Below are 57,671 nucleotides of genomic sequence, written 5' to 3'. Positions count from 1 at the left end.
CACGCGATGGCGAAGGCCGACATGAGCGCCGCGCAGCAGAAGACCCTGGCGGGCGAGATCGAGGGGCGGCTGCGCGTCGCCGCGAACGGCGTCGACATCGACGACGACGGGGACGACCTCTACGGCGCGATCCTCGAGTCTCGGGCCCGCACGCTCGCGATGGTGCTCCGCGCGCTGCTCGCCACAGACCCCAAGCACCCGCACGCGGGCCGCATCGCGCGTCGACTCCTCGCCCTGCGGCAGCCGCACGGCGCCTGGCGCACCACCCAGGAAGACGGCTGGGCGCTGATGGCCTTGGCCGACTACCGCAGGCTCCAGGAGTCGGGCGCCGACGCGTTCGAGGCGCGCGCGCTGCTGGGCGGGGAAGAGCTCCTGACGAGCAAGTTCGCCGCCGGCGCGCTCCGCGAGGACAAGGCCTTCCTGCCGGCCGACAAGCTCGCGTCGCGCGGGCCGAACCTGCTCTTTACGGCCTCCGGCGGGCGCGCGTTCTACGCGGCGGAGCTCCGCTACGCGACCGCGACCCTCCCCACGAAGGCGCGCGACGAGGGCCTCTTCGTCACGAAGTACGTGCGCGGCGTAGCCCCGAGCGCCGTGGCCGACGCGCTCGCGAGCATTCCCAAGAAGACCGCCGAGTCGGTCGCCGCAGGCGATCTCGTGGTGGTCGATCTGCTGTTCGAGTCGGCCGAGCCCCGCGAGCAGGTGGTGCTGGACGACCCGCTGCCCGCCGGCCTCGAGGCGCTCGACTACGACATCGACACCACCTCCAAGGCCAGCCGTGATCGCGAGACGAAGGGGATGGACCCCAAGACCGCTTGGCTCGGCACCACGTTCCGCACCGCCACGTCGCGCCGCGAGGTGCGCGACGATCGCGTCGTCACGACCTTCGACAAGCTCGAGCCTGGCATGTACCGCATCCGGTACCTCGCGCGCGCGACCTCGGTGGGCACGTTCGTGGCGCCGCCTACCCGCATCGAGGCGATGTACGCCCCCGAGGTGTACGGGCGCACCGCGGCGAGCACCCTCACCGTCACCCCGAAGGCGCCGTAGCGGGGCGCGGGCGCTTCGGCACGCGCGAGCGCACGTCGACGCGGGCTCGGTTGACGCGGCCTTCGGCGCGAGCGAAGGATACGCCATGGCGATTCGCTCCTCGTTCGTCGTCGGGCTCGCGCTCGGCTCGCTCGGCCTCGCCGCGGTCGGCGGCTGCACACCTCGCCCCGCGAGCATGCCGCCTCCACTCGCGGCGACGTCGCCCGGCCCAAGCTCGAAGGCCCCGGCGCCGACGCGACCCTGCTTCGTCGTGCAGGGGGGCGGGGCGCTGCGCGAGGCCGACGCGAAGAAGGTGCTCGCCGCCCTGGTCAAGAACGTGCGCCTGTCGCCGGCCGACGAGGCCCTGCGCAGCCCGAAGTCGCTCGAGGACGTGCGCGCCATCGTGAGGCGCGATCTCGTCTACTTCTACCCCGAGGCGGCCGCGTTCGCGCGGAGCCTCCGCACGCTCGAGGGCAAGCTCGCCGAAGCCCAGGTGAGCCTGCTGCTCGGCGACGCGATGCTCGTCGCGTCCCAAGCGCTCACGAGCCAAGAGGCGCAGGTGGGCGCGCACGTGCGCATCGCGCGGGCGAACCTCGCGGGCGAGGGCGCGACGCCGAGCACCGATCGAGGCCGCACGCTCGCCGGGCTCGTGCGCGCCGTCGAAGAGGGGAGCACCCTCGCCGACGCGCTCGGCGTCGTGGCCCCCGAGTACGTGGCGCGCGGCGCCGAGCTCGTGCGCGAGCTCATGAGAGAGGCCCCGAACCACCCTCGCACGGCGCTGCTGCGCGCCGAGGTCCACCGCATGCGCGGCGAGTGGGCGGAGGTCGACGTCGCCCTCGCGAGCGCCGACGTGCCCGAGCGCGCCCCGGCGCTCTGCTACCTGAAGGCCATGGAGCCGCTCGAGCGACGGCGCGACGCGCGCGCGTCCGCGCTCGCGCTCCGTGGCTGCCTGAAGACGTACCCCAAGCTCACCCGCGCGCAGGCGGCGCTCGTGATGATGGCGCAGGGGCCAGAACGGGGCGCGCGCGAGATCGCGCGCCTGCGCAAGATGGACGAGGATCACTACCTCGTGCTGTTGCTCGAGCCGACGTTGGCGGCCGACCGCGAGCTCGTGCGCATCATGACCTCCGCGGAGGCTCCCCGTGAGCCGTGAGCCCCTCGCGCGCGGAGCCCTGGTCGCGGCGCTCGCGCTCGTGGGCTGCGCGACGCCTTCGGGGTCCCTCCCGCCGCCGGCCGCGCCCCGCGCGCTCGCCGAGCCCGTCGCCAGCGAGCCCGACGACGAGCCCGCGACCGAGCAGGCGGCCGAGCCCGAGATCCCGGACGACGAGCCCACGGCCCCGAAGAAGACCGAGCCCCCGAAGGGGAGCCTCGCGGCACCGCCGCCCGCCGGGTCGCCCAAAACACCGAGCGACGCGGCCCCGAAGGCCGCGGCCCCTTCGGCGGATCTTTGGCTGTCCCGAGCCTTCGAGCGCGGCGGAAAGACGCTCCGCGCCGTGCTCAAAGATCGCGAGAGGTACCGCTTCCAGGTGCTCTACGCCGCGGTCACGAAGGCCGAGGCCGGGAGACCCGCGAGCCTCGAGCGGCACGGGTACTTCGCCGACGCCGAGTACTTCTTCCCGGCGAGCTCCATGAAGGTCCCGCTCGCGCTCGCGAGCTACGACCGCCTCCCCGCGCTCCGGCACGCGAAGCACGCGGCGGTGGGGCTTGGGCGCGACACCACGCTCGAGATCTTCCCTTCGTCGGGGCCCGGCTCGCCCTTCTCCACCACGCTCGCGCGCGAGACGTGGCGAGCGCTCATCGTCTCGGACAACGCGTCGGCGAACCGGCTGCTCGCGTTCGCCGGGCACAAAGAAGCGCACGAGACCCTGTGGGGCCTCGGGCTCGCGTCGGCGCGCGTGCGCATGGGCTTCGCCACCGGAGGCGAGATCGATCCGGCCACCGTCTCGCCGCGCATCGATCTCGTCCCGAAGACCGGGCCACGCGACACGCTCCCGCCGCGAAAGAGCACGCTCGTCCTCCCCGCGACGCGGGCGCTGCGCCTCGAGGTGGGGAACGCGTCCGTCGAAAGCGGCAAGCTCGTGAAAGGGCCCGCGTCGTTCGCCGACAGGAACGCCATGACGCTCCGCGATCTCCAGGACACGCTCGTGCGCATCGTGCGGCCCGAGCTCCTCGGCGCGAAGCTCCCGAAAGACCAGGCGACTCCCGACGATCTCGCGTACGTCAAAGAGGCGCTCGGCACGCTCCCGAGCCAATCGGGCCTCCCGGGATACGATCGCAACGTGGTGGCCGACTACCGGCTCAATCCCTTCTTGCGTGGTCTCGAGCGTGTGCGCGCGCGCGGTAGGCTCGAGGTGTACGCGAAGGTCGGCCAGGCGTACGGCTTTCTCACGACCAACGCGTACGTTGTGGAGAAGGCCACGGGGAAGGCCTTTTTCCTGGCGGCTACCGTGTACGCGAACCCCGACGAGGTCATCAACGACGACCTCTACGCGTACGACGACGTGGCCTTTCCTGCGCTCGCCGACGTGGCCGAGGTGGTCGCGCGCGAGGCGCTCGGCGAGTGACGCGCGTCGACTTGCGGCGCTTTTCCGACGCGAGATCTCACGGAGCAGGTCGACGGTCGACGGGCGCGGGGAGCCCCGCGATGAGCCTGGCGACCGCCTCGCGCGCCTCTCCCAAAATCGGCCGACCGTGGCCCGAGAGCAGGTTGTCGTAGTCGAATCCCGCCGCGTGAAACGCGCGCAGCGACGCGTGCGCGAGCGCGAGGTCGGAGGTGAACGCGGCGAAGGGCGGCGTGAGGCCCTGCACCAGGGTGAGGGGCGGTCGCGCGGCGAGCAGCATGTCGCCGGTGAGGAGCGTGCGCGTGGGCTCGTGCCGGAAGAACACGGAGCCCTCGGTGTGCCCCGGCACGGCGTGGACGCAGAGTCCCGCGACGGTGTCCCCGTCTTCGAGCGCGCCGTCCACCTGGAGCCGCGCGGCGGGCAAGAGGTTCTCCACGTGGGCGAACGCCCTGGAGACGAGATCGGTGCCTTCACCCGGCCGCATCGGAGGGCGTTGCGCCTCTCCGGCGAGCACGCGCGCGTCGGCGTGGTGCGCGTAGATCTTCACCCCGTAGCGCTGGAGAAACGCCGCGTTCCCGGCGTGGTCCGAGTGGCGGTGGGTGAGCAGCACCCCTGTGACGTCGCGCGGGCCCAGCCCGGCGCGGCGCAGCTCCCAGAGCAGCGTGGCGCGCTCGGCCCAGTGCCCGGTGTCGACGAGCCACCGGTCGCCGACGCCGCCGTCCAAAAGAAAAACGTTCGAGACGACGAGGCGGTGGAAGTGCCGGATGCCAGTCGGAGCGCCCATGGGCTCCAAGGTACCGCGGCGGCGCGCGCGCGTGGCTCCACCGCCCCGAGCGCACCGCGTCCTGGCCGTAAGAGCGCCCCGTCGCGTACCCTGGCGACCCGACCCATGACCATCCACGTCGCCTTGCACCACCGGACGACCTACCGCTACGCGCACCCGGTCGCGCTCGGGCCTCAGAGCGTGAGGCTGCGCCCAGCCCCGCACTGCCGCTCGCGGATCCTCAGCTACGGGTTGCAGGTGCTCCCCGCGGAGCACTTCCTCAACTGGCAGCAGGACCCTCAATCGAACTACATCGCTCGGCTCGTCTTCCCGAAGAAGACCCGGGAGCTCACGATCGAGGTCGATCTGGTCGCTGAGATGGCGTCGATGAACCCCTTCGACTTCTTCCTCGAGCCGTACGCGGAGCGGTTCCCGTTCGAGTACGAGGCGTCGCTCGAGCGCGAGCTCGCGCCGTACCAGCGGGTCCTCGACGACTCGCCGCTGCTGGACGCCTATGTCGCAGGAATTTCCCGCGCGGGCTGCTCGACCAACGACTTCTTGGTCGAGCTGAACCAGCGCCTGAACTTGGCCATCGAGTACCGCGTGCGCATCGAGCCCGGGCTCCAGACCCCCGATCAGACGCTGGAGCTCCGATCAGGCTCGTGTCGCGACTCGGGGTGGCTCCTCGTGCAAATCCTCCGGCGGCTCGGCTTCGCGGCGCGCTTCGCGTCGGGATACCTCATCCAGCTCACCGCCGACACGAAGCCGCTCGAGGGGCCCGCGGGGCCCGCCGAGGACTTCGTGGACCTGCACGCGTGGTGTGAGGTGTATCTGCCGGGCGCCGGGTGGATCGGGCTCGACCCCACATCCGGCCTCCTCGCCGGAGAGGGGCACCTGCCGCTCGCGTGCACCGCGGAGCCGGCCCTCGCCGCGCCGGTGAGCGGGCTCGTCGACGCGGTGGAGACGACGTTCGAGCACGCGATGAAGGTCACGCGCGTCCTCGAGGTCCCGCGCGTCACGAAGCCGTACACCGAGGACCAGTGGGCGAGGGTGCTGTCGCTCGGTCGCGAGGTGGACGCCGAGCTCCTCCAGGGCGACGTGCGCCTCACGATGGGCGGTGAGCCTACCTTCATCGCGAAGGACGACCTCGACGCCGCGGAGTGGAACACGGCGGCCTTGGGGCCCACGAAGCGCGCGCTCGCGCGCGAGCTCTACGAGCGGCTCCGCGAGCGCTATGCGCCGACCGGGCTCGTCCACTTCGGGCAGGGCAAATGGTACCCGGGTGAGCCGCTGCCGCGCTGGGCGCTGAACCTGTACTGGCGGCGCGACGGCGAGCCCCTGTGGAGCGACGCGACCCTCATCGCCGACGAGGCGAACCCGAGCGGCGCGGACGCCCACACCGCACGAGCGCTGCTCGCGGGGGTCGCCGCGCGCCTCGCGCTCGATCCGAAGCACGTCTTCTCCGCGCACGAAGACGCCTATTACTATCTCTGGCGCGAGCGCCGGTTGCCAGTGAACGTCGATCCGCTCGCCTCCCGCCTCGACGATCCGCTCGAGCGCGCGCGGCTCGCGCGCCTCTTCGCGGGCGGCCTCGACGAGCCGGCCGGCCACGTCCTGCCGATTGCCTACGATCCCGCGACGCGCGAGTGGAAGACGAGCCCATGGTACTTCCGAGGGGAGCACTGCTGGCTGGTGCCCGGCGACTCGCCGATGGGGCTCCGCCTCCCGCTCGACGCTCAGCCGTGGATCGCTCCCGCCGATCGGGGCAAGCGGCCCCGTCCCCCCCACCGAAGGCGGGCTCCCCGGTCGCGCGGTGGTCGCGCGGCAAGCAGGGAGGCGAAGCCCAAGGCCGCGCGCGAGCGCTCGCCGAAGGTGGGCGAGTCCGCCACGTGGGTCACGCGCACGGCGATGTGCGCCGAGCCGCGCGCAGGCGTGCTGTACGTGTTCATGCCCCCGGTCGACACGCTCGACGACTACGTCGCGCTGGTCACCGCGGTCGAGGCGAGCGCCGCGGAGCTCGGCGTGCCCGTGCTGCTCGAGGGCTATACGCCGCCGCGCGACGCGCGCCTCTGCCACCTCAGCGTGACCCCGGATCCAGGGGTCATCGAGGTGAACATCCACCCCTCGGCTTCGTGGGACGAGCTCGTCTCGCGCACGATTGACCTCTACGAGGACGCCCGCCTCTCGCGCCTGGCCGCCGAGAAGTTCATGATCGACGGACGGCACGCCGGCACCGGCGGCGGCAACCACGTCGTCCTCGGGGCGAAGACCCCCCTCGACTCCCCGTTCTTGCGGCGGCCCGATCTGCTGCGGAGCCTCCTCGCCTATTTTCACCAGCACCCCTCGCTCTCCTACCTGTTCTCCGGCATGTTCATCGGCCCCACCTCGCAGGCGCCGCGCGTCGACGAGGCGCGCGACGACGCGGTCTTCGAGCTGGAGATCGGCTTCCGCGAGGTGACGCGGCGCATGAAGGAGTCGCCGGGTGAGCCGCCGCCCCCGTGGCTGTCGGATCGCCTGTTCCGCGATCTGCTCGTGGACGTGACGGGCAACACGCATCGCGCGGAGTTCTGCATCGACAAGCTCTACTCCCCCGACGGCACGGCGGGGCGCCTCGGCCTCCTCGAGCTGCGCGCCTTCGAGATGCCGCCGCACGCGCGGATGAGCGTGACGCAGGTGCTCCTCCTGCGGGCGCTCGTGGCGCGCTTCTGGAAGAAGCCGTTCGCCCCCGCGCGCCTCGCCCGCTGGGGGACCGCCCTCCACGATCGCTTCATGCTCCCGCACTTCGTCTGGCAGGACTTCGAGGACGTCCTCGGGGAGCTCGTGGACGCCGGCTACCCGTTCGAGGCCGAGTGGTTCGCGCCGCACTACGAGTTTCGCTTCCCACGGTACGGAGGCTTCAATGTGCGCGGGATCGACGTCGAGCTGCGCGCGGCGCTCGAGCCGTGGCACGTAATGGGCGAGGACGCGACCCCGGGAGGCACGGCCCGCTACGTCGACTCGTCGCTCGAGCGGCTCGAGGTGAAGGTGACGGGGATGCCCGCGGAGCGCTTCGCCGTCACGTGCAACGGGATCGCCCTCCCGCTGCAGGCGATGGGCAAGAACGGCGAGCACGTCGCGGGCGTCCGCTACCGCGCGTGGCAACCGCCGCGCTGCCTCCACCCGCACATCCCGGTCCACGCGCCGCTGACCTTCGACCTCGTCGACCGGTGGACCCGCCGGAGCCTCGGCGGCTGCGAATACCACGTCGCCCACCCCGGCGGGCGGGCGCACGACACGCGCCCCGTCAACGCCCTCGAGGCCGAGGGGCGCCGCCGAGCGCGCTTCTCGCTGACCGGCCACACCCCAGGGGAGGTTCGGCCGAAGACTCTGCCCGTGAGCCCCGAGTTTCCACATACGCTGGACCTTCGCCGAGCCGACTGAGCCCATCGAGAGCCAGCACAGATGCCCACCGAGACTCTTCTCCAGGGATACGAGCCGTCGACGTCGCGCTACAACGAGCTGCTCGACGACGCGCGGAGCCCGCGCCCCCACTGGCGCGCGTTCCTCTCGCGACTTGGCGGGTTCTCGCGTGAGACGACGGCGCAGCGCGCCGAGTTCGTCCACGACGCGATCGTGTCGGACGGCGTCACGTACAACGTGTACGCCGATCCTCAGGGGACGAGCCGCGCTTGGGAGCTCGATCTCCTCCCGTTCATTCTGCCGCCCGGTGAGTGGGAGGGCATCGCCGCGGCGGTCGCCCAGCGAGCGAGGCTCCTCAACGCCGTGCTCCGCGATCTCTACGGGCCGCAGAGGCTGTTCGCGGAGGGCTGCTGCCGCCGGCGCTCGTGTTCGGCCAGCGGAGCTTCCTCTGGCCGATGCAGAACATCGCGCCGCCCGACGGGGTGCTGCTCCACCTCTACGCCGCCGATCTCGCGCGCTCGCCGAACGGCAAGTGGTGGGTGCTGTCGGATCGAACGCGGAGCCCTTCGGGGGCAGGGTACGCGCTGCAGAATCGAATGACCCTCTCTCGCGCGTTCCCCGACGCGTTCCGCGATCTGCACGTCGAGCAGCTCGCGCCGTTCTTCAAGGCCCTGCAAGACTCGCTCTACCGGCTCGCGCCGACGAGCAGCGAGCCCCCGCTGGTCGCCCTGCTCACGCCCGGCCCGTACAACGAGACCTACTTCGAGCACTCGTTCCTCGCCAGATATCTCGGCTTCCCCCTCGTCGAGGGGCAGGACCTCATCGTGCGTGGCGATCGCGTCTACCTGAAGACCCTCCGCGGGCTCCGCCGCGTGCACGCGATCTTGCGACGCCTCGACGACGACTTCTGCGACCCCGTGGAGCTACGTGCCGACTCGGCGCTCGGCGTCCCGGGGCTCCTGCACGCGATCCGCGCCGGCACCGTGGTCGTCGCGAACGCGCCTGGCACGGCGCTCCTCGAGACCGGCGCGTTTGGTGGCTTCTATCCCGCCGTGAGCGAGCGCCTCTTCGGCGAGAAGCTCGCGATGCCCTCCATCGCGACGTGGTGGTGCGGCGAGGAGCCCGCCCTCGACTACGTGCTCGGGCACCTCGACGAGCTGGTCATCAAGCCCGCGTACCCGTCGATGCGCTTCGAGCCCACGTTCGGGCACTCGCTCGACTCCGCCGATCGCCGCGCGATGGTGGAGCGTCTGCGCGCGCAGCCCCACGCCTACGTCGCCCAGGAGCGCGTCCACCTCTCGCAGTCACCGAGGTGGGGCGGTGACGGACGGCTCGTGCCGAGGGCGACCACCCTCCGCGTCTTCGCGGTCGCGACACCGAGTGGCTACTTGGTCATGCACGGGGGCCTCACGCGCGTGGCGCCGCAGGACGGCGATATCGTGTCCATGCAGTGGGGTGGTACCAGCAAGGACACCTGGATCCTCGCCGACAAGCCCGTCGCGAGCATCCCGCTGCGGCGACCGCGGCTCGGCGTCCAGGACATCGCGAAGAGCGCAGTCGACATCGCCTCTCGCGTCGGTGAAAACCTCTATTGGATGGGGCGCTACGCCGAGCGGTGCGAGGGCCTCGCGCGCCTCCTCCGCGCGGGCCTCGTCCGGATCGCCGACGACTCTCCGGACGAGCACGCCGCGATCGCGTCGCTCACCGACGTCGCCGTGCGGCTCAAGGTGTTCAAGGTCTACGAGGCCTCCGGCAGGTCCGGGAAGGCGAAGGCGCCGCCGGCACCGAACCTCGTCGCCGCCGTGGTCGACGCCTCGATCCCCGGCGGCCTCGCGGCCAACGTGATACGCCTCCACTCGTGCGCGAACCAGGTGCGCGAGCGCATGTCCACCGACAACTGGCATGTCCTCAATCGTCTCTTGAAGCGCATGCCGGGGCCCGATGCGCAGCTGGGCGCGGCGCTCGAGTCGCTCGACGAGGTCATGCTCGCCTGCGTATCGCTCGCCGGCTTCGCGCTCGACGACATGACGCGCGACGACAGCTGGCAGTTCATGCTCCTCGGCCGCCGGCTCGAGCGCCTCGCCCACTTCGCAGGCGTGATAGCCCACGTCCTCGAGTTCAACGAGGACCGCCGGGTCGAGTCTCTCGAGTGGCTCCTCGAGGTCGCGAACAGCATCGTCACGTTCCGCGCGCGGTATCGCCGGAGCCCCGAATTGCTGCCGGTCCTCCACCTCGTCGTGCTCGACGAGAGCAACCCCCACGCGGTGCTCTTTCAGCTCTGCGAGCTCGCGGAGATGCGCGCGCGCCTCCGCGCGGAGCTGGGCGGGGCGCCGCTCGAGGAGGACGACGGCCTGGTGACGCTCACCGAGGCGCTCCGTTCGTTCTCGCTCGAGGGCTTCGAGCCCGAGTCCGGTGAGTCGCTGGAGGCCGCCTGCCTCGCGCTCTCGAGGCTGCTCTTGCAGGCGGAGCAGGTCGCCCTTGGGCTCTCCGACGAGCTCCAACGCCGCTTCTTCAGCCACGCGGGCGCCGCCACCCCTTCGGTGAACCCATGACGACGCGCTCCACGCCCCCGCGGACGTCGCCACCGACCGTCAAGACCTACATGGTCGTCCACGACACGGCCTACACGTACGAGCACCCGGTCGGGCTCTCGCGCCAGATCCTCCACCTTTCGCCGCGGACCATGCCGTGGCAGACGTGCCGAGCCCACTCCCTCACCATCGCGCCGGAGCCCCAGATCCTCGCGGCGACGGACGACGCGTTCGGGAACCCGACGACGTCGTTCGTCATCGAGAGCGATCACGCCTCGCTCTCGGTGCGCGCCGAGTCGAAGGTCGAAGTCACCGCGCGGCCCACCCCCGACGACGCCGCGACCCCCGCGTGGGACGCCGTCCGGACCCGCCTCACCTACCGCGCGGGCCGCCGCCCGGAGCCCGCCGATCTCGAGGCCGCGCGCTTCCTCTTCGAGTCGACGCGGGTGCGCAACAACCGCCAGCTCGCGGCCTGGACCGCGCCCCTCTTCCCCCCGGGCGCGCCCATCCTGGCGGGCGTGCGGGCGTTGATGAATCGCATTCACTCCGAGTTCACCTTCGACCCCACCGCGACGACCGTGTCGACCCCGGTGCTCGACGTGTTCACGAAGCGGCGGGGCGTGTGCCAGGACTTCGCCCACCTCATGTTGTCGTGCCTCCGCTCGATCGGCCTCTCGGCGCGCTACGTGAGCGGGTATCTGCTCACGCGCCCGCCTCCGGGCCGGCCGCGCCTCGTTGGGGCAGACGCCTCTCACGCGTGGGTCTCCGTGTATTGTCCGGGGCACGGCTGGGTCGACGTCGATCCCACGAACAACCTCTTTCCTTCTCTCGAGCACGTGACCCTCGGCTGGGGCCGTGACTACGACGACGTCATCCCCCTCCGTGGAGTTCTGCTGGGCGGCGGGGACCACGAAGTCTCCATCGCCGTCACGGTCGCGCCAATCGAAGAGTACGCCTCGATCTTCAACAAGCCGCCGCCGTGAGCGCCGAATTCAGGTGCTCGCCGTGGCGTCCGCGCTCGACCTGCGCTCGTCCGGGGAGACGTGACCGAAGAAGTCGTAGTGGAACGCCTCGCAGGTCGCCGCGAGCCCCTCGATGAGGTGCGTGAGCATGGCGTGCGCCTCGTCGCGCCCGCGCGCTCCATCCTCGCTCAGCGTCCGCTCGAGGTGACCAAGCTCTCGCTGCGTGCGCGCGCCGATCGCGCTCCCGCCTGGGCGCACGCGCTTCAGGCCGTGCGCCGCGCGGTCGAGGCAGTGGCGCACCGAGCGCGGGAAGGCCTCGTCGTGGAGGAGGAAGTCGACCGCGTGTGCGCCCGACGGGATCCCGCGGGTGCGCTTGAGGAACGGCTCGGTGGCCGAGCAGGAGCGCAGCAGCGCCATGGCGTGCGCGGTCTCGATCGGCGTGCCGATGGTCTCATGCGCGTTCGGCCCGAGCATGTGGTACCGCACGTCGATCATGCGCACGGTCTGACCTGCGCGCTCGAGATACATGCCGAGCCGCACGAAGTCGAACGGCTCTTCGTGCAGCATCGTCCCGTACATGACGCCCCAGAACAGCGCGGCGAGCTCCTGCATCCGCAGGTAGAACTGCTCGCGATCGCTCGACCAGAGGCGGCGCCCCTGCCCACCCTTCGCCCACTGGAAGAACGAGTTCAGCGTCTGCCACATCTCGAGGCTGACGATCTCTCTCGTGGTGCGCGCGTTCTCGCGCGCCCAGAAGACCGAGTTCGCGAGGCTCGCGGGGTTCCGCTGATCCCACGCCATGTACTCTTCGACCCGCTCCCCGTCCGTGAACGCTGCCTCGCCGACGTGCTCGCGAAACCTATGCTCTTCTCCGGCGACGACGACCACCGGGCGCCACCGCGAGAGCGCCTCGATGGGCACGTCGAGCACGAACGCACGGTTGACCCGGAGGAGGCGCGCGGTGCTCTCCATGCGCTCGACGTACCGGCCCAGCCAGAAACAGCTCTCCGCGACGCGCGACAGGATCATTGCAGCACCCACGTGTCCTTGGAGCCGCCACCCTGGCTCGAGTTCACGACGTAGGAGCCCTCGACGAGCGCGACCCGGGTGAGCCCGCCGGGGAGCACCCAGGTGTCCTTCCCGGTCACCACAAAGGGGCGCAGATCGACGCGGCGCGCGACGACCTGCCCGTCGATGAGCGTGGGGCTCGTCGACAGCTGAACGAGGGGTTGGGCGATGTAGTTGTCCGGGTTGTGGCGGAGCTTGGCGGCGAACTCCGCGCGCTCGCGCGCGCTCGCCATGGGCCCGACCAGCATCCCGTAGCCGCCCGAGCCGTTGACCTCCTTCACGACGAGCTCGTGCAGGTTCGCGAGCACGTGCTCGAGCTCGTTCGGGCGACCGCAGAGGAGGGTGTCGATCTGGCCGAGGATAGGCTCCTCCGAGAGGTAGAAGCGGATCACGTCGGGCATGTACGGGTAAATCGCCTTGTCGTCCGCGACGCCGTTGCCGGGTGCGTTCGCGAGGGTCACATTGCCCGCGGCGTAGGCCTTCATGATGCCCGGCACCCCGAGGAGGCTGTCCGTGCGGAAGAACTCGGGGTCGAGGAAGTCGTCGTCGATGCGTCGGTAGACGACGCTCACCCGCTGAGGGCCTGCGGTCGTCTTCACGTAGACCTTCGCGTCGTCTACGAACAGATCGGAGGCCTGCACGAGGGGCGTGCCCATCCGCCGCGCGAGGAAGCTGTGCTCGAAGTAGGCCGAGTTGAACGGCCCCGGAGTGAGCACCACCATCGCGCCGTCGTCGCAGGGCGTGGGCTCGACGGCGCGGAGCGCGTCGCGCAGGCGCATCGGATACTCGTCCACCGAGCGGACGTGCGCGTGCTGAAACACATAGGGGAGAAAGCGCTTCATCATCGCGCGGTTCTCGAGCACGTACGACACGCCCGAGGGGGTTCGCGCGTTGTCCTCGAGGACGAGCAGCTCACCCTTCGCGTCGCGGATGAGATCGATCCCCGCGATGTGGACGAACACGTTCGACGGCGGCGCCAGGCCGCGGAGCTTTGGCAGGTACCCTGGACACTTGAGGAGGAGCCCCTCGGGGATCACCTTCTCTTTGATGACGCGCTGCTCGCCGTAGATGTCGAGGAGCAGCGCGTTCAGCGCCGCCACGCGCTGGACGAGGCCGCGCTCGACCCGATCCCAGGCCGCGCCGTCGACGACGCGGGGGACGAGATCGAAGGGGAAGATGCGCTCGCCGCGCTTCTTGTCGGAGTACACGTTGAACGTGATCCCTCCCTTGAGGAAGGCGCCCATCGTCAGGCGCTGACGCGCTCTCAACGCGGCGCGGCCCACGGCGTCGAGCAGGCGGACGATCTCCGTGGCGTACGGGTGCGGCGCCCCTCCCGCCGCGAAGCACTCGTCCGACGTGTTGGGCAGGAGCTCGTAGTCGGCGAACACGGGCTCGGTCGCCTGCTTTTCTCCGCCGTTCGTACCGCCTCGCTCTCTCACGCAGACCTCATCCGCTCGACGCTCCCGGAGACTCCCCACCATTACAACATCTCCGGCCGGCACCGACCACGCGATCCGCGGGGGCCCAGCGAGCGAGCCCGGCCGAGGCCTGGAGATGAGGTCAGGGCGTCGCCGAGAGCGCTGCCCCGCGGCGCTCCGCGCGCTCCCACATCCGCACGTACCCCTCCGCCGAGCGGAAGAGCGGCTCCAGCGCGGCGTCGGTGACGCCCATGCGGCGCGCGTCCTCGACGAGCTCGGGCATGAGCCCGATGTGCACGAGGCCCTCCGAGTTGAAATCGACGGCCCGCTCCCCCAAGGTCGGCGCCGTGAGGGTGACGTCGCCGGCGTACGACTTGAACGGGTAGGTGACCGGGTTCGCCTGCGGCTTCGTGCACCTCGCCAGCGCGCCGAAGCGCGGGCCCGGCGCCCCCGCGAGCCCATTCAGGTCGAAGCCGAAGCCCTGCGCGCGGTACCCGCCCGCCGCCGCGATGGCGTCGAAGCGCGCCGCGAACGCCGCGGAGAAGGCCGCTGGATCGCCGTCGCTGCACCGCGGGATCCCGAGGGTCGAGATGCCGCCGAGCGCGTAGAGGCGCTTGTTCGCGTTGCTGCCGTGCGTGCCGGCCGCGGGGTAGTCGTTCTTCACGAGCAGCTCCACGGCGCGGGCGTAGGAGCGCTTCGGGAAATGGTCGATCTCGAGGATCATTCCCCGGCGCATCATCTCGGTGATGAGCCCCTCGCCGAGCGGTGTGAGCCCCGCGTTCTGGCAGTAGTCGCCCTTCAGCGCGGGCTTCTTGAGGTCGTCGACGTGCGGGAGCAGCGCGCCGACCGGGGCCTTCTCGAAGCCGGAAAAGTTCAGGGGCGACGGCGCGTCGTAGACCTCGCGAGGTCGGTTGATGCCGCCGAACGTGACGTCGCCCCGGTCGAACGGGGCCGGGATCGTCGCGTCGCAGTTGTTTGTGAAATTTGAGTAATGTCCGCTATTTATGAAAGAGCCGAGCTCGATGAAGCCGCGGTGCCCGTCGCCGGCCGAGAACGCGTTGTCGAACTTGTGCACGGGGAAGAGCACCCTCACGCCGCGCGCGTAGATGTGGTCGAGCTTCGCGCGTACGGAGGCGGCGTCGCACTTGGGGTAGCCCGGCCGCGCCGGGAGGAAGCAGTCGAACAGGTTCGAGGTCTCGATGCCGAGGACCACCGCGAGCTTGCCCTGTCCGATGACCTCGCGCGCCTTCGCGGCGGACGTGACCACGCGGAACCACCCGCGGCCGGGCCCGCCCGACTGCGCGTCGACGTAGCGCTCGAGCGCGTAGGTCTCGTCGATCTCGCGCTCGGCCGCCTCCATCTCGTTGCACGAGAGGCGCTTCTGCTGCGCCCGGATGCCGTTCATCAGCTCGCAGAGCACCTGGTTGCTCGTGGCGTGCTGCACGAGCAAGCGGAGGCCGCCCAGGTACGCGCGCTCGATCCACCGGTAGTACTGGGTCTGATGGGTCGAGTTCTTCACCGCCCGGGGCCAGTGGGTGAACTTCGGATAGCCCGCGGTCTCGTGATCGAACTCGGGGACGCGCCCGCTGATCAGCGCAGACGTCGCCTTCCCGATGTCGAACTCGTCGCCATTGTAAAAGTAGCCGAGCACGTCGCTGCGGCCCTCTTCGCCGTGGAACGGCGAGCAGTCGGGGAGCGCGTGCTCTACGCCGAGGCGGTGGAACGGCGAGCCGTGGAAGGTGCCGCCGGCGCCGAACCCAAAGTTCGAGAACAGGTGCGAGTGGGCGTCGACGACGCCGTACAGCGCGCCGTCCGCGAAGCGGGTCTTCGTGACCTCGCCGGTCGCGTTGACCGACAGCTCGGGGAAGTCGGAGCAGCCCTCGCTCTTCGAAAGCACGACGTCGGCGGCGAGGGCCGCCTCGCGCGTGAGCCCCGCGCCCGACAGGTAGGCGCCGGAGGCGCGATTCTTCAGGCGGAACCGCTCCGCGTTGGAGGGCGATGGCTCGAGGTGCCACTCGGCCGGCGACACGTACCCTTCCTCGTTGCGGAGCGTGTCCGACTCGAGCTTCTTCACGCGGCCGAGCGTGCCCGCGTCGTCGGTGAGGTAGCCCCCGTCGGCGTCGCGCAGGAGATAAGTGCCGAGGTCCGTCGCGCGAAGGTGGAAGCGCGCTGCGGGGCCCGTGGAACACCCACGGAGCTCGAAGTGGGCGCCGTCGCTCGCGCGCGCGACGGTGACCGCGCCGTGGGAGACGGCCGTGACGATGACGCACGCGTTGGCGGCCGTGTGCACGGTCAGCCCCGCGCTCGGGGGCCCCTCCGAGGAGGCGCACTCGTCGGTCGTGCAAGCGAGGGGGGCCGACGCGAGCGCCGCCGCGGCGCACAGCAGCGCGAGCGGGCGGGCGAGCCCAAGGATGCCGCGCGAGGGGGTCATGAGGGCGCGCCGTGGGTGCGGCCCGCGCGTGGCGGGGAGGGAAGGGGGCGCGCCGCTCGCGTCACCGGCACTGCGAGCCGAGCGCGGGGACGGCCCAGGTCCACAGCGCCGTGTCGATACGTGGATAATACATGGTAAACGAGTAGCACATCTCGTCTTCCGTATTTTCGCCGAACTTCACGTCGCGATCGGTCGAGTTCTTCCACGCGCAGCGGGTCTTTACCACGTCGTTGGCATCGAGCGTGGCGGAGATTGGGAGCCAGAACTGGGTGTTGAAGTCCCACCGAGGCACCGAGCCGAGGTCGACCTCGGCTCCGCCCGCGGCCTTCGTGAGCCTCGTCTCGATCGCCGAGCCGAGCTCGTGCATATGGGGCATCGCCGCGAAGACCTTCCGGCCCGCGAGGGCGGCCGGCACCGTGACGCTGCAGGTCTTCTCGAGCTCGCTCTTGCGGGGGATGTCGATCTTCTGCGTGCCGAAGGCCAGCACGTCAGCCTCGAACTGTCGGGGCGCCGACGTGCAGAGCTCGACGCCGCTCGTGTCGGTCTGGCCGACGAGGCGGCGCGCGTTGTTGTAGTGAACTTGCACGACGAAGTTCGTGGTCTGGCCGGCCTTCACGGCGAAGCCGGCCTCGGGGGGCATCACCATGTTCTTGCCGCCCGGGGCCCAGCCGTACATGAGGCGCCACTGCAGCGAGCCACCCGAGGGGCATTTCTGGGGCTTCGTGGGGTACGCGGAGTCCGACTTGAAGATGAGCACGTGGTGCACGATCGACGGGTTCTGGATCCGCGGCGCGATGGCGACGATGTGCTTGTCGGTGGGTGAGGTGACGTTCACGCCGTAGCAGACGTAGTCGTTCGCGTCGGCCTCGGGCATGGTCCAAGGCTCGCTCGGTGCCACCGAGATGTCGGGGGTGCACGCGAGGGGCTCCGTGGGTCCCGCGTCGCCGGGGGGCGGCGGATTGCAGGGCGCGGTCGAAGCGGGGGCGCCCGCGGCGGACCACGCGTCGAGCACGGCCATGTCGGCCGCCGACAGCCGGGGGTTGGGCGCCTGGGGCATCGGCGCGGCGTCGTCGTGGATGCGCTTGACCACCCGCTCGTGCACCTTCTTGGTCGCGTCGCTCGTGGCCGCGGCGATCAGCTGCGCGTGCGTGGTGAGCGGCATCGGCGCGCCGAACTTCGGCGGGCTCGAGTGGCACTTCCAGCAGTTGTCCGCGAGCACTCGCTGCACGTCGCAGGGCAGGCCCTGGCCGGTCGGGCCCGGCACGCTCGCGCTCGTCGTGGGCGTGGGGCCGGCGTCGGTGGGCGTCACCCCGGCGTCGGTGCCGCACGACGCGAGGAGGCCGACGAGCGCCGAAGAGACCAGGGCGACAGACGTGAAGTACGCGCGGTGCATTCCGGTGAGCATGCGCCAAAGTTGCGTACGCGCAAAACCTATCCGCCCGAGCCTCAAAGGTTCCGCTGCCGCCGCCCTTCGCGCCAGGGCGGGCGAGCCCCTTCGGGCTCACTTCAGGTTCCCCGCAGGGCGGAAGCGGCCGCGAGGGCCGAGCAGCTCATGTGCGGCAGCCGCACGGGACGCGTCGCGGCTCGCACGAGAGCACGCGCCCCCGCGCGTCCAGGGCGATGCAGCCCCCCCGCGCAGCAGCACGCGCCCGCGCACGCGAGACTCACCCGACCGAGCACCCGGCGGCCTGCTTCTGTGTCAGGCCCTCGAGCCGAGCCTGCGGACGGCGACGCGAGCATCGCGACGAAGGGGGCCAGGTAGCCCGCCAGCTCCTCTTCGAGGGCGCGGTCGTCGACGTCGCGCGGATCTTCCGCCTCGCGGTCGGCGTGGCCGTCGGCCACTCGGTGCTTCGCGGCGACGCGCTGGTGGTCGACGACCGCGCTCCGTGCGACCTGATAGACCCACGGTCCGAAGCGCTGCTCGTCGCGGAGCCCCTCGAGCCCCCGCTGCATCCGCAGGAAGACGTCCTGCACGACGTCGTCGACGTCCACGTCCGATCGCACGCGGCGCGCGACGAAGGGCCGCAGCTTCGCTTCGAGCTCGCGCCACGCGCCGCGCGCCGCCGGCTCGATCATGCCGAGGTCTCCGGCGCGCAACAGGACGGGCCGCAGCACGACTTCACGCCGCCCGGCTTGACGGCTTCGATGGTGGCCGACGCGACGTAGTCCTCGACCCCCGAGCCGGGCAGCCAGTCGCGGATGAAGTCGCGGCTCTGCTCGTTCACGTCGACGCGGATGCCCTCGAAGCCCGCCACGCGGAGCAGCGCGCGCAGGGTCTCCACGCTCGCCGCGCCGGAGACGCAGCCCGTCAGCGCCGCGACGTCGTTCTCGAGCGACTCCGGGAGCGCCTGGGTCTTCACGACGTCGGAGATGGCGAGGCGGCCGCCCGGCTTGAGCACACGGAAGGCCTCTTGGAAGACCGCCCCCTTGTCCGGGCTGAGGTTGACCACGCAATTCGAGAGGATGACGTCCGCCGTCCCGTCGGCGACGGGTAGGTGCTCGATCTCACCGAGCCGGAAGTCGACGTTCCTCGCCTCGAGCTTCTGCGCGTTGGCGCGCGCCTTCGAGACCATGTCCGGCGTCATGTCCACGCCGATGACTCGCCCGGTCGGCCCCACCTGCTTGGCCGCGAGGAAGCAGTCGAAGCCTCCTCCCGCGCCGAGGTCGAGCACCGTCTCGCCCGGCTTCAGCGCGGCGATGGCATGCGGGTTCCCGCAGCCGAGGCCCAAGTTGGCGCCCTCGGGGACCGCGGCCAGGTCCTCGGCGGAATACCCGAGCGCGAGGCTCGCGTTCGCCCCCGGACCGCAGCTCCCCGGCGCGCAGCAGCTCGCGCCCGTCGTGGAGCGGGCGATGTTTCCGTACTGTTCACGCACCGCGGTGCGAACCTCGTCCTTGGTCTGTTCGTTCATGGTCGTTACCTCCTATTCATCAAGACGGGGGCGTCGCCGAAAGGACGCAGCTCACCGAGCGTCATCGCCCGCATCACCCTGCAGATGGCCGACGCGGGGCAGACTGAGCAAAGTCAGCCGAGGCGCTCCTCTGCTGCGAATCGCTCGAGCCTCCCGCGGAGGGTGTCCCGCGCCGTCCGGAAGCGCGTGAGCAGCTCCTCCGGCGGGATCGCCGGGTCTTGGGTCGCAGGATCGGGGATCGGCCAGTGCAGCCGCCGAGCCTGGCCGAGGAACACGGGGCAGACCTCCTCCGCGCACAAGGTGATCACAGTGTCGACCGCCGCCGCGTCGATCGTCTGGACCGACTTCGAGTGATGCGTGGCGATGTCCACGCCCAGCTCGCGCATGACCGCGACGGCGTAGGGGTTGACCGTCGAGGGGCGGCTTCCAGCGCTCATGACGGGCACCCGGTCTCCGAAGATCATGCGGCCGAGCCCCTCGGCCATTTGGCTCCGCGCTGAGTTCGCGACGCAGAGAAAGAGGATGCCCTTCGCCTCGCCGCTCATGAGGCGCCTGGTGCGGTCGGTGAGGCGGTCGCGGGAGTCGCGGCCTCGAGCGCCGCGACCTCACGCGCCGCAGCGGGGAAGTAGCGGCGCTGCCCCCAGAGCGCGACGTTCACGAGGCCGATGAGCACGGGCACCTCGACGAGCGGCCCGATCACGGCCGCGAAGGCCGCGCCGCTGTGGATGCCGAAGCTCGCGATGGCGACGGCGATGGCGAGCTCGAAGTTGTTGGAGGCGGCCGTGAACGAGAGCGTCGCGGTCTGCTTGTAGTCGGCGCCCACGCGCTTGCTCATGAAGAACGACACCGCGAACATCACGACGAAGTAGACGAGCAGCGGCGCCGCGATGCGGAGCACGTCGAGCGGGAGCTGCACGATCGCCTCGCCCTTGAGCGAGAACATCACGACGATCGTGAAGAGCAGCGAGACGAGCGTGACAGGCCCAATGCGCGGCACGAAGTGCTTCTCGTACCAGTCGCGTCCCTTGGCGCGCACCAGGACGCGTCGGGTGAGGAAGCCGGCCGCGAACGGAATGCCGAGGTAGATGGCGACGCTCTTGGCGATCTCGCCGATGCTGATGTCGACGATCGCGCCCTTCAGGCCGAGCCAGGTCGGCAGCAGCGTGGCGAAGAAGTACGCGTAGACCGAGAAGAACAGCACCTGGAAGATCGAGTTGAACGCGACGAGCCCCGCGCAGTATTCGGTGTCGCCCTTCGCGAGGTCGTTCCACACGATGACCATCGCGATGCAGCGCGCGAGCCCGATGAGGATGAGGCCGAGCATGTACTCGGGCTTGTCGCGCAGGAACACGACGGCGAGCCCGAACATGAGGAGCGGGCCGATGATCCAGTTCTGCACGAGCGACAGCGCCAGCAGGCGTTTGTTGCGGAAGACCTTCCCGAGCTCCTCGTAGCGGACCTTCGCGAGCGGCGGATACATCATCAGCACGAGGCCTATCGCGATCGGGATCGAGGTCGTGCCCACGCTCATGCGGTGGAGCGCGGTCGTGAACCCGGGCGCCAGGAAGCCGAGGGCGATGCCGAGCGCCATCGCGCCGAAGATCCACAGGGTCAGGTAACGATCGAGGATCGAGAGCTTGCCGAGCAGCCCGGCGCGGGCCGGCGCGGGAGTGGTCATGGGGTGTCCGCTGAGCGTCGTCCGCGCAGGTCGTGGCGTGTCGCTCGGGCCGGCTTCATGACGCCCTCCCTTCGGTCGGTTGCCATAGAACCGCCGCTCGCCTGCGGCTCGCTTGCATGTTCGGCGCCGCCTCCACGCGTGGCGCTTCGGTCGGCGCGAAGAAGTCGAGGCGCGGCCTCGCCCCCGCGGGCGCGGACCATGGCACCACGGCGACCCGAGTCGCGAGCGCGGCCACCTCGCGGTGAAACCGCGCCTCGTTCGCGCGGCGCCGCACGAGCCCCGGGTCGGTGATCTCGAGCGGCGTCAGGCTCAAGTTTATCACCCAGGCGAAGGGGCGGATGTCGGCGCGCTCGAGGTCACGCTGGAGCGCCGCGGCCTCGTGCACGGGCGTCGCCTCCGGCAGCGTGACGAGGAGGATCTTGGTGAACGCGGCGTCACGCAGGCGCGGCAGGAGGCGCCGGACCTCCTCCGGCGCCGAGCCCGAGGACCGCAGCACCTCACGATGGTACGACTCGGCCGCGTCGAGCAGCAGCAGGGTGTGTCCGGTGGGCGCGGTGTCGATGACCACGAACCCGCGCTCGCCCTCGTCGACGACGCGCGCGAACGCGCGAAAGACCGCGATCTCCGCGGTGCAGGGGCTGCGGAGTTCCTCCTCGAGCAGCGCGCGACCGGCGGCGTCGAGGTTCGCGCCGGCCGTGCGGAGCACCTCCTCGGCGTAGGCGCGCGTCTCGGCGGCGGGGTCGATGCGGCTCACGCGGACGCCGGAGACCGCGCCGCCCAGCGTCTCTTCGACGTGGGCGGCCGGATCGGTCGTGGTCAGATGCACCGCGTGTCCGCGGCGCGCGAGCTCGACGGCCACGTTCACGGCCACGGAGGTCTTGCCGACGCCTCCTTTGCCCATCGTCATGATCACGCCATGTCCCGAGGCCTCGAGCGCCGGCACGAGCGCGGCCAGCGAAGGGGTCGGCGGTCTGGCCGTCACGTCGAGCGGAGCCGTCGCGGGCGGCGCCGTGGAGGCGGGAGTCCCTCCAAAGAGCTGCCGCAACGCCGCGACGCCGACGAGCCCGAACGGCAAGAGCGGGAGCTCCGTGCGGGACAGCGCAGAGAGGCCCGCGGGCATGGTCGCCATCGCGTCGGCGCCGCGGCGCTCCATCGCTACGGCGACCGGGTCAGCCGCCCCGTCGGCGCGAAAGATCCCATTGAGGACGAGCTCCTGCCGCTCGATCCCGAGCGCCGCGAGCTCGCCACGGGTTCGCTCGGCCTCGCGCAGCGCCGCGACGTCTGCCCTCGACACGAGGACGAGCGCGGTCCGGGCGCCGTCGACGAGCGCGGCACGCGAGCCCGCGTAGAGCGCCTGCTGGGCCTTCAGACCCGCCAGCGGGCCGAGGCACGACGTGCCGCCGACGTTCGCCTCGAGGAAGCCCGTCCACGCGGCCGGCAGCTCGAGCAGGCGCAGCGTGTGCCCCGTAGGCGCCGTGTCGAAGACGACGTGATCGAAGTCCGAGGTCGCGCTCGCGTCACCCAGGAGCTTCGAGAACTCGTCGAACGCGGCGATCTCGACGGTGCAGGCGCCCGAGAGCTGCTCCTCGATGCTGCGCACCGCGGCGTCGGGCAGCACTCCGCGGTACGGACCGACCATCCTCTCGCGGTAGGCGTGCGCGGCGGCCTCGGGGTCGATGTTGAGCGCGTAGAGCCCCAGAACGCCGGTCACCGCGCGCGGCGCCCCGGTGAGCGGAGTCTCGAGCACCTCGTCCAGATTGGAGGCGGGATCGGTGCTGACGAGGAGCACCCGTCGCCCGCGCTCCGCGAGCGCGATCGCCGCCGCGCAGGCTACGCTGGTCTTGCCGACGCCGCCTTTGCCCGTGAAGAAGAGGTTTCTCGGCGCGCGATCGAGGAGGGCCATGCTCTTCAACAGCAGCTCGACTTCGGCTTGACCGCCGCCGCGCCACAGCAGCCGGAGGTGGCGGGCGCCGAGTCGACCTTCTTCACGAGCACGCCCGCGAGCGCGGCGAGGGTCTCGCGCGACGGGTAGGCCCCCTCCACGGCGATGCGGTCGCCCACGAGGACGAGCGGCAGCACCTCCGTGCCACGCCCGAGCGCCTCCTTCACGGCCGGCGTGTCCGCGAACGCGGCGGGCTGCTGCGACAGGTTGAAGCGCTCGACCGTGACGCCCTGCTTCTGGAGCCAGTCGACGTCGGCGGCGAAGCGGGCGAGCTCGGGGTCGACGCTCGGGCCGCAGACGCCGGTGGAGCAGCACATGGCGGGGTCGAACACACGGAGCGTCACGGACATGGGAGGTTCCTTTCGATTATCGGCGATGAACGATGAAGAAGACGGGTGGAAGAGGCCGCCATCACAGCCCCCCGACGAGCGCGCGCAGGCGGCGGAGCGCGTGCGGCTCGATGCAGTAACAGACGCGCGGCCCGTCCACGTCGCCGCGGATGAGGCCCGCGTCCTTCAGCACCTTGAGGTGCTGAGAGACCGTCGACTGGGCGAGCGGCAGCTCGTCCACGATGTCGCCGCACACACACGCGTTCTTTCGGAGGAGGATGCGCACGATCTTCACGCGCGCCGCGTGGCCGAGCGCCTTCGAGAGCGTGGCCAGCTCTTCGTCCGCCTCGTGGCCCTCGACCGGGCGGAGGTCGACCTGCTCTCTCGCCGGTGGGCAGCAGGCATCGGAGGGCTTAGGGGACGAACTCATCGTAAAACGACGATATCTACCCGCGCGGCTCTCGTCAAGTCGGGGCGTAGGGCGCGCGCGCAAGCGAGCCGAGAGCCTCGGACTACCGCACGGCGGCCTTTCGCATCGCGTCGAACGCGCCGCTCGGGAGCCGGTTCGGGTCGTTGCTCACCGCGCCGGCGCCGTCGAGCGACAGCCACATGGCGCGTCGCCGCCACCCGGCGGCGAAGTACACCACGAGGACCTTCTCCCGCTTGTCTCGGCGCGCTCCTTTGCTCCCCACGCGGTACCAGAGGTCCCACGCGGCGGTCTCGTCGGGCTTGTAGAAGGCCTCGAGGGCCGCGCGGCCCGCCTCGAGCGGCGCACCCTCGACCTTGCCGTCGGTGTCGACGTCGCCGCGCGTCCGCTGGATGGCGGCCCACGCGGCGCGCAGGGCCTCGGCCTGCACCTCGCGCGCCCGGCGGGGATCGCGCGCGGTGCGGAGCCGCGCCCGCTCGCGGCTCGCGAAGGACACCAGCGGATCGCGCTTGCGCGTGACGCGGTATCCCGCGAAGCCGACCGACACGATCGCGACGACCAGCAGCAGCGCGAGTCGACGCGGCGCCGCCTCCCGGTGGAGGTGGACCACGGTCGTCACCATGGGCATGAGGAACGCGAGGATGACCACGGTCTCGACGGCGAGGGTGCCGGCGGCGATGGGCACGAAGTCGCGCGCGCCGAGCTCCGGCGGGAACGAGCGCCAATACTGCACGCCGAGCGAGGCGACCAGCAGCGTGAAGCTGAAGAGCGTATAGCCCTTGAAGAGCAGAAACTCGCGCCTCGCCTCCGTGTTCCACAGCCAATAGGGAAAGAGCAGCGGATAGAAGACGTAGTAGAGAAACGGTCCGGGGGGGTGCGCCCGGTAATAGGCTTCGAACGCGAGCTGGTTTCTGAGCAGGCGTCTCGCCAGCCCCGAGCGCGCGGCCAGCGCGTGGGCGGCCTCGCCCGCGAAGAACACGCCGAGCGCGAGCACGATCTGCACGACCGCCGCGCCGACGGGGAACAGCGTGGCGATGCGGACGATCGCGAACGGCGCCGCGGCGAAGAACGCCAGGCGGAGGGCGAAGTCCGCCGTGGAGCGCGCAGTGCTCATCGTCGTGTGCGTCTTGTGCGTGGGGCGCGTGCAGGCGCCCGAAGTGCCTGGCTCACGCGCGTGGCGGCTTTCAGCACCAGCCCGTGACTAGAACTGGCAGCAGCGAATGCCGATGCTTGCGCTCACGTTCCGATCGCGAGGCGCGCTGTCTGCGGCGTCGCATCTCGCGCCGGAACCCGAGTCGTAGCTGCCGCCGCGGATTCGGCAGTTGGAGCCCAGGGCGGTGCCATCGCAGGAGTTCTCCCACTCGGCCACGTTCCCGCTCATGTGGAAGAGGCCGACGACACCGCCCTGGCAGGAGCGGAATTGCGGCCGGGCCGGGTCGATCGGGACCGAAGTGTACGAGCCAGTGTCGGCGTACTCCGCCACGAGCCATGGCCCCCCTGGGCTGGTGTTGCAAGGCGCTGGCGGCATCGGGCCGCTCATGTACGTGGGCCCGTACGGATAGGCGTTGGCGCCCTGGGCGCTGCACGCGTTGTACCAGGCGTCCTTGTCCGCGCGGGTGAACGCCGTGGCGTACTCGGCGGCCGGGATCGCCGCGCCGCTCGTGTCGCCGCACAGCACCTTGCCGGCCCACGTGCAGTAGGCGGCCGCGTCGCACCAGTCGACGTTCGTCACCGGCAGGCCGTACGACGTGGACAGAGGTTGCGGCGGCGGCCAGTTCCCATTGGGAACGAACGTGGTGTTCCCGGTCGACGGCGGGGTGCCAGGCGGAGAGCCAGGGGGGGGCGCGGCCCTGCACGCGCCGTCTTGCCTGGTCACGTCCACGTTGGCGCGCAGGAACTTGTCGTAGTCGCCCTTCGTCACCTCGGTCTCGTCGATGCAGTAGGCGCCGCCCGTGGCCTTGGGCACGGTCACCATGCGCGCCGGGCACGCGCACGCCGAGTCGACGAGGTTGCAGCTGAGGCTCTTGCAGTCGCCGTCGGCGGTGCAGCGCCGGCCCGCGCCGCAGCGGACGCACGCCGTGCCGCCGCAGTCGACGTCGGTCTCGTCGCCGTTCTTGACGCCGTCCGAGCAGGTCGGGGAGGAGCACTGCTTATTGGAGGGATCGCAGAACCCGCCGAGGCAGTCTTCCTTGCCGACGCAGCGCTTCCCGTCGGCGCAGCGGTTGCACTTCGGGCCGCCGCAGTCGACGTCGGTCTCGTTGGGATCGATCTTGCCGTTCTTGCACTCGAGGTCGACCGACGGGGCGTCGCCTTGCGCGTCCACCGCCGTGCTGGTGTCCGGGGTCGCGTCGCCGACCGCCGCGTCGATCACGACGCCCGGCGGAAGGAAGAGGACCGCGCCGTCGCCCGAGGTGTTCGTGACCGCAGACGGCAGAGAGCCGCCCCCGCTCGAGCACGCGAGCGGCGCGAGAACGAGGCCCACGAGCGAAGCGACGACCAAGGGACCAAGAGCGCGACGGTGCATGGGAAAAGGGTACCGACTTTGTCGCGCGCGCGCCAAAATCAAGCACACGCGACCGCAAACCGAGCGCACCTTCTGCCACATCCTCGTGAGGGGGCGCCTGCGCCGGGCCTGGTTCGTCGGCCGAGCCGGCCCCTTGGCTACGGGAGCGCGTGTCCGAGGAGGGGCGGCGTCTCGTCCTCGAGCAGCGCGCCGGCCGCGCGCCCCCGCCGGAAGAAACCAAGGAGGCCGTGGACCGTGGCGGCGTCGTCGAAGGCTTGGCCCGTCGCAGACGCCCGCGCGGCCTGCGCGGTGAACGTGGCGAGGCGCGCGCTGGCGGCCCCGAGGCCCGTCAGGTAGTGCGCGTAGACCGCCAGGTACCGGCCAACGAGCTGCGCGGGGTGCAGGTCCCACCCTTGGTGCACGCCGATCGCGAGGGCCGAAGTGACGTTCGCGGCGTGCTCGCGGAGGGCCCCCTGGATCGCCGCGTGGTTCTCGGCGCGCTGCGCGTCCGTCAGCGCGTCGCCGCGATGGACGGGCAGCGGCAGGCGCGTGGTGGCGCCGTCGACGACCCGCGCCCCCGTGCCCGCCGCGCCGAGCTGCATGAGCGCGCGGGCCGCGCCGCACAGCGGGCTCTGGAGGGACTGCGCGCTCGCCGACACCCCGAGCGTCGAGAGGAGATCGTAGGCCCCGAGGTGCACCGAGGTCACGCGGCCTCCGCCAGCGCCGACGAGCGCGCGCGTCGCGACCGCGCCGCCTGCGTCGAGCAGGGCCTCGGGGGTCTCGATCATGAGCTCGAGCCCGACCGCGCCGGGGGAGAGCCCCAGCTCGGACTCCGCGAGCGTGAGCAGCTCGCAGAACAGCGCCACGTCGCGGGCGTCGCGCACCTTGGGGAGCGTCACCACGAAGCGCGGGGGCAGGTCGCCGCCTCGCGTTCCCAGGCCCTCGAGCACAGCGAGGAGCGTCCTCGCCGCGCGGCCTCCGGTGTCGCCGTCGAAGGCCTTCGTGCGCACGCCGAGCAGCGGGAGGGGCCGTTCCCCCCCGCGTGCGCCCGCGTAGCCCGCGAGCGCCTCGCCGACGCGCGCCGCGTCGAGGTCTTCGTCGGCCTCCGAGCGGGCCCCATACCCGTCTTCGAAGTCGACGCGGAGATCGTCGAGGGGCCGCTCGCGCAGGCGCTGGGCCACGCGCGCTCGCACCGCCGAGGCGACGGGCCGCGCCGACTCGCCGACGATCGCGCACACGTCGTCGTCGCTCGCGACGTGGGCCTCGAAGGCGCGCCGCGCGAGCTCGCCGAGCTTCTCGATCGCCCCCGCGCGAAACAGGTGTGCGCCGCCGTACAGGACCGACACGGGCGCCGGTGGCCCTGGGGTCGCGGCCTCCGCGCGGGTCGTGCGCGCCACGAGGTCGGCCACGCGGGGATCTCCCGCGAGGAGCCGGCCCGTCACGCGTGGGCCCCGTCGGCCTCGAGCTGCTCGAAGTGAGAGCCGAGCTCGCGGCGCTTGCGGAGCGGCATGCAGAAGAGCTGCGTCTCGCTGATGAGCTGGGCCTCGAGGGTCGCGCACATCGCCTCGCGCTCCTCGGCCTCGCGCTCCTCACGGGCGCGCTCTTCGTCGCCGCGCTGCTCCAGGTTCGCGAGGGCCGCGCGCAGCTCGCGCAGCTGGAAGTCGATGTCGAGGACCCTCGCCTCCTTCGTGGACAGCTGCGCCACGCGCTCGGCGTGCTCTCCGCGCGAGGCGAGCCACTCGCGGGTGGTGGCGGCGAGCTGCTCGTAGGCGTCGGCGAGCTCCGCGCTTGGTTCACGAAAACCGGAGCGGCCCTCCCAGAAGAGCTGCTCCTTTGCGAGGGCGCGGAGCCGCGTCGCGAACTCTTCGTCCCGCGCGCGCCCGTTCACGGTGAGCGCCTGCGCCGCGCGCGCCTCCTCCTTGGCCCGTGACGCGTCTTGGCCGAGCACGTCGACCGCGAAGCCGAGCTGGAGGCGCTGCTCACGGTGCTCCGCCACCGCGCGATCGGCCGTTCGGCGCGCGAGGTCGCGCTCGAAATGGGCCTGCGCGTGCCGCGCGACGAGCTCGTGCACGGTGAGGAGGCATTCCAGGAGCTCCTTGGGGGCCTTCCTGTGGTCGCCGTACGCGACCGTGAGCATGTCGTCGAACACCGCGACGCGCCTCCGCCAGACGCCGTGGTCGGAGGCCGGCTCGAGGGTGAAGCGCTGCGCCGAGCTCTCGCTCAGCGTCTCGGGGGTGGGTGGCGCGTCGAGCGAGAGCGCCGTCAGGATCTCGAGCGCCGTGGTCTGCACGCGGTGCGCGTCGACCGGGCGCTCCCCGGGCTCTTTCGCGAGCATCGTCGCCACCAGCGCGTCCAGCTCGGGCGGCACCTCCGGGTTCTGCGCGCTCGGCGGCGGCGGCACGTCGCGGAGGTGCTTCACGAAGAAGGTCGCGATGTCGGCCGCGTCGAAGGGCAGCTCGCCGGTGAGCAGCTCGTAGAAGACGACGCCGAGCGCGTAGAGATCGGCGGCCGGTCCCACCTCCGCGTTCTTGATGCGCTCTGGAGCCATGTACTGCGGCGTGCCGAACAGCTCTCCCTGCCCGGTGAGCCGGCTGTCGTGCATCGATTTGGCGATGCCAAAGTCAAGTATCTTGACCAGCTCGGTGCCGTCGTCGCGCTGACAGAGGAAGATGTTGTCCGGCTTGATGTCCCGGTGCACGACGTCGAGGTCGTGCGCGCGGGCGACGCCACGCGCGAGCTGCACCATGATGTGGAGCGCGCGCCGCAGCGTCATGGTGCGCGAGCCGATCGTCGCCGAGAGCGGCGCCCCGTGCAGGCGCTCCATCGCGATGTACGCCGTCCCGTCCTCGGTCTCACCCTGGTCGTAGATCTCGATGATGTTCGGGTGCGTGAGCTTCTGGGCGTTCTTCGCCTCCCGGCGGAAGCGCTCGCGCACGACCGCGTCGGTGGCCAGCGTCGGGTGCATGACCTTCAGCGCCACGGGCTTGCCGGTGAGCTTGTGGGTGGCGCCGTAGACGGTCGCCATGCCCCCCTCGCCGAGCACCTCGTCGATCACGTAGCGCCCCGACAGCGTGGTGCCGAGGCGCACGTCGGCGACCTCCTCGAGCGGGGTCGCGTCGAAGACGCACGTACGCGCCGCGTTCTCGAAGCGCATCTTGCAGCGTGGGCAGGTCTTCAAGCGACTTCGGAGCATACCCGAAACGCGGCTTCGTCGAGCCGAGCGCGCGACGTGGAACGCGCGTGCAGTGCCCGTCCGCTTCACCTCGGCGCGTCCGGCGGCCTATAGTGGCGTCCCGAGGACGACGGATGCGCCCGGAGGCGCCGAGCGTTCGGCCGATCAGGATGCGCACCCCCACACCCACCCGGCTCCTCGTCGTGTCGCTCGTCGCGGTCGCGCTCGCCGCGGGCGCCTTCGTGGCGCGCCCGTACGCCCTCCCGAACACCCCCGCGCTGCCGGGGCTGCGCGTCGACGGGGTCGAGATCCCCCGGGGCAGCGACGGCGCCGCGGAGGTCCGGGCTCGCAAGGCCGCGCTCGAGGGGCGGGTGGTGACCCTCACGAGCGGCAAGGGCACCACGACCGCCACCCTCGCCGAGCTCGGCCTCGCGGTCGACGAGGCGCGCACGCTCCAGCGCATCGCCGCGCTCGGCCGCGACGGCTCGCTGCTCGAGCGCTTCCAGCTCGCGCGTGAGGCGGCGCGGGGCGAGCTCGACGTACCGCTCGCGCTCGCGGTCGATCGCGACAAGGGCGTCGCGCGCCTCGAGCCCGTGAAGGCCGAGATCGACGTCGCGCCCACCCCAGCCAAGCTCGACCTCGACAAGCACGCCACGCTCCCTGGGGTCGACGGCGTCTACGTCGACCTCGACGCGACGCTCGCGCGGGTGGAGGACCTGGCGCGGAGCGGCCACAAGAACGAGCCCAGCGCGCTGCCCCTCGTCACGCTCACGGTGCCGCCGCGCGTGTCGAGCTCGTACCTCGCGAGCCTCGACGTCTCCACCGTCGTCGGCGAGTTCGAGACGCACTTCTCGCGGGGTGGCGATCAGGCCCGGCGCGGCCGCAACATCGACGTAGCGGCCTCCAAGCTCGAGGGGCTCGTGCTCTCGCCCGGACAGCTCGTCAGCTTCAACGAGATCGTGGGCGAGCGCAGCGAGGCGAACGGCTTCCAGCGGAGCTGGGAGATCTTCAAGGGCGAGATGGTCGAGGGCGTGGGCGGCGGCACCTGCCAGGTCGCGTCGACGTTTCACGCGGCGGTGCTCTTCGGTGGCCTCGACGTGCTCGAGCGGCTGCCGCACTCGCGTCCGAGCGCCTACATCCCCATGGGCCTCGACTCCACGGTGGTGTTCCCCGCCGTCGACCTGAAGGTGCGCAACCCGCACCCGTTCCCGGTGGTGGTGCACACGAAGTCGACCGGGAACACCCTCCGCGTCGAGCTGCTCGGCAAGTCGAAGCCCGCGCGGGTGGTCTTCGGTCGCGACGTCGTCGCCACGCTCCCCTACAAGCGAAAAATCGTCGAGGAGCCCGGGCTTCCGGCCAATCGGGTCGTCCGAAAACAGCATGGAATCAAGGGCTTCCGCATCAAGCGAACTCGCCAGCTCGTGTACGAAAACGGCACCTCGAAGACCGAGGAGTCGACCGACTTCTACCCGCCCACCACCGAGATCTACCTCGTGCCAGCGGGCTTCGACGAGGGCCGCCTGCCCGCGCTCCCGGACGCCGACGCCGACCCAGGCGACGGACCCCGCACCCCCGCGCCGAGCAGCGGCGGCGCCGTCGCGTGCGCCGGCGACTGCGCGAAGCCGGGCGACATCGAGGTCGTCAACGGTCGCGGCGTGCACGCGCCCACGGGCGTGCAGGTCGCGCCACCCCGCTCGGTGTCCCTGAAGCGCTAGTCCCCTGGAGTCGTGGTTCGTATCAGAAGTCCGGTCTTCGGTGTCATTCCGAGGAGCGAGGGGGTGCCCCGTTTTCGGCGGCGGCGGGCCCGTCCTCAACTCGGACGTCGTTCCGCGCGGTGGAGGCGGCGCTTTGCGCTCAGGGGACAGTGGTTTCGGGTGTGACCGCGCGAGAACGCCGACCCTCGAACATGAGTATCCTCCCACCGCCGCCGAAAACGGGACACCCCCTCGCTCCCTTGCGGCGAAAGGCCGAGCCGCGCGACTTCTGGAAGGGATCACGCTTCCAGGGGACTAGCTAGCCGCGTGGGCCTCGCCCCGCGCGAGGCGCCTCGGCTACAGCGTGTAGCTCGTGTTCACGTTCGTGATGCCGTTGCCGGCGGGGAAGGTGGTGGCGCGGAGCTTGGCGGCCACGCACTCCTGGGCCGCGCGCGAGGCCGAGCCCGACACCGAGACCGTCGCGACTCGCCCCGCGGGGAGCACCACGAAGCGCGCGACCACGGTGCCGTGTCCCGGGTCCTTGCAGGCCTTCATCTGCGCTCCCGTCGCCGCGATCGCGGCGCGCATGCCCGCGCTTGGGCTCGCCGCGCTCGCGGAAGCGCGGCTCTCGAGCTGGCTCTCCCCCGTGACCGTGCCCTCGGCGACGTCGAAGCGCGAGGGCTTCGAGGGGAACGCGAACGCGGGCGCGCCCTTCACCGCGCTGCCCGCGAGCACTCTCACCTCGGCGTTCGAGGTGCCCGTCACCGCCGGACCCGAGCTCGTGAGGGTGGCGCCCTCGACGGAGAGCTTCAGGTTGTGGTCGGCGTGGAGCCCCTCCTTTTCGCCCTGCACGCTGGCGCCCTTGCGCAGGCGCACGTCCGCGTTGGTGCCGAGGCGCAGCGCCGTGTCCTTCGCCACGAGCTTCGAGTCCTCGAGCAAGAGCTTCACGTTCGACCCCTTCGTGGCCACCGCGTCGCCTCTGGACGACGTGAGGGCGCTCTTGTCGGCGAGCTTCAGGTCTCCGTTGTGCTCGACGAGGAGCGCCGCGTCCCCGGCGCTCACGGTGAGGCCGCGCGCGTCGATGGAGCCGTTCGACCCCGCGAGCTGCACGCCGACCTCGTCGGAGGTGATGGTCGAGGACTTCGCCGTGACCTTGCCGTTCGTCGTCGTCTTCAGCCCGTGCTCCTTGCCCTTCAGCGTCGCGTCGACGAGCGACACCTTCGCGTTCGAGCCGAGATCGATCGCCGCCTGCCCGCCGGTGACTGTCGAGTTGCGCACCTCGATCTCCGCGTTGCCCTCGCCCTTGACGCCCACCTCCCCGCCGTGGAGCTCGCTCTTGTCGCTGATCCACACCTTCGAGTTCGTCGTGGCGAGGTCGAGGACGGTCGTCTTGCTCGTGAGCTTGCTGTTGATGATCTTGAGCTCGAGGTTGACGCCGCCCTTCACGATCACGTCGGATGACTTCAGCGTGCTGTCTTTGAGGGTGAGCTTGCAGTTCACGCTCGCCTCGACCACCGGTTTGTCGCCGTCGTAGTTCTTGCCGCTCAGGATGAGGGTCTCGTTCGGGCGGCACTGCGTGGGCAGCGAGACGAACCGTCGCCCGAAGGCGCTCACGCCCGCGCCGACGCCCACGACGAGCATGATCGCGACCGGAATGAGCACCGGGATGAGCGACGTGGCCACCGTGGCCCCCACCGCGCCCGATGGGATGTAGAGCACCGTCGAGGGCACATGGCCCGGCGCGCCGAACTGCGACACCCGGGTCTGCGGGGCCTTCGCGCGCTGAATCGAGATGGAATTGTTGCAGTAGCGGCAGGTCACCACCGTGAGGTTGGGATCGACCTGAAGGGGGGCGTTGCAGCTGGGGCAGCGCTGCTCGACGAGCTTGACCGGGCCTTGCATGCGGCCACTCTACACGCGACAGGGGACCCGCCGCTCGCCCGGATCCCGGGCGGCCGCGCTCGGCCAAAGCGCTCAGGGGGGGGGGAGGGGCAGCACGTCGGCGCGGGCGGCCAGCTCGCCTGGTCGCGGGCCGTCGTTGTGGGGCACGTACAGCACCACGCTCTCCCCCGCGGCGAGCGGCTCCGACTTGCCTCGCCGGTTGATACGCTCCATCAGCTTGGCCGACACGCCGTGGCGCTTGCCGATGACCTCGAGCGTCTCGCCGGCGGCGGCCTGCACGACGATGCGGCGTCGCCCCTTCTCCTCGAAATGAGCGAAGAACTCCTCGCTGCCGGCGACGACAGTGCGCACCGAGCCCTCGCTGAGCCAGCGCGTCTGAGCGAGCTTCTCGCGGTCGGCGACGAACACTTGGAGCGTCATCCCCTCGAGCAGGCGCGCCCGCAGATCGAGGGCGTTCCAGCGGCGGAGCTCGTCCGAGGTGACGCCGAACGCCTCCGCCAGCGAGCCGGCGGTGTCGCCCGTCTTCACCCTGTAAAATACACGCGTTCGATCGGGGTACACGTACACGTCGGCTGGCACGATCACGACGGGGCGCTCGCCCTCCGGGCTCGTCGAGGGTGCGGGCGCCTCTGCGGGCGTCCCGGGCGTCGTCGCGGGCGCGCTCCCCGCGGGCGCGGGCGCGGGCGCCGGCACCAGCAGCACGGTGCCGCCGTGCAGCACCTCGCCGGGGGCGATGCCGTTCAGCTCGACGAGCCGCGACGTGGCCACCCGGTGGCTGTCGGCGATGTCACTCAGCGACTCGCCGGTCTTCACGACGTAGCGATCCGCGGGCACGCCACGCTGCTTCGCGAGCGCTTGTGCGCACGCCGGCCCTCTCCCTGGCGGCACGCGCACGGCGTAGCCGGGGCCGTCGGTGGGCGGCGTGCGGCCCGCCCGGAGCTCGGGGTTCAGCGCCTCGACCTCCTTGGGCTTGCACCCCGCGGCCTGGGCCACCGTGGCGAGCGGGGTGCCCGGCGGCACGACCACCTCGTCGCCGACGACGGGGGCCTCGAGCTCCACGGCCTGGAAACCGAACCTCGCGAGGTTCCGGCCGACGATCGCGCACGAGAGGATCTTGGGCACGTAGAGCGTGGTCTCCCAGGGCAGCGAGCCCTCGAGGTGCGACAGCGCCCAGTAGTCGTTCGAGTTGTACTTCTTCACGACGCCGGTGATGCCGCCGTACCCCATGTTGTACGAGGCCATCGCCAGCTCCCACGTGCCGAAGCGCCGGTAGAGGTCCGCGAGGAAGTCGGCGGCCGCCTCGGTCGCGCTCGGCACGTGGATGCGCTGATCGGCCCACCGGTCCTGAGAGAGCCCATAGATCCGACCTGTGCCGGGCATGAACTGCCACATGCCCAGCGCGCCCACGGGCGAGCGCGCCTTGGGATCGAAGCCGCTCTCGACCATCGCCAGCCACACCAGATCCCCGGGGAGGCCCTTCTTCGCGAGCGTCTTGCGGATCGTGTCGCGGTAGCGGCCGCTCCGCCGCAGCCACGTGGCGAACATGGCGTGGCCGCGCGGATCGTCGCGCCAGAACTCGAGGTAGCGCACGAGGCGGGCGTCCCAGCGCACGGGGAGCTCGGGGAGCTCGAGGCCTTCGAGCCACGACAGATCCCGATCGGTCGCGCCGCTTGCGCCCCCCGCGGACAGCACCTTCGGGGGCGGGCCCGAGCTATGCGGGCGCGGCGGCGTCCCCTCCGTGGCCATCGGCGAGGGCTCGTCCTTCGGCCACGGGGTGCCCAGCGGCGGTATGCCCGGTGGGAAGAGCTCGCGCTCGGCGTCGTGGAGGGCGCCGAGCTCCGCGCTCTCGGCGCCGAGGGCGGCCTCGTCCAGGGTCGAGCCTCCGGCGACGGCGCGCCGCCCCTTCGGATCCTCGTCGCGCGTGGGCCCGGGCGCGCCAGCCTTGGGCGCGGCCGCCGTCGCAGGGAGGGCCGCGTGAGGCGACGCGCCTGGCTTGGCGGCGCCCGGCTTGGCGGCGCTCGGCTTTGCCGGCGCCGGCTTGTGCGGCGGGGGCTTCGGCGGTGGGGGCTTGTGAGCGGCGGGTCTCTGCGCCGCGGGCGCGGGCTTGGCGGGCGCGGGCTTGGCGGGCGCGGGCTTGGCGGGCGCGGGCTTCGGGCTCGTCGCGGGCGCGGGCTTGGCGGGCGCGGGCTTCGGGCTCGTCGCCGGCGCGGGAAGCGGAGCTGGGCCTGGCGGGCTCGCGGGGGTCGCGCTCGTCGCGGGGGCGTCGGCCGCGTTCGCCGTGGCGGCGTGGGCAGCGAGCGAGGTGAGCGTGAGGACGATCCCCAGGGCTCGAGCGTGTGCGCGCAGACCCGTCATGTCCTACCTCCTCGCACTGTGAGGCGCCTCGGTCAACCTTTCGGCCCGGAGGCGCGGGCGAGGTGGCGCGCGCGCGCGGCGAACGACGCGCGCCCCCGCGTGCTAAACCTCCGACTTCACGATGGAAGGACGCCTCCGCTACGATGGCTATTTCTGGCGGCGCCTCGCGCTGCTCGGCGCGGCGAAGGGGCCCACCTGGCTCCTTCGCTACAGCCCGCCGCTCATCGCGCTCGCGGCGATGGCGCTGGTGCCCGAGGCGCGCCACGCGGTGCAGCGCAACCTCACGCGCGTCCGAGGTCGTCGCGGGCCCGCGGCCGACACGGTCGACACGGCGCGGACCTTCGCCGCCTACGCCGCGTCGCTCGCCGAGGCGCTCGCCGCCGGCTCGAAGAACGGCGTCTCGTTCCAGAGCCACACGGTCGACGGCAAAGAGAACATGTACGCGGCGCTCGACCGCGATCGTGGCGTCATCGTCGCGAGCGTGCACTCGGGCGGGTGGGACGTCCTCGGCGCGCTCTTCGCCGACCGCGTGCGCACACAGGTGACGATCGTGATGGAGCCCGAGCGGGACCCGGTGGCGCGGAAGTTTCACGACGAGGTCCGCGAGCGCGCGGGCGTGAAGGTCGCCCACGCCGGGGACGATCCCCTCGCCGCGCTGCCCCTGCTCCGCGCGCTCCGCGAGAAGGGCATCGTCGCCCTGCTGTGCGACCGCACACCTCAAGGCATGAAGACCTTCGACGTCGAGCTCTTCGGCGCGCCGGGGCGCATCCCCCAAGGGCCCGTGCGGCTGGCCCAGCTCTCGGGCGCGCCGATCGTGCCGCTCTTCTGTGTGCGCGCGGCGTTCCGCAGCTACCACGTGCGCGTGTGCGAGCCCATCTTCGTGCCGCGCAGCGCGGACGAGGCGACCCTGCAGGCCGCGGCCCAGCGCGTGGCCGACGCGATGACGGCCTTCGTGACCGACTACCCCACGCAGTGGTTCCACTTCCACGAGTGACCCCCGGCGGTGCGCCGTCGAGCGGCACGCCCAACAGTCGACGTTTCTCTGTCGAACGGGCCCGCGCGGGCCGCCGCCGCAAGCTCCCCTGTCCCGCGTGACCTTCGCCGGCTCGGTCCACCCGCCCCCCCGCAGCCCGCCTGATACCACGACTCCAGGGGACTAGTCGAACTTGTAGTTCAAGCCGCCGCCGAGGGTGAGCGCGCGGATCGTGTACGTGCCGCCGTTGACGGCCTCGCTCGCCGTGGGATTGCCCTTCACGGGGTTCACGCGCGGGACCATCGCGGTGGCCGGGTCGACCTCCACGTCGGGCGCGAAGATGTACGAGAACGCCGCGTCGAGCCGCCACTTCCCGATGTAGAGCCCCGCGCCCCCGCCGACCTGGACCTTGTTCGTGTCGACCGTGAGCGGCGACACCCACTCGGTGGGGATGGCCGAGGTCTCGTAGGAGATGCCCGCGCGGAGCGCCGTGCGGTAGTTGTAGAGCGGCTCCTTGAAGGTGAACTCGCCGCCCAAGCGCACCGAGTTCGAGTCCTGGAAGTTCCGAGGCAAGGAGATGGGCGCGACCTTGAACGGCGTCGGGAAGCCGGTCACGTCACGCAGCGACATGTTGTTGGGGGTGATGTCGATGCTGTCGTGCGCCGACCAGAACTCGCGCACGTACGCGGCCTCGATGCGCACCTGCTTCTCGTTGCCGAGCTTCTGACGAAACTCGACGCCCGCGCGCAGGGTGCCGGGCAGGCGAAATTTGACGTTGCCCTCGTCGCCGTCCTGCTTGGCGCGGTCGAACGGGGCCGCCGTGGGGAGGCGCACCTTCAGGGTCGCCGGCGCCGAGATCCAGAACGGGAGGTGCCCGGACACGCCGATGCGCACGTGCTCCTCGGGTTCGAACACGGCGCCGAGGCCGCCGCTTGGCGCGAAGATGGGGCCCGCGCTGAGCTGCGAGGTGGCGTCGTAGTTCGGGTCCTCGGGGGCGCCGATGAGGCGGTCGGCCGGGTTGGCGTTGAACACGACCGTGGAGGCGAACTTGCCTACCAGCACGTCCACGCCGGCGCCGATGCGCACCTCTGGGATCGGCTTCCACGCGAAGTAGCCGCCGAGCTGCACGAGCGCGGAGCCGTCCATCGAGAGCAGCGAGTACCGCGATGGCGAGGGCTGGCCGTCGATGGTGGCGGGGTAGGTGGCGATGGGCACGTACGGGGCGAGGATCGCGCCCGCGAGCGTGTACTGCTTCTTGTCGCCGAAGGCGTACGAGCCGGCGATCGTGGGGATGGGCAGGAACGGCGTGGAGCCCTTCACCGTGGGGTACTCGTACACGCGCACGGTGCCGCTCGCGTCGACCACCTGCGTGCGGCGCTTGAACTCGGTCGAGAAGTTCAGCCAGGTGCTGTCGAGCAAGATGCTCGTGCCCGCGTCGGCGAGGCCGGCCGGGTTCGACCACACCGCGCCGAGGTCGTCGGCGCCCGCGACGAACGCGCCGCCGCGGCCCACGGATCGCACACCGCGGTCGGAGAAATAGAGGCCCGCCGCGTGGGCGTCGGTCGCGGTCGCGATCGCGCTCACGCTCGCCCAAGCCGCCGCGAAGACCGTGGCCGCTCGCAGAGCGCGCGTCCGCGTGCGGTGTCGTTGGAGGATGGGGGGCATGCTTGCGGTCATTGTCGCCGGGGTCGGCACGTTGGGGGAGCGAAAAGGACCGCCACCCCACGCGCCCGCGCGTCGTGGTCGCGGCTCGCGGTCGGGCGCGTGGTCAAGTGGGCGGGTGAGAGGTCAGCGCACCCCGTTGCGCACGACCTCGTAGAACTGCTCGAGCCCGCGCTCCTTGTTCAGAAGGAAGTCGGACACGTTGTCCGAAATGTTGCGGTAGTCGGGGTTCGCGAGGCGCTCCTCGGGGGGGCGCGTGGGGTCGAGGCGGTTCACCTCCGCGATCGCGTCGATCATGACCTCGAGCGGCGTCTTGCCCTTCTGCGGCCCACCAGGGAGCGGCGTCACGAGCTTGCCCAGCACGACGGTGATCACCTGGTTCGGATCGATCTCGCGCGCGCAAATCTCCGTGCCGTCCGTGTCGAGCGCGCGGCCCGCCATCTTGGCGAGCAGCGCCGACTGCGCGTCGATGAGGCCCTTCTCGAGCACATCGCCCTTCGCGTCTTTCTTCGTGGGGGCCATCGCCGTGGAGAGCACGCGGATGAACGGCACGAGGTTCTGCTCGTCCTTCAGCACCTGCGCGACGTCGGTCGCGGAGGCGAGCGTCGCCTGGAGCGCGTCGTTCTTGGAGGCCTCGTCCATGAGGTACTGCATGAGCGTCTGCAGCTCCTTGCGGGCCGGCTCGTCCTTGCGGAGCGCGTCGGTGAGGTCCATCGCGGTGGCGAACGACGGGCCGCCCACCGCGTCGCTCATCTTCTTGGGCAGATCGTCTTGGATCCACGCGCACCGCTCGTACGGCGGTGAGAACGAGCGCGGGCAGCGCGCGTAGAGCTGGGACCGGAGCAGCTCGGTGATGACCGGCGTGAGCTTGCTCAGCGTGGGGTTCGCGAACTTCGAGCTTGTCCCCTTGCCGGTCACGCTGACGAACTGGTCGACGAGCTGCGAGCGCGCGCGGCGCCACCGCACGAGCCGCTCGCCCTTCTCTTCGGGGTGCGCCACGTCGTAGTCGGCGAAGGTCTTGTCGATGGCCGAGAGCGCGTTCGTGATGAGGTAAATTGGCGTAACTTGTGGGGTTTTTGAGCCATCATTCCGAAGGCCCGTGACATCGCCGCGGCGGTTCTTGAGGCCGCTCGTCTTGGCGAGATCCGGCGACAGGAGGGAGCGCGTCGCGGCGGCCAACACCTGCGTGCCGGTCACGGTCTCGGTTTTGGTGCAGGCCTTCGTGGTCGGGTCGGTCGCCGTGCACCGCTTCACGAGCATGGAGTTGAGCTCCTTCGAGAGCGCCACCACGGCCGGGAGCACGTCCTGCGCGAACACGTTCGAGAGCAGCGGCTCGTACGACACGAGGTTGTCGCGGACGCAGCTCTTGCCCGGAGCCACCTCGCATTCGGACGCCGACGCGTCGGCGTTCGCGTAGTGCCGGCTCATGATGACCGACAGCTCGACGAAGAGGTCCTCGCGGTTCTTGCCCACGAAGGCGGCGACGGTGGGCTGCATGGCGTCGTAAAACCCGAAGTGCTCGAGCACGAACAGCGCGTCGCGGTCGCGCTGGTCGAACCAGTCGCCTTCCTTGCACGAGCGCAGGCCGCGGACCATGCCGTCGGGCGCGACGGCGGCGCCGGGCCCGCACCCCGAGTTGCCCTTGCACGGATCGGGGATCACCCGCTCGGGGCAGATCGCCGAGCCGATGTGCTCGCCGTTGAGATCGCTGATGAAGAGCTTCGACTTGGCGTTCTTCGTGTCGTTGAAGTCGAAGTGCACGAGGCGGTTCAGCCACGTGGGAGTAGGGCGGAGCTCGCGCGCGTCGGGGCCGGTCCAGAAGCCCTTCAGGCCGGAGGCGTCCTCGATGAGGCTCACGTTCGCCGCCGTCGCGCCGATCCCCAGCGCGCCGTCCCGCATCAGCCCGTCGCGCAGGTAGAGCACTCCCTTGCCGGGCAGCCCGGAGATCGCGCCCAGGTAGAACTGGGCCATGTCGGTGATCTTGAGCGCGCGGCACTCGCGGAAGCCGTTCGCCCGGTCGGCCGCGTCCTCGAACGCGAAGAGGATGTTGTCGGTCGGGATCGTGAGCTCGATGCCGAGCTTCGCGTGCGCCTTGCCGTCCTTGCGGTTGCACATGGCCACGCCCGCCGTGTCGGCCACGGCTTGCAGGAATTTCTGCAGCGCGCTCCGGTTGTCGCCTGTGATCTTCTGCCCCCGATCGACCGGAGTCTTCATCTCGGTCGTCGAGCGCGTGGTCACGTTGAACGCCGGACCGTTGATGTTGTCGCGGTTGTAGCTGATGCGGTCTTTGTACTTGGCGAAGTTCGCCATCGCGGCGCCGAGCTGCGAGGTCTTCTCGTTGGCCATGGCGGCCATCAGGTCCTCGAGGAGGCCGGGCTCCTTCGCGATCTTCGCGGCGACGTCGAGCACCTCGTCCCAGAAGACCGAGTTGGCAGGGATCTTCGCGCCGTCGTACTCGGGCGCCTTCGCGCTCTCCTGGGCCGTGAGGAGCGCGCCCACGGTGCGCGCGATCTCCGCGTTCTTGTCGATGAAGAGCGACCGCGTGAGCTGCAGCACCTCGTCGGCGTTCTTGTCGCCGAGCGCGACGAGCAGGCCGTACACGAGGTCGAGCATGGGCGAGGTCTCGGCCTGGAACCTGTCGTACTGCACCGGACCGCTCGGGAAGTCGCGCTTGCTCGCCGGCTTGCCGTCGCGCGCGCCCATCGCGACGTAGGCGCCGGCCACGGCGTCCATCACGGTCTCGTGGCTCTGGGTCGCGTCCGGGTTCATGAGCGGGCGCATGTCGGCGAGCATCTGCGCCGCGAAGGTGTGGCTCGTGTCTACATAGGAGTAGAGCAGGCTGTTGCCGACCACGGCGCGCCCGGACGGGTCGCGCGGCGTCGTGACCTCTCCGCCGGGGTAGTAGAAGGGCGAGGGCGCCAGCGCGCCGTTGCTCGTCACGAACTGGCCGAGGTCGTCCACGTCGGGGAGCTTGTCGCCGTTGGCGTCGACGAAGGGCGCGCCCGCGGGCCCCGCCAGCGCGGCGAAGCCTCGCGCGTCGCGCCGCACGATGTACCTGGGCGGGCCGCCACCAAACAAAGGGTCGCTCGTGAGCATCACGGTCTCGACGATCTCCATCGAGTCACGCGGGCGCGACAGCACCGCGCGCCCCAGCTGCGCGTCGGTGGTGGCCGTGAGCGGCGCCGACAGCGGGTCGGCCGTCATGTGGAACATTTCCTTCTGCGCCACCTCGAGCATCTTGTTGAACTGGGCGTTGGCGGCCCCCGGCACGAGCGCTCGCGGCAACCCCGGGACCTTCGCGCCCTCGTAAGGCTTCGAGTCCGCGGACATCACGTTGAGCGCGGTGTTCGCGAGATCGCGCAGGCGCGGGTAACCCGCCATGGGCCGCGCAGCGCCCAGCGCGACCTCGTTCGGGCGGTAGCCCCGGCGTGCGCCGAGGCGGGCCCACGCGACCTGGGCCTCCTCCGACTCGCGGAACGCGTTGATGACCTTCGCGAGCGACTGGGTCGACTGCGGCAACGTGCCGTCGAGGTACAGGTCGGCCATCTGGCCGAGCATCCGCGCGAGCTCGTCGTTCAGCTTCCCTTCGCCGCTCTTCTGCGGCGCGTTGCACGACCTCTTCGGGTCCGGGTTCGCGAGGTCCTTCACCGGAATCACGGCGTCCGGGAAGGTCGCGTCGAACGCCTCGATGAGGTCGTCGCGACGGCGGGCGAAGCTCTCCACGCGGGCGATCGCGTACGCGCGGGCCGCGCGCTGCTTGTCGGCGGGGACCGGCTTGCCGGACACGTCCTTGCCGCTGACCAGGAGGGCCGGGAGCTTGGTCGTGTCGACCTTGTCGGTGAACTTGCCGTTGGTCTTGTGGCACAGCCCGCGGAACGACGCGCCGTTCAGGTCTTCGCGCAGCGCCTGCGCTCCGACGCGATCGCAGAGCACGCCGTACATCTCGGTGCCGAGGCTCGCGCGCACGGGGGTGGTGCGCGACGTGTCGAAATCGCCGCACGCCATGGCCCCAAGCACGAGCCCGCCGAGCCCGACGCCTCGGAGCGAGCGGGCGAGCGGGCGCGCGGGCGCGCGGCCTGCAACGCGGGCGGGGGCTGCGGCGGGGGCTTTCGCGGGCGAGCGGGTGCTCTCGCCGGGCTTGGGTTCGACACGCATGGATCGGAGGCCTCCGCGTCCGCTTGGGCGATCGCGGAATGCGCGCCGCGCCAGCGGTCTCGCGCCTCATTGTGGTCGAAGCGGCCCGCGGGAGCGAGCGAGCACGCGCTGCGTCATGTCGTTTATGCGACGCGTTAAGTTCACGGACTACGCGGAAAGCAAGGGCTTTCGGATGGGCTTGAACGGGTCTACCGTACGCGAGCCTCGCCGCGAACGTGCGGTGCGCGGCCACGACGGAGCCCCCGATGAGCGAACCGCTTCAGGTCCTTCAGGTCAAGACCACCGCCATCATCCTCGCCGCGGGGCAGGGCACGCGCATGAAGAGCGCGCTGCCCAAGGTGCTCCACCGCATCTGCGGCAAGCCGCTCGTGTACTACCCGGTGCAGGCGGCGTTCGACGCGGGCTGCCACGACGTGGTCGTGGTCGTCGGGCATGGGCGCCAGCAGGTCGAGGCGGCGCTCGCCGAGGCGTTCGGCGATCGCGTGCGCACGGCGCTTCAGGTCGAGCAGCGCGGCACCGGCGACGCCGCGCGCGCCGGCCTCGCGGCGGTGCTCGAGGGGCTGCCCGACACCGAGCGGGTGCTCTTGTTCTACGGCGACGTGCCGCTGCTCTCGGGGCCCGACGTGCGCGCGGTCGCCGAGAAGCTCGACGCCGATCCGCTCGCCGGGCTCGCCCTCGCCACCTGCTCCATCGACAACCCGCAGGGATACGGCCGGGTGCTGCGTGACCCCACCGGGCAGATCGTCGAGATCCGCGAGCAGAAGGACCTGAAGACCGACGACGAGCGCGCGGTACGCGAGATAAACCCAGGCATCTACGCGTCGAGCCTCTCGTTCCTGTCGGACGCGCTGGGCAGCCTCACGACCAACAACGCGCAGAACGAGTACTACCTCACCGACATCGTCTCGTTCGCGGCCAGCTCGGGCAAGCGGGTCGTCGGTGTGGCCTCTCGCGCCGACGTGATGGAGGGCGTCAACGACCGCACGCAGCTCTGCGCGGCGGAGGAGCAGCTGCAGGCGCGTATCCTCCGGCGGCTCCGCCTCGAGGGCGTGACCGTCCGCGAGGGCGCCCGCGTCGACTCCGGCGTGGTGGTCGAGCGCGACGCCGTCGTCGAGTCGTACGCGGTCCTCCGCGGCGCGACGCGCGTGGGAGCCGGCGCCGTCATCGACGTGGGCTGCGTGCTCACCGACGTGGTCGTCGAGGCCGGCGCACACCTGAAGCCGTACACCGTGGCGACCCGCTCGAGCATCGGCGCGGGCGCCCAGATCGGCCCGTTCTCGCACCTCCGGCCCGAGAGCACGATCGGGGAGGAGGCCCACGTCGGCAACTTCGTCGAGACCAAGAAGACCACCATGGCGAAGGGCGCGAAGGCGAACCACCTCGCCTACCTCGGCGACGGCGTCATCGGCGCGGGCGCGAACATCGGCGCGGGCACCATCTTCTGCAACTACGACGGCTTCCAGAAGCACACGACCACCATCGGCGCCGGCGCGTTCATTGGCAGCGACTCGCAGCTCGTCGCCCCCGTCACGGTGGGCGAAGGCGCCTACGTGGCCACGGGCACCACGGTGACCAAGTCGGTGCCCGCGGACGCCCTCGCGATAGCGCGCGTGAAGCAAGAGAACAAAGAGGGCTACGCGGCGAAGCTCCGCGGGCGCATGAAGGCCGCGAAAGAGGCCGCGGCGAAGAAGTAAGGCGCCCGGTCGAAATGAGTGTGTCAGCTTCCGTCGAGATCGACGCGAGGCGGGTGCCCGCGGAGCGAGCGCCGGAAGCCTATCTTGTAGTGTGAGGTGTAGTCTGAGGATCGCAGCGACGAGGCCACCTGCCGCAGCGAGAGGATCGGCGGAGATGGCACACTCGTTGCGCCCGGGCGACTATGGCCGCAAAAGCGCGAGAAGAGTCAGTTTTTTTGGGATTGTGCGCGCCCGCGGGCGGCCCGTTCGGGTTAGGGTCGGCGGATGGTCCGTCGCCGCCTCACCGTGCTGGAGGAGAGCCCGCTCCCGCCGCTCTACGCGGGGTGGATGGCGGATCTCCTCGCGGGCCCCATCCCCCGTGAGGTCGAGGCGACCTGCGGCGACTGCGCCATGGTGCCGGCGCCGGGCGACGCGCCCGACGCCGCCAGTCGCGCGTTCGATCCCTCCGTGAAGTGCTGCACGTTCCTTCCCCGCCTGCCGAACTTCCTCGTCGGGCGCACGCTCCTCGACCGCACCGCGAGCGGTCGGCTCGGCCGCGCCACGGTCGAGGCGCGCCTCGCCGCGCGGCAGGGCGTCACGCCGCTCGGCCTCGGCGTGCCCGAGGAGTACTCCGCGCGCTACCGCCACGCGGGCGATCACGACGGGTTTGGACGCACGCCGTCGCTGCGCTGCGCACACTACCTCGATGAGGACGGAGGCCGGTGCGGCGTGTGGCGCAACCGCGCGAGCGTGTGCTCGACCTGGTTCTGTAAGCACGTCCGCGGCGCCGTCGGCCACGATTTCTGGGTCGAGGCGCTCCAGCCGCTCCTGCTCTCCGTCGAGCACGCGCTCGCGCGGTGGTGCGTGCTCGAGCTCGACCTCGGCATCGACGCCCTCCGCCGCCTCTTCCCCGCGTCGGTCGGCGAGCACGCGAGCCGGCCCGTCGGCGCCGATCTCGACCATCAACCGCACGCGTACGAGACGGTCTGGGGTGAGTGGCTCGGCCGCGAGGCGGAGCTCTTCCGCGCGAGCGCCAGGCTCGTGAACGACCTCGCGTGGCGTGACGTGCTCGCGATCGGTGGACCCGAGCTCCGCGTCCGCGCGCGCCTCGCGGCGGCGAGCTACGCGACGCTCGTGGAGGCGTCGTCGCCCCCACGCCTCCGCGTAGGTGAGTTCCAGATCGTCGACATCGGGCCGGATTACGCGAGGATCTCGAGCTACTCGACCTACGATCCGCTCGACGTACCCACGGCGCTCCTCTCGCTGCTCGGGCGCTTCGATGGCCGCCCGGTCCCCGAGGTGCTCCGCGAGCTCGAGACCCAGTACCGCGTCGATCTCGACGACGCGTTCGTGCGCAAGCTCGTCGATTTCGAGGTCCTCGTCGTCACCTGAGCGCCGCGCGCACGCGCGCTGCGTTTGCCTGGTCACGGCGCGCTTCTTCGGCGAGAGTGCGCGCCATGCGCGTCGCCCGCCCCGCTCGCTCGTCCGTGTCGTCTCCGTCGCCGTTCCCGCCGTCGTCGCCGCCGCCATTGCCCTCGTCGGCCGCGCGCGTCCTGGCCTCGGCGGCGCTCGTCCTGGCGGGGCTCGGCGCGGGCGCCCGCGTCGCGCGCGCGGACATTCTCCCCGACGGCAAACGGGCGCTCGACGTGGCGGTCACCTTCACGGGCGCCATCGACAGCCACATCGTCGCCTATCCCACCGATTGCATGGGGCTCGACACGAAGCTGAACCCGCACCTCGAGTACTACCAGGACTACGACGTGCTCGAGCAGGGCGCGCCCCGCGCCCCCTACAAGTTCTGCAACGAGAAGACCCGCGTGTGGGCCCTCGACTCGGGATCGTTCAAGAAGTCCCCCGGCGAGAAGGTGCCCGCGTTCGTGCGGAGCCCGTGGAAGCTCGACGAGCTCACCCGTGTGCGCACGTCCGAGCGCGGAGCCCTCTTCCGCGCAAGCCCCCACATCCACGCCACAGGGTACTCGATGCCCGCCGCGGGCCTCGTCGACGAGGGCTCGCCGCTCGCCAAGGTCGAAGAGGTCGTCACCTTCGGCGGGCTGCCGCCGCGCGTCCAGGGCGTTCGGCTCACGTACCGCTACAAGGACGGCCCCCCGGAGGAGCACAAGTACACAGTGGGGTCGCGACCCCAGCCGCTGCGCGCCGCCGCGCGCGACTGGATGGCCGGCCTCGTGGACGAGAAGCCCGACGCGGGCGCCTCCGAGGCGGACGCTGGCGTCGCGCCCGCGCGGCTCGACAGGAAGCTGCCCATCCCCGCGCCGCCGCCAAACACCGTCGCTCGCGAGGCGCCGCTCCCGGACGCCCGCGGAGAGGAGACTCCCCAGCCCGCGCGCAGCCGGCGGTTCCTCCTCGCGCTCGCGCTCGCCGCCGCCGTGGCGGCAGCGTTCGCGCTCCGTGAGTCCGGGGCACGCGCGGGCTAGTCCCCTGGAAACGTGATCCCTTCCAGAAGTCGCGCGGCTCGGCCTTTCGCCACAAGGGAGCGAGGGGGTGCCCCGTTTTCGGCGGCGGTGGGAGGATACTCATGTTCGAGGGTCGGCGTTCTCGCGCGGTCACACCCGAAACCACTGTCCCCTGAGCGCAAAGCGCCGCCTCCACCGCGCGGAACGACGTCCGAGTTGAGGACGGGCCCGCCGCCGCCGAAAACGGGGCACCCCATCGCTCCTCGGCATGACACCGAAGACCGGACTTCTGATACGAACCACGACTCCAGGGGACTAGCAGAGCGGCGCTGTCCAACGCGACGCCGCGACGTCAGGGCGTGAAGACCTCAGGCTTCGGCGCGGGGGGCTTCGGGTCAGCGGGCTTCGGCGGGGCCGCGCCGCGGCCCGGTGGCTTCTTGGCCGGCGGGGGCGCGCTCGGGGCGGGTGTCGCTTTGGCAGCGTAGCTCGTGCCGGTGACCGAGGAGAGATCGTTCACGAAGCGACGCGCCTCGTGCGCGTGGCTGCGCGCGAACACCGCGAGGTGGCGGAGCTCCTCCGCGGCGGCCGCGAGCTCGGCATCGGTCGAGCGGCGCTTCGCCCCGTCGTTCGCGAGCTCGCGCTTTGCCCGCGGCCGCAGGTCGTCCGCCTGGTTGGCGAGGTCTTCGAGCGCCGGCGCGCGGGCCTCCACACGGTCGGCGCGCGCCAGCTCGCCCCGGGCGGCGACCTCCACCGCCGGTCGCAGAGACGTGCCCGAGCTCACACGCTCGCGCAGCGCAGCGACCAGCGTGTCCGCCGAGGGCCGCGGGGGCAGGCCGAGCGCCGAGGCCAGCGGCTTGCGGTTCTCGGTGCGCTCGTCGGCCCACGCGCGCCCTTCGTTCTGCGCGTCGTGGACCTTGCGGAAGTACTCGTCGTAGGCGCCGACCCCCGTGGTCACGAGCTGGCCGCGCGCCACGCGCGAGCTCTGGATGGGATCACACGCGGATACGGAGAGCGAAGCGACCAAGGCGAGGAGGAGCGAGCCGCGGAGGAGGGGGCGCGGGGGCGTCGAGGCGGGGGGCACCTCGCCATCCTATCGCGGACCGGGGGCTCGCCGCGACGCTGGCTCGCGCTTCTTCGTTTCCGCGCCTCCGCCCCGCGCTACTTGCCGTCCTTGCTACAGACGATCGGCGCCGCCAGGAGCTCGTAGTCCGCGTCCTTGGCTGCAAAGTACACCAATGCTCCGCGCCCCGCCTCGTTGACGGCGCCTCGGGCCTGCCCCGCGTTCGCGCCGCGCTCCGACACGTCGAAGGCGTCGCCCGCTGGCACGCCCGCGCCGTCGATGACTTGCGCGCGCACTTGGTGGGCGCTCGCCGGTCCGCCCGTCCACGCAAGGAGGAACGCTCCCCGCCCGAGCGAGACGAGGGAGGGGGCGATCGCGCCCTCGCTCGCCTCGGCCTTGGGGAGCTCGAACGTGGTGGGAGCCGACGCGCCGCCGGCGCCCCCGAGCTTCCCGCCGAACAGGCGGAGCGACCAAGGGCCCGCGGCGTCGAAGCGATCGGCGTACACCACGAGCCAGTCGTCGCCGCTCACCGCCACGCTCGGGACGCCCGTGCGCCCGAGGCCCGCGGCCTTCTCGAGGCCTCCCCGGGGCGAGAGCTCCTCGCCGATCGCCACGCCCGCGTAGATGGCGCCGCCTTGCCGGAACGCCACGGCGACGCCGCGCTGCGGCCCGAGGCGGCTTACCCGCAGCGCCTCCACGGGGCCCTCACCGAGCAGCGGGAACAGCTCCTTCGGTGGCGCGCCCTCGCGCGCCTCGGCGATGCCCTTGTCGCTGATGCCGATGAAGAACGGTGGATCGAAATCGACCACGCGCCGCGCAGCCACGGCGCCCGCCTTCGCGTCCACCTCGGCCGACGCCTCGAGCTTGCCCGCGCGGAGCACGGGCTGCACCCGCCGCAGCGGGTCCTTCGCGGTGACCGTGGCGGCCGGCGTGGGGGCGAGGTTCGTCCCGAGCTTCACGACCTGGGCGACGGTCTCGGCGCTCGCGAACCCGACCGCGAGCGTATCCTCGCGAGCGAGCACCTCCACCCCCGCCGCGACGACGGCCTTTCGCACGACCGACGAGGGCGCGTCCGTGCGCTTGCAGCGGATGTCGAGCTTGGGCGCGGCCGGCGGCGCCGACGGCGCCGACGGCGCGGAGGCCGACGCGGAGGCCGAGGGCGCCGTCGTGGGCGGCGGTGTCGAGCTCGAACGGAGAGCGATCGCCGCGCCCGCGACGACGGCGAGGAGGATCGCTCCTCCGACGACGAGCGGGCCCTTGCCCTGGAGAGGCGAGGCCACCGGTGGGACGGGGTCGTCGTCGTCCGCCGCGACCGCGCCGCCGCCGCCTTCCGTCGAAGCGAGTGGCGACGGAGCGTTGGCCAGCCCCGCCAGCGGTGACGGGGCGTCGGGCAGGACCGTCGCCGCGAGCGGATCGACGGGCGCGGGCGGCGCCGGGTGCCCAACGACGGTCGCCACGTTCACCGCCGGCGCGGGTCGGCCCGCAGCGGGCGCGGGTGAGCGGCTCGATTCGGGCAGGTCGACCGGGCTCTGTCCGATGAGCGTCGTCGTCTTGGACGGGAGTGGCTCGGTGAGCCGGGGCTCACCCGGAGCGAGCTCCGCGGGCGCCGGGGCCGCCTCCGCTGGCGTTGGCGCGACAGCCACCACCGGGGCAGCGGTGACCTTCGGACGGGTGCGGGCCGCGACCGAGCGGTAGGTGCCCGTGTTCTCGACGACCACGGGGATCGACCCCACCGCCACCCGAGCGAGCGGCGCAGCGACGGGGGGAACGGCCGACGCGCGCGCCTCTGCGGGCTCTCGGTGCCACGCTCGGCGACTTCTCGGCGGCCTCTGCGGGCGCGACGCTCGGCGACTTCTCGGCGGCCTCTGCGGGCGCGACGCTCGGCGACTTCTCGGCGGCCTCGGTGGCCTCGGGGTTCGCGGAGGGGGGGGGCGATCCGGTGGCCGTCGCGACCTGCACGTCGTCGACGGGCGCCATGGCGGCCTGCGCCTGCGCCGGCGGGGCGACGGGGGGCGGTTGCGGCGAGGCGACCGGGCCGGGCGCAGAGGCCGAACCCAGCGGGGCTTTCGGAGCGAGCGGGGCCAGCGGGGCCTTCGGAGCGAGCGGGGCCAGCGGGGCCAGCGGGGCCTTCGGAGCGAGCGGAGCCTTCGGAGCGAGCGGGGGCGCGGGCTGCGCCTGAGGGGGGAGAGACGGCGCTTTGGCCGCCTGCGAAGGCAGCGCCGGCGCTTGCGGAGCGAGCGACGGCGCCTTTGCAGCCTGAGGCGGGAGGGACGGCGCTTTGGCCTGCGGTGGGAGCGAAGGGGCCTTCGGCGCCTTCGCCGCTTCCGCCGCTTGTGACGGCAGCGGCGGCGCCTGCGGGGCGAAAGATGCGGGCTTGGGCGGCGGCGGTGCCGACGCGTTCGGGGTCGCCAGCTCGAGTGCCTCGAACGCGGCGTCGATCTCGCTCTCTTCGTCCACCTGGTTTTCCTCAATGATATCAGACATGGAGAGCTCGGATTCGGACGAGTTGTCCTCGTCGGACGGGAGATCGACGGCGACCAGATCCGTCGCCGCTGTCAGGTCGGTTCGCGTGAGCGCCTGGCTGACCCGCCTCGGCGGCTCGGCGCGCGGAGGCTGCGCGCGCGCGCCCTGGAAGCCAAGCGTCGCGCGAGCGCTCGGCACCGGCCTCGGCGGGCTCGAGACCGGCGCCTTACCCGCGGCGGCGCTCGAGGGGGGAGGGGGACCGTCTGCGGGCTTCAGCGGGACGATCGGGGCGACGACCACCGCTCCGCCCGATCGCGGCGGCGATGAGGGCGGCGCCTGCGGCGCGGTCACGTTCGGGAACAGCTCGGCGACGTCGATCGCGGGGCGCCAGTCGGTCCAGTCCGCGCGCCGAACGCGCGTCGCGGGGCCGATCTCTCCGCGCGAGAGCGCCGCGAGGAGCTCCCCCAAGGGGCCCTCTCGCTCCTGACCGCCGTCGGCCCATCGCCAGTCCACTTCGCTCATTCGATCCTGGAGCATACAGAGTCTCGGGCCAGGGGCCCACAAGCTGACGAGCGGCCCCTCGCGCGCGTCGCTCGTGTCTCCTTCCTGGTCACGGCTCCGCGGCGGCGAGCACGGCGTGCCCGAGGACGTGCGCGCCCGCCTCTTCCAGCGCCGCCGTGCACGCGGCGAGGGTGGCGCCCGTGGTGCGGACGTCGTCGACGAGGACGACGCGCACGCCGCGCAAGACGCCAGGGCGCTGGCAGCGGAGGCTGCCCGCCAGGTTCGACAGGCGGGCCCGCCGGTCGAGGCCCGCCTGCGCCGGCGAGGGGGCGGTCTTGACCAGGCCGTCGACCAAGAGCGGGGCGCCCACCGCCTCCGCGAGGGCGCGCCCGAGCAACGCGGAGGGCTCGTAGCCTCGGCTGGCGAGGCGCGACGCGTGGGAGGGGACGGGCACGAGCACACCCGGGCGCGCGAGCGCGACAGGCGCCCGCAGGCGGCAGAGCAGCGCGCCGAGCGGCCGCGCGAGGTCGTCGCGGCCGCCGTATTTGAACCGCACGATCGCGTCCCGAAGGGCGCCGCCATACGCGAACGCGGCCGCCTCGACTCGCCTCGGGTCGCCGCCGCCGTCGACCTCGACCAGGGTGGTCGCGCAGGGACCGCAGAACACGGTCTCGAGGGGGACGGGGGCCTCGCACGCGCAGCAGCGCGGCTCGGCGAGGGCGGAGAGCGCGTGGGCCGTGAGAAATCGGAGCGTGGTGAGCAGCATGGTGACTGCTCGGCACCCGTGGCCGCGTCGTTGCGCGCCGCTCTCGCTCAGTCCACGCCGGAGAGCCAGTCCTCCTTCGCGAGGACGTACGACTCGGGCGCGTCGGCCTCTCCCGAGGCGCAGGCCAAGCGAAAGCCAAGTGAGGCGCAGGCCAAGCGAAAGCCAAGCCGCCGCGAGCTTCGCGCTCCGCGTGTCTTCGGCGCGAATGTGGGCGCGAGGTCACGAGGCGTGTGCCGAGCTGGCGGCATCGCTCACATCATTTGCACGGGGTCCACGTCGATCTGGGCGCGCACCTGCCGGGGCAGCTCGCCGAAGGCGCGCACCACGGCGATCGCGGCGGCCCGCAGGCTCGCGCGGTCGCTCGAGCGGAGCATGAGCCGAAAGCGGTGGCGGTTCTTGAGCTTGGCGATGGGCGCGGGCGCGGGGCCGAGGATCTCCACGCGCCCCCGCGGCGCGCCCTTGGCGGCGAGGGCCGGCGCCTCGCGCGCCACCTGGCCGAGGTGAGCCGCCCACTGCAGCGCGAGCTCTGGGGCGGCCGCGTCCACTCGCACGAGCACCATCCGCGAGTAAGGGGGGTAGCCGAGCTCGCGGCGATGCACGAGCTCCGCCGCGACGAAGCCCGCCGTGTCGTGCGCGATCCCGAAGCGAATGGACGGGTGGGTCGGATCGTAGGTCTGGACGATGACGCGGCCGGCCGTCTCGCCCCGGCCCGCGCGCCCCGCGACCTGCACCAGCAGCTGAAAGGCGCGCTCCGATGCGCGAAAGTCGGGCATCGAGAGCGCCGCGTCGGCGTTCAACACGCCGACGAGCGTGACCTCGGGCAGGTCGTGCCCCTTGGTCACCATCTGCGTCCCGACCAAGATGTCGACCTCGCGCGCCCGGACCCGCGCGAGCACCTTCTCGGCGTCCTTGCCGCTCGCGACATCGCGGTCGAGTCGCGCCACGCGGGCTGTGGGGAACGCGGCGCTCAACGTCTCTTCGAGCCGCTCGGTGCCGAGGCCTTCGAGGACCACCTCGGGCGAGCGGCACGCGAGGCACGTCGCTCGCACCGGCTCCTCGTGGTCGCAGGTGTGGCAGCGCAGCGCCGCCCCGCGCGCCTTGTGAAACGTGAGCGCAACCGAGCAGTTGGGGCACGAGGCCACCGTCCCGCAGGCCTCGCAGCGAAGCGCGGGCGAGAAGCCGCGCCGGTTCAGGAAGAGGATGGTCTGCCCCCCCGCCGCGAGGTTCTCCTCGAGCGCGCGGTGGAGCGGCAGGCTGAGCCTCTTATCGCCAGTGGGCCCCGCCCCCGTGCGACGCAGGTTGACGACGGTGACACGCGGCATCGCCTGGTCGCGCGCCCGGGTGGGGAGAGTGAGTCGCACGAGCTTGCCCTCGCTCACGAGGTGCTCGCTCTCGAGCGAGGGGGTGGCGCTCCCGAGCACGCACACCGCGCCCGCGCGACGCGCGCGGAGCAGCGCCATGTCCCGCGCGTGGTAGCGCACGCCCTCCTCTTGCTTGAACGAGGGATCGTGCTCCTCGTCGACGACGAGCAGGCCAAGCCGCGCGACCGGCGCGAAGAGCGCGGAGCGGGCGCCGATGGCGACGTCGACCTTGCCCTCGCGGAGCAGGTGCCACATGTCGTGCCGTTCGCGCGCCGAGAGGCCCGAGTGGAGCACGGCCACGTCGTCTCCGAAGCGCGCGCGAAATCGCCCCACGAGCTGCGGCGTGAGGGCGATCTCCGGCACGAGCACGATCGTGCCTCTCCCGAGCCGCTTGGCCTCCGCGATCGCGCGGAGGTACACCTCGGTCTTGCCGGAGCCCGTGACGCCGTGAAGCAGGAACGGCCGCGCGGTCTCTCCGAAGAGGGCGGCCTGCAGCGCCGAGATCGCGCCCGCCTGCGCGGCTGTCGGCGGCTTGTCGGTGTCGCGCTCGACCCCCGCGTCGAAGAACGCGTCGCGGGCGAGCTCCTGCTCCCCGAGCGTCACGAGGCCGAGCGCCTCGAGCCGGCGTACGAGGGCCCGCGCGTTGCCCTGCACGTCCGCGAGGCGCGCGATCGGCGTCGAGCCCTGCGCTCGCAGGCGCGCGAGGAGGGACGCCGCACCCGCGGAGAGCTTCGCCTCGGCCTCCGGGTCGAACCGCGCGGTCGCCGCCGCCGTCTGGACCCTCCGCGCCGACAGGCCCCGCGCCCGATCGAAGAGGCCCGGCGCCACCTCCTCTTCGAGCGCTGTCTCGCGATCTTGGGGTGGCAGGGCGAGCCGAAGGACCTCGCCGATCGGCGCCAGGTAGTAGGCGGAGAGCTCGCGAAGGAAGGCGAGCAGCTCCTCGGGGACCGAGCCGGACGGGAGCACCTTCACGAGGGGCCGCACACGGGCCGGTGGGTCGCCTTCCGCGACCTCGACCGCGATCCCCACGATCCGGCGGGCGCCGAAGGGGCACACGACGCGCGCGCCCTTCGTCACCTGCCCCTCGAGCGCTTCCGGGACCGAGTAGGTGAAGGTGTGCGGCACGGGGACGGGGAGCGCCACGTGCACGAGCCTCATCGCGCGACGCTCACGGCGACTGCTTCAGCATCCCGATCGCGACGAGCACGGCCACGAGCGCGATGACGGCGACCACGACGAGCGCGATTTGCCGTGTGGGCGGTGGCGGGGGCCGGAGCGCGCTCTTCGGGAGCCCCTCGAGCACGGGTCGCGGAGGCTCGGGGGCGTCGAGCACGGCGGGCGTCGCCACCAGGTCGGCGCGAAACGCCCGCATGGCCCCGGCCGACACCGGGTGCTTCATGAGCTCCGGCACGGAGTCGGGTCCCGAAGACTCGGGCGGATCGGTCTCGCGGATCGCGACGTCGCCGGTGGACACCGGGTGAGGGACGGACGCGACGGACGATCGCGGCTCGTCGGGCGAGGCGCCCTTGCCTATGTCGCGCTCCAGGGCTTTCCGCGCGGTCACTGCGGCCGTGCCGAAGCTCTGGACCATCCAGTCGCCGAGACGGAGGGGGCTCACCGTGAACTTCGCGGACATCATGTAGTCCTCGAGATCGCGGAGCATGGCGGACGCCGACGCGTACCGGTCGTCCAGGGCCTTCGCGAGCGACTTCGCGACGATCGTGTGGAGCGTCGGCTCGTCGGGGAGGCCGCGCTCGGCCAGCGGGGGAACGTCGGCGCGGCGGGCCTGCTCGATCAGCGAGCCCTCATTCTTTGTAGAGTACAAGCGTCGCCCGGCGAGCAGCTCCCAGAGCAGAATGCCGGTCGCGAACACGTCGGCCCGCGCGTCGAGGCGGGCGCCTCGCGCGTGCTCCGGGCTCATGTAGCCGGCCTTGCCGCGCAGGGCCTCCTCGGCCTCGTGGCCGGCGCTGTTCGCCGAGAGCGCGTTGTTCGCGTGTGCGATGCCGAAGTCGCACAGCTTGACCTCGCCCTCGAACGAGACCAGCACGTTCGACGGAGAGACGTCGCGGTGCACGAGCCCGAGCGGCTCGCCCTCCTCGTTCATTCGCCGGTGCGCGTAGTCGAGCCCGCGGAGCACGTCGCACACGATCCCGAGCGCGAACTCGACGGGGAGGGAGACCTTCTCCTGCGAGCACTTGCGGAGCAGGGCGTTCAGGTCGAGCCCCTCGACGTATTCCATCGCGATGTAGAGCTGATCGCCCTCGCGGCCGAGGTCGAACACCTGGGCGATGTGCGCGTGGTTGAGCCGCGCGGCCAGCTTGGCCTCGTGGATGAGCATGTCGGCGAACTCCGGCGAGCCCGAGAATTGCGGGAGGATCTGCTTGACTACGGCGAGGCGCGTCGCCCCGAGCTCGGTCTCGGCGCGCGCGAGGAAGATCTCCGCCATGCCGCCCTTGCCGATGGTGTCGAACAGCGTGTACCGGCCGAACTTGCGCGGGAGCGCGCGTTCGCGCTCGCGGCCCAAGTCGCTCTCGGTTCTCTCGGAGACGGACGTCACGTGGGGGGACTCTCGCGGGAGGCGCGCGCGGGGTCAAGGATCTGGATGAACATTCGCCGCCGGGCTCGCGCGCGGGGGCGTGAGCGTCGGAGAGGGGCCATCGCGCCTATTTCTTCGGGGCGGGCGGGAGCCAGGGCGGGGCGCTGGGCAGCACGGTCGGGATGACCGTCGGGAGCGCGGTCGGGAGCGCGGTCGGGAAGCCGGGCGGCACGCTGGGCGCGCCTTTGGGCGTTGGGGTCGGGATGGGGGCGGCGCCGCCGTCGAGGCGGATCCCGGCGTCGGGGACGAGGGGAACCGCCGCGTCGGCCCGTGCGCCCGCGTCGAGCCTGAGGACGGGTTGCCCGGGCCCTGGAGGCGCCGGCGTCCCGGGGGGCAGCGTGGTCGCGGAGTCGACGGGCGCGGCCGTGTTGACGGGCGGGGTGGATGCGGCCGTCGCGGCGCTCGTGGCGGCGGACGCGGCCCCGCCGGCCTCTGCACCCGCGTCGGCGCCCGCGCCCCGGTTGAACAGCTTGTCACACCCGAGGACGGAGAACGGGAGCAGGCAGGCGAGCAACCCTACCGACACGATGCGTGCATGATGCATGTTTGTTCCTTCTGGGGTGACGAGGGCCGCGCCGCGAGCTTACCCAGCCCGGCGCCCGAGGGAAGGAGCTTTTGGGCCGTCTCGAGGCGAACCTTCGCTGGAGGGGCCGCTCGAAGGCGCGGTGCGAGGCGGTGGCGAGGCCCACGGCGACCGGCAGGGCCAGCGCGAAGACCGCCGCGCCCGCCCAGGCCTCGCTGCGCGCCGGGCCGAGGGCGAGCTTCACGGCGGCGATCGCGGCCAGGTGGAGCATGTAGATCCCGTAGCTCACCTCGCCCACGTGGCGGAGCGGCGGGAGAGTGAGCAGCGGCGCGAGCGCGTGGTCCTCGCGCACGACCGAGGTCGCCACGAGGAGCACGACGAGGGCGTGGGTCGCGGCGAGGGGCACGCTCGTGGAGAGCACGGCGGCGGCGAGCAGCCCCAGGGCCACGACCGGCGCGCCGCGGAAGCCGAGGAGGGCGCGGGCGACGCGGAAGGTGGCGGGTGTGTGCAAGATGCACGCGAGCAGGGCGCCGAGCACGAGCGGCAGCCGGACACCCGACAGCGCCCGCGTGGCCAGCGCCCCGAGCGGCGGCGCGAGGCCAGCGCCTAGCGCGATGACCGTGAGCGCGAGGCACGCGCCCCACGCGAGCCAGGGCCTACCAGCCGCGCGACCGCCCCTCGTCCACCCTCCCACGAGCCAGGGCCAGAGCGCGTAAAACTGCTCCTCGACGGCGAGCGACCACGAGTACGCGAAGAGCACCGGGTGGGGCACGCCGAAGTCGACGAACCAGGTCGTCGTGAACGTCGCGTAGGCCGGCAGGCTCGCGAAGAAGTGGGCCCGCACCGGCGAAGTGGGCGGAAGAAAGACCCCGGCGCGCAGCACCGTGAGCGCGAGCACGGCGTAGTAGAGCGGGAGGATTCGCGCGGCGCGCCGCCGGTAGAACGCGCCCACGTCCACGCGGCCGGCCTCGCTCCACTCGCGAAGCAGGAGCGTCGTGATCAAGAAGCCGCTGATGGCGAAGAACACGTCCACGCCGAGCGGCCCCTTCCCGAGCGCCCCGTCGAGCGGCCGCGGGGTCGCGTGGTGCCAGACCACCGGCACGACCGCGAGGCAGCGCAGCCCGTCGAGCGCGCCGAAGCGTCGCGTCCCGAGGAACACCTCGTGCGCGCGGTCGTGTGCGCTCGCCGTCGCCATCGGCGCCGCACCTTAGCAGCCCGTTGATGAACCCTCGTCGCCCGCGCGCCGCCGCGATTGGAGGGAAGTCCTTGGACCGCCGGGGCGTGTCTGTTAGGGCGAGGCCGTGTCCCTCTTCCGCGGCTCCCTCAGCTACGTCCGCTTCTTCGTCAACGGGGAGCTCCCGCCCGGCTTCGAGGACCGCGCCCTGGCCGACATCCGAAAGAAGCTCCAGCGGCCGCTCGAGCCCGACGACGACGACACCGAGCGCGTCGGGTGGTGCAAGGTAGGCGAGCCCTTCGTGCTCGAGGTCGAGCATGCCGATGTATTCTACAACGAGTACGTGAACCTCGGCTTTCGCACCGATCGCTGGGCCATTCCCGGCGCGCTGCTGAAGGCGAAGGTCGCGGAGGCGGAGGCCGCTTACCTCACGAAGAAGGGCCGCGAGCGCCTCACGCGGAAAGAGAAGACCGAGCTGAAGGACCTCGTGTCGAAGCGCCTACGCCGGGGCCTCGCCCCGCAGGTGCGCGCGCACGACGTGTCGTGGGCGCTCGGGGAGGCGACGGTGCGCTTCTTCGGCTCGTCGCCGCGCGCGCAGGGGGCGTTCGTCGAGCTGTTCGAGAAGACGTTCGCGCTGAAGCTCGTGCGCGAGGCGCCGTACACGCTGGCCGCCCGCCTCGGTCTCTCGCGCGCCCAGGAGAGCGAGTGGGAGGGGGCCGAGGCCGCGACGTTGGCTGGCGCAGAGGACGACGAGGGCCCCGCGGTCGCGCGGCGCTCGGAGCGGGCGGGGCGCGCGGGACGCGCAGGGAGCCGAGGCTGACATGGACCTGTTCGAGCGCGTCGAGAAGCGCAGGTTCCTCGGGAGAGAGTTCCTCCTGCACCTCTGGTTCGAGACCGAGCTTTTGTCGGCCACGCTGAGCACCCGGGCGACCGGCCCCTTCGGTCTGTGGATCGAGAAGGAGCTCGCCCTCTCGGCGGGCAAGGAGACCACGCGCATCAAGGGCAGCTTGCCGGCCCAAGCGCGCGAGGCGAAGGAGTCGCTCTTGCTCGGTAAGACCCCGGAACGAATGGGGTTTCGGCTCGTGAAGGGTGAGCGGGAGGCCTCGTTCGTGCTCCGCGGCGACACCCTCGCGCTCTCGGGCGTGTCTCTGCCGGCGGTGCTCGCCGAGGAGGCGCCCGAGCGCGACGCCCTCGACGCGGCGCCCGCGGCCCGGCCCCGCAAGGCTCGCGAGCGCAGCGTGGAGGCGGAGCTCGAGCAGGCCGAGGTGGCGGCGCAAGAGAGC

At 71.8% G+C, this 57,671-nt stretch carries 39 protein-coding genes and 1 pseudogene (2 of these 40 running past the window's edge); 13 read left to right on the top strand and 27 right to left on the bottom strand.

Going from position 1 to position 57,671, the window contains the following annotated elements; translation table 11 throughout:
* From IPQ09_19985 to IPQ09_19975, 3 genes are all read left to right on the top strand, one after another.
* Positions 1-1,047 carry the 3' end of a hypothetical protein gene (locus IPQ09_19985; GenBank protein ID MBL0196461.1) on the top strand. It extends 5,133 nt beyond the left edge of the window, so only the last 1,047 of its 6,180 coding nucleotides appear in the window; the start codon falls outside the window, past its left edge; its stop codon occupies positions 1,045-1,047.
* Between the two features lie 85 nt (positions 1,048-1,132).
* Positions 1,133-2,179 carry a hypothetical protein gene (locus IPQ09_19980; protein ID MBL0196460.1) on the top strand — a complete coding sequence of 349 codons (1,047 nt, stop codon included), beginning with the start codon at positions 1,133-1,135 and terminating at the stop codon, positions 2,177-2,179.
* A complete protein-coding gene (locus IPQ09_19975; GenBank protein MBL0196459.1) occupies positions 2,169-3,590 on the top strand; it encodes a serine hydrolase in 1,422 nt (473 codons plus the stop codon). Before IPQ09_19980 ends, IPQ09_19975 begins: the two co-directional genes overlap by 11 nt.
* A gap of 37 nt (positions 3,591-3,627) precedes the next feature.
* On the opposite strand, the gene IPQ09_19970 is transcribed toward IPQ09_19975, so the two are convergent.
* Positions 3,628-4,371: an MBL fold metallo-hydrolase gene (locus IPQ09_19970; GenBank protein MBL0196458.1), complete on the bottom strand. Its 744-nt coding sequence runs from the start codon at positions 4,369-4,371 to the stop codon at positions 3,628-3,630.
* 105 nt (positions 4,372-4,476) lie between these two features.
* On the opposite strand from IPQ09_19970, the gene IPQ09_19965 reads away from it, so the two are divergent.
* From IPQ09_19965 to IPQ09_19955, 3 genes and pseudogenes are all read left to right on the top strand, one after another.
* Positions 4,477-7,770, top strand: a complete 3,294-nt coding sequence (locus IPQ09_19965; GenBank protein ID MBL0196457.1) for a transglutaminase family protein — start codon at positions 4,477-4,479, stop codon at positions 7,768-7,770.
* Positions 7,771-7,791: 21 nt separating this feature from the next.
* A pseudogene (locus IPQ09_19960) lies at positions 7,792-10,301 on the top strand (circularly permuted type 2 ATP-grasp protein).
* A complete protein-coding gene (locus IPQ09_19955; protein ID MBL0196456.1) occupies positions 10,298-11,263 on the top strand; it encodes a transglutaminase family protein in 966 nt (321 codons plus the stop codon). The pseudogene IPQ09_19960 and the gene IPQ09_19955 overlap by 4 nt, the downstream one beginning before the upstream one ends.
* Positions 11,264-11,272: 9 nt before the next feature.
* On the opposite strand, the gene IPQ09_19950 is transcribed toward IPQ09_19955, so the two are convergent.
* The 15 genes from IPQ09_19950 to IPQ09_19880 all read right to left on the bottom strand — a co-directional run bounded on the left by IPQ09_19950 (position 11,273) and on the right by IPQ09_19880 (position 29,125).
* Positions 11,273-12,271, bottom strand: a complete 999-nt coding sequence (locus IPQ09_19950; protein MBL0196455.1) for an alpha-E domain-containing protein — start codon at positions 12,269-12,271, stop codon at positions 11,273-11,275.
* Complete coding sequence (locus IPQ09_19945; protein MBL0196454.1) at positions 12,268-13,791, bottom strand: circularly permuted type 2 ATP-grasp protein; 1,524 nt, start codon at positions 13,789-13,791, stop codon at positions 12,268-12,270. The genes IPQ09_19950 and IPQ09_19945 overlap by 4 nt, the downstream gene beginning before the upstream one ends.
* 79 nt (positions 13,792-13,870) lie before the next feature.
* Positions 13,871-16,159: a hypothetical protein gene (locus tag IPQ09_19940; protein MBL0196453.1), complete on the bottom strand. Its 2,289-nt coding sequence runs from the start codon at positions 16,157-16,159 to the stop codon at positions 13,871-13,873.
* A 61-nt stretch (positions 16,160-16,220) separates the two neighbouring features.
* Positions 16,221-17,564, bottom strand: coding sequence for a peptidylglycine alpha-amidating monooxygenase (locus IPQ09_19935; protein ID MBL0196452.1), 1,344 nt, complete (start codon positions 17,562-17,564; stop codon positions 16,221-16,223).
* A 101-nt stretch (positions 17,565-17,665) separates the two neighbouring features.
* Positions 17,666-18,235 (bottom strand): hypothetical protein, encoded by a 570-nt coding sequence (locus tag IPQ09_19930; protein MBL0196451.1) that lies wholly within the window; start codon positions 18,233-18,235, stop codon positions 17,666-17,668.
* Complete coding sequence (locus IPQ09_19925) at positions 18,232-19,068, bottom strand: arsenite methyltransferase (GenBank protein MBL0196450.1); 837 nt, start codon at positions 19,066-19,068, stop codon at positions 18,232-18,234. Before IPQ09_19925 ends, IPQ09_19930 begins: the two co-directional genes overlap by 4 nt.
* A gap of 113 nt (positions 19,069-19,181) precedes the next feature.
* Positions 19,182-19,613, bottom strand: a complete 432-nt coding sequence (locus tag IPQ09_19920; GenBank protein ID MBL0196449.1) for an arsenate reductase ArsC — start codon at positions 19,611-19,613, stop codon at positions 19,182-19,184.
* A complete protein-coding gene (arsB, locus tag IPQ09_19915; GenBank protein MBL0196448.1) occupies positions 19,610-20,746 on the bottom strand; it encodes an ACR3 family arsenite efflux transporter in 1,137 nt (378 codons plus the stop codon). Before arsB ends, IPQ09_19920 begins: the two co-directional genes overlap by 4 nt.
* 55 nt (positions 20,747-20,801) lie before the next feature.
* Positions 20,802-22,649 carry an arsenical pump-driving ATPase gene (arsA, locus tag IPQ09_19910; protein ID MBL0196447.1) on the bottom strand — a complete coding sequence of 616 codons (1,848 nt, stop codon included), beginning with the start codon at positions 22,647-22,649 and terminating at the stop codon, positions 20,802-20,804.
* Positions 22,650-22,654: 5 nt separating this feature from the next.
* Entirely contained in the window at positions 22,655-23,038 is a 384-nt protein-coding gene (arsD, locus tag IPQ09_19905) for an arsenite efflux transporter metallochaperone ArsD (GenBank protein MBL0196446.1), read from the bottom strand.
* 61 nt (positions 23,039-23,099) lie between these two features.
* Positions 23,100-23,447 carry a winged helix-turn-helix transcriptional regulator gene (locus tag IPQ09_19900; protein MBL0196445.1) on the bottom strand — a complete coding sequence of 116 codons (348 nt, stop codon included), beginning with the start codon at positions 23,445-23,447 and terminating at the stop codon, positions 23,100-23,102.
* Positions 23,448-23,529: 82 nt separating this feature from the next.
* The gene (locus tag IPQ09_19895) at positions 23,530-24,558 is read right to left on the bottom strand and encodes a hypothetical protein (GenBank protein ID MBL0196444.1); all 1,029 of its coding nucleotides are present in this window, start codon (positions 24,556-24,558) and stop codon (positions 23,530-23,532) included.
* An 87-nt stretch (positions 24,559-24,645) separates the two neighbouring features.
* Positions 24,646-25,968 (bottom strand): SUMF1/EgtB/PvdO family nonheme iron enzyme, encoded by a 1,323-nt coding sequence (locus tag IPQ09_19890; protein ID MBL0196443.1) that lies wholly within the window; start codon positions 25,966-25,968, stop codon positions 24,646-24,648.
* 137 nt (positions 25,969-26,105) lie between these two features.
* The gene (locus IPQ09_19885) at positions 26,106-27,389 is read right to left on the bottom strand and encodes a phosphoenolpyruvate kinase (protein ID MBL0196442.1); all 1,284 of its coding nucleotides are present in this window, start codon (positions 27,387-27,389) and stop codon (positions 26,106-26,108) included.
* Positions 27,386-29,125 (bottom strand): protein kinase, encoded by a 1,740-nt coding sequence (locus tag IPQ09_19880; GenBank protein MBL0196441.1) that lies wholly within the window; start codon positions 29,123-29,125, stop codon positions 27,386-27,388. Before IPQ09_19880 ends, IPQ09_19885 begins: the two co-directional genes overlap by 4 nt.
* 164 nt (positions 29,126-29,289) lie before the next feature.
* On the opposite strand from IPQ09_19880, the gene IPQ09_19875 reads away from it, so the two are divergent.
* Positions 29,290-30,834, top strand: a complete 1,545-nt coding sequence (locus IPQ09_19875) for a VanW family protein (GenBank protein MBL0196440.1) — start codon at positions 29,290-29,292, stop codon at positions 30,832-30,834.
* 336 nt (positions 30,835-31,170) lie between these two features.
* On the opposite strand, the gene IPQ09_19870 is transcribed toward IPQ09_19875, so the two are convergent.
* Both IPQ09_19870 and IPQ09_19865 read right to left on the bottom strand, forming a co-directional pair.
* Positions 31,171-32,715 (bottom strand): hypothetical protein, encoded by a 1,545-nt coding sequence (locus IPQ09_19870; protein ID MBL0196439.1) that lies wholly within the window; start codon positions 32,713-32,715, stop codon positions 31,171-31,173.
* Positions 32,716-32,787: 72 nt separating this feature from the next.
* Positions 32,788-35,070 carry a LysM peptidoglycan-binding domain-containing protein gene (locus IPQ09_19865; protein ID MBL0196438.1) on the bottom strand — a complete coding sequence of 761 codons (2,283 nt, stop codon included), beginning with the start codon at positions 35,068-35,070 and terminating at the stop codon, positions 32,788-32,790.
* Positions 35,071-35,191: 121 nt separating this feature from the next.
* Here IPQ09_19865 and IPQ09_19860 point away from each other — a divergent pair, with 121 nt between their 5' ends.
* Positions 35,192-36,064 (top strand): lysophospholipid acyltransferase family protein, encoded by an 873-nt coding sequence (locus tag IPQ09_19860; protein MBL0196437.1) that lies wholly within the window; start codon positions 35,192-35,194, stop codon positions 36,062-36,064.
* Positions 36,065-36,226: 162 nt separating this feature from the next.
* On the opposite strand, the gene IPQ09_19855 is transcribed toward IPQ09_19860, so the two are convergent.
* Together IPQ09_19855 and IPQ09_19850 are read right to left on the bottom strand one after the other, a co-directional pair.
* Positions 36,227-37,708, bottom strand: coding sequence for an outer membrane protein transport protein (locus IPQ09_19855; protein MBL0196436.1), 1,482 nt, complete (start codon positions 37,706-37,708; stop codon positions 36,227-36,229).
* Between the two features lie 123 nt (positions 37,709-37,831).
* Positions 37,832-41,860: a hypothetical protein gene (locus IPQ09_19850; GenBank protein MBL0196435.1), complete on the bottom strand. Its 4,029-nt coding sequence runs from the start codon at positions 41,858-41,860 to the stop codon at positions 37,832-37,834.
* Positions 41,861-42,105: 245 nt separating this feature from the next.
* Here IPQ09_19850 and glmU point away from each other — a divergent pair, with 245 nt between their 5' ends.
* From glmU to IPQ09_19835, 3 genes are all read left to right on the top strand, one after another.
* On the top strand, positions 42,106-43,554 hold the full coding sequence (gene glmU / locus IPQ09_19845; GenBank protein MBL0196434.1) for a bifunctional UDP-N-acetylglucosamine diphosphorylase/glucosamine-1-phosphate N-acetyltransferase GlmU: 1,449 nt from the start codon (positions 42,106-42,108) through the stop codon (positions 43,552-43,554).
* A gap of 264 nt (positions 43,555-43,818) precedes the next feature.
* Positions 43,819-44,925, top strand: a complete 1,107-nt coding sequence (locus IPQ09_19840) for a hypothetical protein (GenBank protein ID MBL0196433.1) — start codon at positions 43,819-43,821, stop codon at positions 44,923-44,925.
* Positions 44,926-44,990: 65 nt separating this feature from the next.
* On the top strand, positions 44,991-45,965 hold the full coding sequence (locus IPQ09_19835; GenBank protein MBL0196432.1) for a hypothetical protein: 975 nt from the start codon (positions 44,991-44,993) through the stop codon (positions 45,963-45,965).
* A 331-nt stretch (positions 45,966-46,296) separates the two neighbouring features.
* Here IPQ09_19835 and IPQ09_19830 read toward each other — a convergent pair whose 3' ends face one another.
* From IPQ09_19830 to IPQ09_19800, 7 genes are all read right to left on the bottom strand, one after another.
* A complete protein-coding gene (locus IPQ09_19830; GenBank protein MBL0196431.1) occupies positions 46,297-47,025 on the bottom strand; it encodes a hypothetical protein in 729 nt (242 codons plus the stop codon).
* 1,560 nt (positions 47,026-48,585) lie between these two features.
* Positions 48,586-49,989 (bottom strand): DUF4339 domain-containing protein, encoded by a 1,404-nt coding sequence (locus tag IPQ09_19825; protein MBL0196430.1) that lies wholly within the window; start codon positions 49,987-49,989, stop codon positions 48,586-48,588.
* A gap of 88 nt (positions 49,990-50,077) precedes the next feature.
* Entirely contained in the window at positions 50,078-50,734 is a 657-nt protein-coding gene (locus IPQ09_19820; GenBank protein MBL0196429.1) for a ComF family protein, read from the bottom strand.
* Between the two features lie 251 nt (positions 50,735-50,985).
* Positions 50,986-53,253: a primosomal protein N' gene (gene priA, locus IPQ09_19815; GenBank protein MBL0196428.1), complete on the bottom strand. Its 2,268-nt coding sequence runs from the start codon at positions 53,251-53,253 to the stop codon at positions 50,986-50,988.
* Between the two features lie 10 nt (positions 53,254-53,263).
* Complete coding sequence (locus IPQ09_19810) at positions 53,264-54,652, bottom strand: serine/threonine protein kinase (protein ID MBL0196427.1); 1,389 nt, start codon at positions 54,650-54,652, stop codon at positions 53,264-53,266.
* Between the two features lie 106 nt (positions 54,653-54,758).
* Entirely contained in the window at positions 54,759-55,235 is a 477-nt protein-coding gene (locus IPQ09_19805; protein ID MBL0196426.1) for a hypothetical protein, read from the bottom strand.
* A complete protein-coding gene (locus IPQ09_19800; protein MBL0196425.1) occupies positions 55,165-56,409 on the bottom strand; it encodes an acyltransferase in 1,245 nt (414 codons plus the stop codon). The genes IPQ09_19805 and IPQ09_19800 overlap by 71 nt, the downstream gene beginning before the upstream one ends.
* A 106-nt stretch (positions 56,410-56,515) precedes the next feature.
* On the opposite strand from IPQ09_19800, the gene IPQ09_19795 reads away from it, so the two are divergent.
* Both IPQ09_19795 and IPQ09_19790 read left to right on the top strand, forming a co-directional pair.
* Entirely contained in the window at positions 56,516-57,208 is a 693-nt protein-coding gene (locus IPQ09_19795) for a hypothetical protein (GenBank protein MBL0196424.1), read from the top strand.
* Position 57,209: 1 nt separating this feature from the next.
* Positions 57,210-57,671, top strand: partial view of a hypothetical protein gene (locus IPQ09_19790; GenBank protein ID MBL0196423.1) — the 5' portion only. 210 nt of this gene lie beyond the right edge of the window; the window shows 462 of its 672 coding nt (coding positions 1-462); its start codon is at positions 57,210-57,212; its stop codon lies off the right edge, out of view.

It is taken from the genome of Myxococcales bacterium, assembly GCA_016720545.1.
In the GTDB taxonomy this organism is placed as follows: Bacteria; Myxococcota_A; Polyangia; order Polyangiales; family Polyangiaceae; genus JAAFHV01.
This window is presented reverse-complemented; position numbering and strand designations above follow the sequence as displayed.

Bases quoted from the DNA above. Each gene is read 5' to 3' on its own strand.
- IPQ09_19935 (MBL0196452.1), bottom strand. From the start codon at position 17,564: ATGCTCACCGGAATGCACCGCGCGTACTTCACGTCTGTCGCCCTGGTC.
- IPQ09_19820 (MBL0196429.1), bottom strand. From the start codon at position 50,734: ATGCTGCTCACCACGCTCCGATTTCTCACGGCCCACGCGCTCTCCGCC.
- IPQ09_19890 (MBL0196443.1), bottom strand. From the start codon at position 25,968: ATGCACCGTCGCGCTCTTGGTCCCTTGGTCGTCGCTTCGCTCGTGGGC.
- IPQ09_19855 (MBL0196436.1), bottom strand. From the start codon at position 37,708: ATGCCCCCCATCCTCCAACGACACCGCACGCGGACGCGCGCTCTGCGA.
- IPQ09_19945 (MBL0196454.1), bottom strand. From the start codon at position 13,791: ATGGTGGGGAGTCTCCGGGAGCGTCGAGCGGATGAGGTCTGCGTGAGA.
- IPQ09_19800 (MBL0196425.1), bottom strand. From the start codon at position 56,409: ATGGCGACGGCGAGCGCACACGACCGCGCGCACGAGGTGTTCCTCGGG.
- IPQ09_19970 (MBL0196458.1), bottom strand. From the start codon at position 4,371: ATGGGCGCTCCGACTGGCATCCGGCACTTCCACCGCCTCGTCGTCTCG.
- IPQ09_19950 (MBL0196455.1), bottom strand. From the start codon at position 12,271: ATGATCCTGTCGCGCGTCGCGGAGAGCTGTTTCTGGCTGGGCCGGTAC.
- IPQ09_19875 (MBL0196440.1), top strand. From the start codon at position 29,290: ATGCGCACCCCCACACCCACCCGGCTCCTCGTCGTGTCGCTCGTCGCG.
- IPQ09_19835 (MBL0196432.1), top strand. From the start codon at position 44,991: ATGCGCGTCGCCCGCCCCGCTCGCTCGTCCGTGTCGTCTCCGTCGCCG.
- IPQ09_19920 (MBL0196449.1), bottom strand. From the start codon at position 19,613: ATGAGCGGCGAGGCGAAGGGCATCCTCTTTCTCTGCGTCGCGAACTCA.
- IPQ09_19850 (MBL0196435.1), bottom strand. From the start codon at position 41,860: ATGCGTGTCGAACCCAAGCCCGGCGAGAGCACCCGCTCGCCCGCGAAA.
- arsA (MBL0196447.1), bottom strand. From the start codon at position 22,649: ATGGCCCTCCTCGATCGCGCGCCGAGAAACCTCTTCTTCACGGGCAAA.
- arsB (MBL0196448.1), bottom strand. From the start codon at position 20,746: ATGACCACTCCCGCGCCGGCCCGCGCCGGGCTGCTCGGCAAGCTCTCG.
- IPQ09_19870 (MBL0196439.1), bottom strand. From the start codon at position 32,715: ATGCAAGGCCCGGTCAAGCTCGTCGAGCAGCGCTGCCCCAGCTGCAAC.
- IPQ09_19895 (MBL0196444.1), bottom strand. From the start codon at position 24,558: ATGAGCACTGCGCGCTCCACGGCGGACTTCGCCCTCCGCCTGGCGTTC.
- arsD (MBL0196446.1), bottom strand. From the start codon at position 23,038: ATGTCCGTGACGCTCCGTGTGTTCGACCCCGCCATGTGCTGCTCCACC.
- IPQ09_19980 (MBL0196460.1), top strand. From the start codon at position 1,133: ATGGCGATTCGCTCCTCGTTCGTCGTCGGGCTCGCGCTCGGCTCGCTC.
- IPQ09_19965 (MBL0196457.1), top strand. From the start codon at position 4,477: ATGACCATCCACGTCGCCTTGCACCACCGGACGACCTACCGCTACGCG.
- IPQ09_19940 (MBL0196453.1), bottom strand. From the start codon at position 16,159: ATGACCCCCTCGCGCGGCATCCTTGGGCTCGCCCGCCCGCTCGCGCTG.
- IPQ09_19840 (MBL0196433.1), top strand. From the start codon at position 43,819: ATGGTCCGTCGCCGCCTCACCGTGCTGGAGGAGAGCCCGCTCCCGCCG.
- glmU (MBL0196434.1), top strand. From the start codon at position 42,106: ATGAGCGAACCGCTTCAGGTCCTTCAGGTCAAGACCACCGCCATCATC.
- IPQ09_19925 (MBL0196450.1), bottom strand. From the start codon at position 19,068: ATGAACGAACAGACCAAGGACGAGGTTCGCACCGCGGTGCGTGAACAG.
- IPQ09_19860 (MBL0196437.1), top strand. From the start codon at position 35,192: ATGGAAGGACGCCTCCGCTACGATGGCTATTTCTGGCGGCGCCTCGCG.
- IPQ09_19865 (MBL0196438.1), bottom strand. From the start codon at position 35,070: ATGACGGGTCTGCGCGCACACGCTCGAGCCCTGGGGATCGTCCTCACG.
- IPQ09_19825 (MBL0196430.1), bottom strand. From the start codon at position 49,989: ATGAGCGAAGTGGACTGGCGATGGGCCGACGGCGGTCAGGAGCGAGAG.
- IPQ09_19805 (MBL0196426.1), bottom strand. From the start codon at position 55,235: ATGCATCATGCACGCATCGTGTCGGTAGGGTTGCTCGCCTGCCTGCTC.
- IPQ09_19930 (MBL0196451.1), bottom strand. From the start codon at position 18,235: ATGATCGAGCCGGCGGCGCGCGGCGCGTGGCGCGAGCTCGAAGCGAAG.
- IPQ09_19955 (MBL0196456.1), top strand. From the start codon at position 10,298: ATGACGACGCGCTCCACGCCCCCGCGGACGTCGCCACCGACCGTCAAG.
- priA (MBL0196428.1), bottom strand. From the start codon at position 53,253: ATGAGGCTCGTGCACGTGGCGCTCCCCGTCCCCGTGCCGCACACCTTC.
- IPQ09_19900 (MBL0196445.1), bottom strand. From the start codon at position 23,447: ATGAGTTCGTCCCCTAAGCCCTCCGATGCCTGCTGCCCACCGGCGAGA.